The 49280-nt window shown below is 61.0% G+C and carries 44 protein-coding genes; 23 read left to right on the forward strand and 21 right to left on the reverse strand.

Annotation, left to right across the window (positions count from 1 at the left end; translation table 11 throughout):
* From MOV76_RS19190 to MOV76_RS19200, 3 genes are all read left to right on the forward strand, one after another.
* Positions 1 to 2290, forward strand: a 2290-nt coding sequence (locus tag MOV76_RS19190) for a DUF4159 domain-containing protein (protein WP_247265074.1), incomplete at its 5' end; no start/stop codon positions are given.
* Position 2291: 1 nt separating this feature from the next.
* Positions 2292 to 4361 carry a hypothetical protein gene (locus MOV76_RS19195; protein WP_247265075.1) on the forward strand — a complete coding sequence of 690 codons (2070 nt, stop codon included), beginning with the start codon at positions 2292 to 2294 and terminating at the stop codon, positions 4359 to 4361.
* 4 nt (positions 4362 to 4365) lie between these two features.
* Positions 4366 to 4782 (forward strand): GNAT family N-acetyltransferase, encoded by a 417-nt coding sequence (locus tag MOV76_RS19200; protein ID WP_130729340.1) that lies wholly within the window; start codon positions 4366 to 4368, stop codon positions 4780 to 4782.
* A gap of 60 nt (positions 4783 to 4842) precedes the next feature.
* On the opposite strand, the gene MOV76_RS19205 is transcribed toward MOV76_RS19200, so the two are convergent.
* A complete protein-coding gene (locus MOV76_RS19205) occupies positions 4843 to 5406 on the reverse strand; it encodes a GNAT family N-acetyltransferase (RefSeq protein ID WP_080763986.1) in 564 nt (187 codons plus the stop codon).
* Positions 5407 to 5600: 194 nt separating this feature from the next.
* On the opposite strand from MOV76_RS19205, the gene MOV76_RS19210 reads away from it, so the two are divergent.
* Positions 5601 to 6587, forward strand: coding sequence for a glutathione S-transferase family protein (locus MOV76_RS19210; RefSeq protein ID WP_028732926.1), 987 nt, complete (start codon positions 5601 to 5603; stop codon positions 6585 to 6587).
* Positions 6588 to 6593: 6 nt separating this feature from the next.
* Here MOV76_RS19210 and MOV76_RS19215 read toward each other — a convergent pair whose 3' ends face one another.
* On the reverse strand, positions 6594 to 7070 hold the full coding sequence (locus tag MOV76_RS19215) for an NUDIX domain-containing protein (RefSeq protein ID WP_018446696.1): 477 nt from the start codon (positions 7068 to 7070) through the stop codon (positions 6594 to 6596).
* Positions 7071 to 7143: 73 nt separating this feature from the next.
* On the opposite strand from MOV76_RS19215, the gene MOV76_RS19220 reads away from it, so the two are divergent.
* The 4 genes from MOV76_RS19220 (at position 7144) to MOV76_RS19235 (ending at position 10316) form a co-directional block, all read left to right on the forward strand.
* The gene (locus MOV76_RS19220; RefSeq protein ID WP_130729492.1) at positions 7144 to 8052 is read left to right on the forward strand and encodes a metallophosphoesterase; all 909 of its coding nucleotides are present in this window, start codon (positions 7144 to 7146) and stop codon (positions 8050 to 8052) included.
* Between the two features lie 159 nt (positions 8053 to 8211).
* Positions 8212 to 8772, forward strand: a complete 561-nt coding sequence (locus tag MOV76_RS19225) for a hypothetical protein (protein WP_130729341.1) — start codon at positions 8212 to 8214, stop codon at positions 8770 to 8772.
* Positions 8773 to 8958: 186 nt separating this feature from the next.
* A complete protein-coding gene (locus MOV76_RS19230) occupies positions 8959 to 9468 on the forward strand; it encodes an RNA polymerase sigma factor (RefSeq protein WP_130729342.1) in 510 nt (169 codons plus the stop codon).
* Positions 9469 to 9470: 2 nt separating this feature from the next.
* A complete protein-coding gene (locus MOV76_RS19235; RefSeq protein WP_130729343.1) occupies positions 9471 to 10316 on the forward strand; it encodes an anti-sigma factor in 846 nt (281 codons plus the stop codon).
* Positions 10317 to 10372: 56 nt separating this feature from the next.
* Here MOV76_RS19235 and MOV76_RS19240 read toward each other — a convergent pair whose 3' ends face one another.
* Positions 10373 to 11353, reverse strand: coding sequence for a zinc-binding dehydrogenase (locus tag MOV76_RS19240; RefSeq protein WP_247265076.1), 981 nt, complete (start codon positions 11351 to 11353; stop codon positions 10373 to 10375).
* A gap of 5 nt (positions 11354 to 11358) precedes the next feature.
* Here MOV76_RS19240 and MOV76_RS19245 point away from each other — a divergent pair, with 5 nt between their 5' ends.
* Positions 11359 to 11868: a helix-turn-helix domain-containing protein gene (locus tag MOV76_RS19245; RefSeq protein WP_183619205.1), complete on the forward strand. Its 510-nt coding sequence runs from the start codon at positions 11359 to 11361 to the stop codon at positions 11866 to 11868.
* 91 nt (positions 11869 to 11959) lie between these two features.
* Here MOV76_RS19245 and leuA read toward each other — a convergent pair whose 3' ends face one another.
* The 3 genes from leuA to MOV76_RS19260 all read right to left on the reverse strand — a co-directional run bounded on the left by leuA (position 11960) and on the right by MOV76_RS19260 (position 16097).
* Positions 11960 to 13711 (reverse strand): 2-isopropylmalate synthase, encoded by a 1752-nt coding sequence (gene leuA / locus MOV76_RS19250; protein WP_047618613.1) that lies wholly within the window; start codon positions 13709 to 13711, stop codon positions 11960 to 11962.
* A 429-nt stretch (positions 13712 to 14140) separates the two neighbouring features.
* Positions 14141 to 15370: a benzoate/H(+) symporter BenE family transporter gene (locus tag MOV76_RS19255; protein WP_247265077.1), complete on the reverse strand. Its 1230-nt coding sequence runs from the start codon at positions 15368 to 15370 to the stop codon at positions 14141 to 14143.
* Positions 15371 to 15512: 142 nt separating this feature from the next.
* Complete coding sequence (locus MOV76_RS19260; protein WP_003561390.1) at positions 15513 to 16097, reverse strand: ATP-dependent Clp protease proteolytic subunit; 585 nt, start codon at positions 16095 to 16097, stop codon at positions 15513 to 15515.
* A 231-nt stretch (positions 16098 to 16328) separates the two neighbouring features.
* On the opposite strand from MOV76_RS19260, the gene MOV76_RS19265 reads away from it, so the two are divergent.
* Positions 16329 to 17096, forward strand: coding sequence for a DUF2076 domain-containing protein (locus MOV76_RS19265; protein ID WP_018243075.1), 768 nt, complete (start codon positions 16329 to 16331; stop codon positions 17094 to 17096).
* A 137-nt stretch (positions 17097 to 17233) separates the two neighbouring features.
* Here the strand turns inward: MOV76_RS19265 and queF are convergent, their stop codons facing one another.
* From queF to MOV76_RS19295, 6 genes are all read right to left on the reverse strand, one after another.
* Entirely contained in the window at positions 17234 to 17698 is a 465-nt protein-coding gene (gene queF / locus MOV76_RS19270) for a preQ(1) synthase (RefSeq protein ID WP_018446703.1), read from the reverse strand.
* Positions 17698 to 18612, reverse strand: a complete 915-nt coding sequence (emfA, locus tag MOV76_RS19275; protein ID WP_018243077.1) for a CDF family cation efflux transporter EmfA — start codon at positions 18610 to 18612, stop codon at positions 17698 to 17700. Before emfA ends, queF begins: the two co-directional genes overlap by 1 nt.
* A 213-nt stretch (positions 18613 to 18825) precedes the next feature.
* Positions 18826 to 19497 (reverse strand): DUF2161 domain-containing phosphodiesterase, encoded by a 672-nt coding sequence (locus MOV76_RS19280; protein WP_247265078.1) that lies wholly within the window; start codon positions 19495 to 19497, stop codon positions 18826 to 18828.
* A gap of 15 nt (positions 19498 to 19512) precedes the next feature.
* Positions 19513 to 19752, reverse strand: coding sequence for a hypothetical protein (locus MOV76_RS19285; protein ID WP_003561395.1), 240 nt, complete (start codon positions 19750 to 19752; stop codon positions 19513 to 19515).
* Between the two features lie 121 nt (positions 19753 to 19873).
* On the reverse strand, positions 19874 to 22063 hold the full coding sequence (locus MOV76_RS19290) for an anthranilate synthase (RefSeq protein ID WP_018243080.1): 2190 nt from the start codon (positions 22061 to 22063) through the stop codon (positions 19874 to 19876).
* Positions 22064 to 22329: 266 nt separating this feature from the next.
* A complete protein-coding gene (locus MOV76_RS19295) occupies positions 22330 to 24564 on the reverse strand; it encodes a TonB-dependent hemoglobin/transferrin/lactoferrin family receptor (RefSeq protein ID WP_247265079.1) in 2235 nt (744 codons plus the stop codon).
* A 270-nt stretch (positions 24565 to 24834) separates the two neighbouring features.
* Here MOV76_RS19295 and MOV76_RS19300 point away from each other — a divergent pair, with 270 nt between their 5' ends.
* Positions 24835 to 25788 carry an extensin family protein gene (locus MOV76_RS19300; RefSeq protein ID WP_247265080.1) on the forward strand — a complete coding sequence of 318 codons (954 nt, stop codon included), beginning with the start codon at positions 24835 to 24837 and terminating at the stop codon, positions 25786 to 25788.
* A 173-nt stretch (positions 25789 to 25961) separates the two neighbouring features.
* On the opposite strand, the gene MOV76_RS19305 is transcribed toward MOV76_RS19300, so the two are convergent.
* The 3 genes from MOV76_RS19305 to MOV76_RS19315 are packed head-to-tail and all read right to left on the reverse strand — an operon-like array spanning position 25962 to position 29838.
* Positions 25962 to 26957, reverse strand: a complete 996-nt coding sequence (locus tag MOV76_RS19305) for a HupE/UreJ family protein (protein ID WP_247265081.1) — start codon at positions 26955 to 26957, stop codon at positions 25962 to 25964.
* Complete coding sequence (locus MOV76_RS19310; RefSeq protein WP_247265082.1) at positions 26954 to 27865, reverse strand: peptidyl-prolyl cis-trans isomerase; 912 nt, start codon at positions 27863 to 27865, stop codon at positions 26954 to 26956. Before MOV76_RS19310 ends, MOV76_RS19305 begins: the two co-directional genes overlap by 4 nt.
* A gap of 32 nt (positions 27866 to 27897) precedes the next feature.
* Complete coding sequence (locus MOV76_RS19315) at positions 27898 to 29838, reverse strand: DUF3604 domain-containing protein (protein ID WP_247265083.1); 1941 nt, start codon at positions 29836 to 29838, stop codon at positions 27898 to 27900.
* Positions 29839 to 30304: 466 nt separating this feature from the next.
* On the opposite strand from MOV76_RS19315, the gene MOV76_RS19320 reads away from it, so the two are divergent.
* Positions 30305 to 30526, forward strand: coding sequence for a hypothetical protein (locus MOV76_RS19320; RefSeq protein WP_047618638.1), 222 nt, complete (start codon positions 30305 to 30307; stop codon positions 30524 to 30526).
* Here the strand turns inward: MOV76_RS19320 and MOV76_RS19325 are convergent.
* Positions 30505 to 32184: a formate--tetrahydrofolate ligase gene (locus MOV76_RS19325; protein ID WP_047618641.1), complete on the reverse strand. Its 1680-nt coding sequence runs from the start codon at positions 32182 to 32184 to the stop codon at positions 30505 to 30507. The two genes, MOV76_RS19320 and MOV76_RS19325, sit on opposite strands and share 22 nt — an antisense overlap.
* A gap of 159 nt (positions 32185 to 32343) precedes the next feature.
* Here MOV76_RS19325 and MOV76_RS19330 point away from each other — a divergent pair, with 159 nt between their 5' ends.
* Entirely contained in the window at positions 32344 to 32874 is a 531-nt protein-coding gene (locus MOV76_RS19330) for a TIGR00645 family protein (RefSeq protein ID WP_018446715.1), read from the forward strand.
* 84 nt (positions 32875 to 32958) lie between these two features.
* Here the strand turns inward: MOV76_RS19330 and MOV76_RS19335 are convergent, their stop codons facing one another.
* A complete protein-coding gene (locus tag MOV76_RS19335; RefSeq protein WP_247265084.1) occupies positions 32959 to 34653 on the reverse strand; it encodes a hypothetical protein in 1695 nt (564 codons plus the stop codon).
* 475 nt (positions 34654 to 35128) lie between these two features.
* On the opposite strand from MOV76_RS19335, the gene MOV76_RS19340 reads away from it, so the two are divergent.
* Both MOV76_RS19340 and MOV76_RS19345 read left to right on the forward strand, forming a co-directional pair.
* Complete coding sequence (locus tag MOV76_RS19340; protein ID WP_018243091.1) at positions 35129 to 35854, forward strand: LuxR family transcriptional regulator; 726 nt, start codon at positions 35129 to 35131, stop codon at positions 35852 to 35854.
* A 46-nt stretch (positions 35855 to 35900) separates the two neighbouring features.
* Complete coding sequence (locus tag MOV76_RS19345; RefSeq protein WP_018243092.1) at positions 35901 to 36362, forward strand: PAS domain-containing protein; 462 nt, start codon at positions 35901 to 35903, stop codon at positions 36360 to 36362.
* Positions 36363 to 36483: 121 nt separating this feature from the next.
* Here the strand turns inward: MOV76_RS19345 and MOV76_RS19350 are convergent, their stop codons facing one another.
* From MOV76_RS19350 to MOV76_RS19360, 3 genes are all read right to left on the reverse strand, one after another.
* On the reverse strand, positions 36484 to 37614 hold the full coding sequence (locus tag MOV76_RS19350) for a DUF2333 family protein (RefSeq protein WP_247265085.1): 1131 nt from the start codon (positions 37612 to 37614) through the stop codon (positions 36484 to 36486).
* A 148-nt stretch (positions 37615 to 37762) separates the two neighbouring features.
* Positions 37763 to 38836, reverse strand: a complete 1074-nt coding sequence (locus tag MOV76_RS19355; RefSeq protein ID WP_047618649.1) for a hypothetical protein — start codon at positions 38834 to 38836, stop codon at positions 37763 to 37765.
* A 76-nt stretch (positions 38837 to 38912) separates the two neighbouring features.
* A complete protein-coding gene (locus MOV76_RS19360) occupies positions 38913 to 39515 on the reverse strand; it encodes a thymidine kinase (RefSeq protein WP_018243095.1) in 603 nt (200 codons plus the stop codon).
* 237 nt (positions 39516 to 39752) lie between these two features.
* Between MOV76_RS19360 and MOV76_RS19365 the strand changes: the two genes are divergently transcribed.
* The 6 genes from MOV76_RS19365 to MOV76_RS19390 all read left to right on the forward strand — a co-directional run bounded on the left by MOV76_RS19365 (position 39753) and on the right by MOV76_RS19390 (position 45571).
* The gene (locus MOV76_RS19365) at positions 39753 to 40709 is read left to right on the forward strand and encodes a choline ABC transporter substrate-binding protein (protein WP_018243096.1); all 957 of its coding nucleotides are present in this window, start codon (positions 39753 to 39755) and stop codon (positions 40707 to 40709) included.
* 72 nt (positions 40710 to 40781) lie between these two features.
* The gene (gene choW / locus MOV76_RS19370) at positions 40782 to 41627 is read left to right on the forward strand and encodes a choline ABC transporter permease subunit (protein WP_026242356.1); all 846 of its coding nucleotides are present in this window, start codon (positions 40782 to 40784) and stop codon (positions 41625 to 41627) included.
* Positions 41624 to 42676, forward strand: a complete 1053-nt coding sequence (gene choV / locus MOV76_RS19375) for a choline ABC transporter ATP-binding protein (RefSeq protein ID WP_047618652.1) — start codon at positions 41624 to 41626, stop codon at positions 42674 to 42676. Before choW ends, choV begins: the two co-directional genes overlap by 4 nt.
* 31 nt (positions 42677 to 42707) lie before the next feature.
* Positions 42708 to 43457 (forward strand): HugZ family protein, encoded by a 750-nt coding sequence (locus MOV76_RS19380; RefSeq protein ID WP_047619049.1) that lies wholly within the window; start codon positions 42708 to 42710, stop codon positions 43455 to 43457.
* 115 nt (positions 43458 to 43572) lie between these two features.
* A complete protein-coding gene (locus MOV76_RS19385; protein ID WP_003561417.1) occupies positions 43573 to 43890 on the forward strand; it encodes a helix-turn-helix transcriptional regulator in 318 nt (105 codons plus the stop codon).
* A gap of 355 nt (positions 43891 to 44245) precedes the next feature.
* The gene (locus MOV76_RS19390) at positions 44246 to 45571 is read left to right on the forward strand and encodes an aspartate aminotransferase family protein (RefSeq protein WP_047618653.1); all 1326 of its coding nucleotides are present in this window, start codon (positions 44246 to 44248) and stop codon (positions 45569 to 45571) included.
* Between the two features lie 124 nt (positions 45572 to 45695).
* Here the strand turns inward: MOV76_RS19390 and MOV76_RS19395 are convergent, their stop codons facing one another.
* Positions 45696 to 46610, reverse strand: coding sequence for an HD-GYP domain-containing protein (locus MOV76_RS19395; RefSeq protein ID WP_047618654.1), 915 nt, complete (start codon positions 46608 to 46610; stop codon positions 45696 to 45698).
* 488 nt (positions 46611 to 47098) lie between these two features.
* Between MOV76_RS19395 and MOV76_RS19400 the strand changes: the two genes are divergently transcribed.
* Together MOV76_RS19400 and MOV76_RS19405 are read left to right on the forward strand one after the other, a co-directional pair.
* Positions 47099 to 48202, forward strand: a complete 1104-nt coding sequence (locus tag MOV76_RS19400; RefSeq protein ID WP_018243102.1) for a branched-chain amino acid ABC transporter substrate-binding protein — start codon at positions 47099 to 47101, stop codon at positions 48200 to 48202.
* Positions 48203 to 48321: 119 nt separating this feature from the next.
* Positions 48322 to 49280, forward strand: a 959-nt coding sequence (locus MOV76_RS19405) for an amidohydrolase family protein (RefSeq protein ID WP_247265086.1), incomplete at its 3' end; no start/stop codon positions are given.

The following is a 49280-nucleotide window of genomic DNA, read 5'->3' on the forward strand; positions in this document are numbered from 1 at the left end:
CGCCCTGAACGGCATAAAGCCCGGCACCCTCGCCTTCCTGACCGACGGTGCCGCCGCCAAGGCCGACGACACGACGGTGCGCAGGCTGGCCGAACTCCAGCCCGCTGATCTGCGCCTGATTGAGGGCGATGCCGCAAGGACGGTCGCGATCACCGCGGCCAACAATGCGGCTGATGCCATGGCCGTCAAGGTCACGCGGCTCAATACATCGCAGGCCGCATCCGTGGCGCTGAACGCCGTCGATAGCCAGGGGCGCTCGATTGCCAATGGCAGGGTGGATTTCCGCCCCGGCCAGAGTGTTGCGACAAGTTCGATCACAGCACCCTTCGAGATGCGCAACGATTTCGCGCGCGTCAGCGTCGACAATGGCGCGACGGCCGGCGCCGTCCATCTTCTCGACGACGCGTTCAAGCGTCGCCGTGTCGTCTTGCTGTCGGGCGAAGGAGGGGATGAGTTCCAGCCGCTGCTCTCGCCGCTCTATTATATCCAGCGGGCACTGCAGCCCTATGCGGATCTGATCCAGCCCGCCGATTCCGATCTCTCGGTCGCGATACCAAAACTTCTCGCCAACAATCCCTCCATCATCATCATGGCCGATATCGGCCGGCTGCCGGAGGAGACCTACGAACCTCTGACGCGCTGGATATCGAATGGCGGCATGCTCCTGCGTTTTGCCGGCCCGCGCATGGCGGCGGCTCCCGCAGACGATCCGCTGATCCCTGTCATCCTGCGCCAGGGAGAACGGGCGCTGGGCGGCACATTGTCTTGGAGCGAGCCGCAGTCGCTTGCCGAATTTCCGAGTTTCGGGCCTTTTGCCGGCATAGCGCGCCCTGCCGATGTCGTCGTCAAGCGGCAGGTGCTTGCCGAACCGACGCCCGATCTTGCCGAACGCACCTGGGCTAGCCTGGCTGACGGCACGCCGCTCGTCACGATGAAGCAGATCGCATCCGGCCAGATCGTCCTGTTTCATGTCACCGCGGAAGCAACCTGGTCCGATCTGCCGATCTCAGGCACTTTCGTCGACATGCTGCGTCACCTCCTGCAGATATCGCGCTCGGGCGGCGTGACGTCGGAGGCGCGCGGCAATGCGCGTGTCTCCGAAACCCTGCCGCCATTCCGCATGCTGACGGCCAAGGGCACGCTGGTCTCCGAGACGGGTTCGGCGCGGCCGCTCATCCCGCAGGCCGGAGCCGAACCGACGGCGAATTTCGACAATCCGCCCGGGCTCTACGGTTCCGAGGACGGTTTCACCTCCCTGAACGTGCTGCCCGAGAACGCCGAACTGACGCCGCTCGACACGGCAGGGACCAATGCCGTGCGCGAAGGCCTGATCGGCGGCGAAAGCTGGTCGGCAAAACCCGCACTCTTTCTCGCAGCCTTTCTGCTGCTACTGGCCGATAGCCTGATCGTCCTCTTCATGAATGGCGCGTTCTCGCGATTGCGCCCGGCCGTCCGCACCGCAGCGATGATCGCAGTCGCCGTCGGCGCCGGCTTTCTCATGCAGCCCGGCACGCTTCACGCCGACGACTCCCAGCCCGGTGATGACCTCATCTTGCAGAGGCTTGATAACACGCACCTCGCCTATGTCGTCACCGGCGAACAGGACGTGGACAATATTTCCGAGCGCGGTCTTGAGGGACTCACCCAGTTCCTGACTTTCCGCACGACGCTGGAGCCGGCACCGCCCGTGGGCATCGACCTCACCAAAGACGAGCTCTCTTTCTATCCGATCATCTACTGGCCGGTTTCGGCAACGGCGCCGATGCCGTCGACCGCGGCGATCAGCCGTATCGACGCCTATATGCGCAACGGCGGCACCGTGCTTTTCGATACGCGCGATCAGATCAGCGCATTGGACAATGGCGGCAATGTCAGCGCTAACGGTGAGAGGCTGCAGGCAATCCTCGCCAATCTCGACATTCCGCCGCTCGAACCGGTACCATCAGACCATGTGCTGACGAAATCCTTCTATCTCCTGTCGAGCTTTCCCGGTCGTTATACCGGCAGCCCCCTCTGGATTGAGTCCCGGCAGGGTGGTCAGGGGCCGAGCGAAAAATCGGCGGCAACGGCCGACGGCGTTTCGCCGATCCTGATCACCGGCAATGATTTCGCCGGCGCCTGGGCGATCGATGACAACGGCGTACCGATACTGCCGACCGTGCCGTCGGATGAAACGCAGCGCGAATATGCCTACCGTTCCGGCGTCAACATCATGATGTATATGCTGACCGGCAACTACAAGACCGACCAGGTCCATGTTCCCGACCTCCTCGAACGGTTAGGACAATGAGATGACGTTCGACTTTTCGCCCTTCCTGCCCTGGTCGGTTCTGGCTGCACTTGCCGTCGTCAGCGCTGTTATCGCCGCCTTCGCGATCTGGCGCGGCATTCGCGGCGCCTGGATCAGAACGCTGGCGGCACTCGCCATGCTGACCGCCCTGGCCAATCCTGTGCTCCTGCAGGAAGACCGGGATCAGTTGTCGACGATCGTCCCGGTTCTTGTCGATCGAAGCCAGAGCCAGCAGACGCCCGATCGCGTCAAGATGACCGACGATGCGCTTGCGGCCTTGAAGGGACAGCTCGCCCGCTTCCCCCAGATTGAGCCCCGCTTCGTCGATGTCGAGGGCGACGTCAATTCCGACGTGCCGTCCACGCGCCTGTTCGACGCGCTGTCGGCCAACATCGCCGATGTCCCGCCCGCCCGTATCGGCGGCGCAATCATGCTGACCGACGGTGAGGTCCATGATGTTCCGGCCGCCAATCAGGCGCTCGGTTTCGACGCGCCGATCCATGGCCTCGTAACCGGCAAGGCCAACGAATTCGATCGCCGCATCGAAGTCATCAAGGGGCCGCGCTTCGGCATCGTCAACGAGGAGCAGCAGGTGATCTTGCGCGTCTTCGACGACGGCCCGAGCCCGGGCGGCGCGGCCGATGTCACGGTGAAGCTGAATGGTGACGAGATCGCCACCCTGCAGGCGACACCAGGGCAGGATACGCCCTTCTCCTTCAAGGTGCCGGGTGGCGGCAGCAATGTGCTCGAATTCTCGGTCGCAGCACTTCCTGGCGAAGTCACCACCGCCAACAACCGTGCCGTCCACGTCATCGACGGCATCCGCCAGAATCTCCGCGTCCTGCTTGTCTCCGGTGAGCCGCATGCCGGTGAACGCGCCTGGCGCAACCTGCTGAAATCCGATGCGTCGGTCGATCTCGTCCACTTCACCATCCTGCGTCCTCCGGAAAAGCAGGACGGCACGCCGATCAACGAGCTGTCGCTGATCGCCTTCCCGACGCGTGAACTCTTCGTCGACAAGATCAAGGATTTCGACCTGATCATCTTCGATCGCTACCAGCACCGCGGCGTGCTGCCGCTGCTCTATTACGATTACATCGCGCAATATGTCGACAATGGCGGCGCGCTGCTGATCGCCGCCGGCCCCGAGCACGCCGGCCCCGATTCCATTGCACTGACGCCACTCTCCTCGGTCCTGCCAGCAACGCCCACCGGAGAGATGATCGAAAAGGCCTTCTATCCCCGCCTCTCCGAGGAAGGCCGCAAACATCCCGTCACGCGCGGCCTTGATGGTTCGGGCGAGGAGCCGCCGCATTGGGGCCGATGGTTCCGTAGCGTCGATGTCGACCGGCCGCAGGGCGAGACGATCATGCTCGGCGCCGACAACCACCCGCTGCTGGTGCTGAACCGCGCCGGCCAGGGCCGCGTCGCCATGCTGCTTTCCGATCAGGGCTGGCTCTGGGCGCGCGGCTTCGAAGGCGGCGGTCCGAACGTTTCGCTCTATCGCCGTATCGCCCATTGGCTGATGAAGGAGCCGGCGCTCGAGGAAGAAGCGCTGACGGCGCGCGCCTCGGGCCGGACCCTTGAGGTCACGCGCCAGACGATCGGCGACAATCCCGGCAACGCCACCGTGCGTTATCCCTCCGGCAAGACCGAAACCCTGCCGCTCACCCAGTCCGAACCGGGCCTCTACAAGGCCGAGAAGAGGATGGACGAGATCGGCCTCTTCGAAATCCGCAACGGCAAGCTGTCGACGCTTGTCCATATCGGCGCCGTCGACGCGCCGGAATTCAAGGCGATGATCTCGACAACCGAGGTGCTGCAGCCGGTCGCCGACAGAAGCAAGGGTCTCGTCGCCCGCGTTTCCAATGCAAATGGCGCGATCTCCGTCCCGCCGATCCTGCCGGTGCGCGGCCAGGTTCGCGTCTCCGACAACGATCGCATGATGATCCGCATGACCAGCGAGACGGTCTTGAAGGGCATCAACACGCTGCCGCTCTTTGCCGGGTTCGCTGGCGTCGGCATCCTGCTTCTCGCCTTCGGCGCCATGTGGTGGCGCGAGGGGCGGTAATCTCATGCCGGAATTCGAGCTCACCGCTTCGCCCTCGCCGGAGGAACTGGCGGCGATCACCGATGCGCTCTCGGCCTTCAACAACAGCGATGTCGGCCCCTCGAATCGCCGGCCGCTTGTGGTCCTCATCCGCGACACCGACGGAAAGGTGACGGGCGGTCTTTCCGGCTTTACCGCCTGGGGCTGGCTCTTCACCCAGATGCTCTATATTCCCGATACACTGCGCGGCACCGGTATATCAGGCAATATCCTCGCAAAGGCGGAAGAAGAGGCCAGGGCGCGAGGGTGCCGCGGCGCCTGGATCGACACGTTCAGCCCTCAGGCTCTGCGCGTCTATCTGCGTCAGGGTTATGAGATTTTCGGAGAGCTCAAGGATTTCCCGGAAGGCCGCACGCGCAGCTTCCTCCGGAAAAGCCTCTAGCAGGATGCGAGGATTGAAAGAGTTAGAGGTCCTTTGTGCGTCCGCGCACGGCGCTCTAAATCATTCGCGCCAGGCGATCGTGCCTTTCAGCCGCTCGTGCACGCCCTCGGCGATCGGAACGACGAGCACACGACGGGGATCGACCGGGCCTGGAAAAGAAAGCGCGTTGTAGGCGACCTTCTCGAAGCCGAGCGGTCCGTAATAAGGCGGGTCGCCGACGAGGATGACAGCTTCCGAGCCCTTGCGTCTTGCCGCCTCCACTGCGATCCGCACCAGTTCCCGGCCGATGCCCTTGTTCTTGTGAGAGGGACGGACGGCGAGCGGGCCGAGCAGATGGCCCTTCACTGTACCGGCCAGTACCGGCGTCATGCGCACGGAGGCAATCGTCTCGCCGTTATCGGTGCAGATGAAGGAAAGCGACAGGTCATGCGGTCCCTGCTCACGGATGCGCGCGGCGGCGCGCGTGAAGCGGCCTGGACCGAAGGCTTCTTCGTTGATGTGTTCGATGGCGGCGTCATGGGACGCGTCTTCAGTGAGGTAGACGAGATCGTGCTTGTACATGATGACAGAAACCGGATGGACAGATTGATGGGTCTCGAACACGCCTTGGGCGTTCGGGAGCATCAGCGTCGTCGCGGGTTTCTGGAAATGAACATCAAGCAGGGGTCCGAAAATCGTGAAAAGGCCGATAGCAGGAAAAATTTCCGCCGTCCAACGCAAAATGCACGACGTGACGCACTGTTCAATCTTTGCCGCCTGTAAAGCCCTGCCATCTGCGATATCTTCCATTCCAACACGCAATCAAGGGAATGAAGACCATGGGAATGCTGGTGGACGGCGTTTGGCATGACGCCTGGTACGACACGAAGGAGAGCAAGGGCCATTTCAGGCGGCAGCCCTCGCAGTTCCGCAACTGGGTGACATCAGACGGTGAGGCCGGCCCTTCCGGCAGCGGCGGCTTCAAGGCCGAGGCCGGGCGTTACCATCTTTATGTCTCGCTCGCCTGCCCCTGGGCGCATCGCACGCTGATCTTCCGCAAGCTAAAGAAGCTCGAAGAGCTGATCTCGGTCTCCGTCGTCGATCCGCTGATGGTCGAGAACGGCTGGGAATTTAAGGTCGGCGACGGCGCCACCGGCGATCACCTCTTCGGAGCGTCCGCGCTTTGGCAGATCTATGTCAGGGCCGATCCGCACTATTCCGGCCGCGTCACCGTTCCCGTGCTCTGGGACAAGAAGACCGGCACGATCGTCAGCAACGAATCCGCCGAAATCATCCGCATGTTCAACAGTGCCTTCGACGGGCTGACCGGCTCGACAGCTGATTTCTATCCCGAGGACCTTCGCACCGACATCGATGCACTGAACGCCACCGTCTACGACACCGTCAACAACGGCGTCTACAAAGCGGGCTTTGCCACCACCCAGGAAGCCTATGAGGAAAATGTCGGCAAGCTGTTCGAAACACTCGACACGCTCGACGAACGCCTCGGCAAGGGCCGCTACCTCTTCGGCAACAGATTGACCGAGGCCGACTGGCGCCTGTTCACCACGCTGGTGCGCTTCGACCCCGTCTATGTCGGCCATTTCAAGTGCAACATCCGCCGCATCGCCGACTACCGCAACCTGCCCGGCTATCTCAGGGACCTCTACCAGACGGCAGGCGTGGCCGAGACGGTGAACCTGTACCACATCAAGCAGCATTATTACCGCAGCCACAAGACGATCAATCCGACCGGCATCGTCCCCGTCGGTCCGGCGCTCGATCTCGACAGCCCGCATGGCCGCGCCAGGCTAAATGCCGCCTGATACTTCTTACCACCAGTGATCGGGCTCCTGCTCGCCCCGAAGCTCGGCGAGGCGGCGATGCGTCGCCTTGGTCGTACCCTCGGGCAAGCTGTCGAGGGAAAAGAAGCCGCTGTCGGATATCTCCCAGTCCGGCGGCCGCGGCGCCGTCTGCTCGACGGTCGCCCGGTAGAAGACGACATGGTCGCGCCTTGTCGTCGTGGTATTGAAATAGACTTGGATCAGCTGCGGCTTGCCGATGATCCTGAGGTTGCCCTCCTCGCGCAATTCCTTGACAAGCGCTTCCTCGACCGTCTCGTTGCGCTCCAGCCCGCCGCCCGGCATATGCCAGCCGCCGATATAGCTGTGGCGCACGAGAAAGATGCGTCCGTCTTCATCGAAACAGGCGGCCCGCACGCCCACGGTCATGCTGCGGACGAAACTGAAATAGACATGCAGCAGGCGCAACGCCAGCCTCGTGTAGAGGGGCTTGTTCTCTTTATCCACTATCGCTCCGTTTCAGCTCTTCATCGCGCCCGATGTGTTTGATTTGTCAATAAGCTGGTCTATGTCTCGTAACATGTTCAAGCTCGCGCATATCTCCGACGTCCACCTTGGGCCGTTGCCCAGTCTTTCCATTCAGGAGCTGTTTTCAAAACGCATAACAGGCTTTGTGAACTGGCATCGAAATCGACGCAAGCACCTTTTCGGCAGCACGTTGGATCTGCTGCTCGACGACATCCGCGCCCATCAGGCCGATCACGTGGCCGTCACCGGCGACCTCGTCAATCTGGCGAGCGGCATTGAGATCCGCGCTGCCGCCGCATGGCTGCGCGCGCTCGGCGATCCCGCGAACACGTCAGTCGTTCCCGGCAATCATGACGCCTATGTGCCAGGCGCCTATGAGAAGTCGATGCGCGCTTGGTACGACTATGTCCGCGGCGATCTGGCCCCGCCGCAATGGCAGGACGACCGCCATATCTTCCCCTATCTGCGCGTCCGCGGCAAAGTCGCGATTGTCGGCTGTTCGACGGCGGTCGCCACCCCTCCTTTCGCCGCATCTGGCTTTTTCGGCGCGCGACAGGCCCGCGATACTGTCAACATACTGCGTGCGGCTGGCGAAGCCGGTCTCTTCCGCGTCGTCATGATCCATCACCCGCCGATCCGCGGCGCCACGGCCTTCTACAAACGGATGATCGGCATCCGCCGCTTCGCTGCCGTGATTTCGACGGGCGGCGCCGAACTCGTGCTGCACGGTCATACGCACCTGAACACGCTGCATTGGCTGCGCGGCCAGGTGCAGCCAGTGCCGGTCGTCGGCATCGCGTCAGCCTCGCAGGGACCGGGCAGCATCAAGCCGCCCGCCGCCTACAACCTCTTCTCCATCGACGGCTCTCCCGGCGCCTGGGAGCTCAGCGGCGAGCGCTTCAGCCTCAACAGGACCGGCGACGCGGTGATGCCGGAAAGTGCCAATATTTTCGCACCTTAGCGCCGGGTCCGGACTCCTTTTATGCAGCACTTGAATCGATCTGCGAGGACATCCGGCCACCGTCGCAACATTTGCCATGGAGGTTGCTTACCCTCTTGGTATTTTTAGTGGTAAGCGTACAATCCGAGCAACTGCATTGCCTGAGAACGGAGCGCGCCGATGACTTCTTCTTTCCGTCACCTGTCCAGACTTTCGCTCGCCGCCGGCTTTGCCTTTGGCATCGCCACGGCCGCTTTCGCGGTCGGCGACAACAACGATGACACCAATCCGCCGCCGAAGACCCAGACGACCAAGACCTGCACCGGCGGCAAGGTCTGGGACAAGGCCAAGAAGGAATGTGTCAACCCGAAGAAGAGCAGCTTCAACGACGACGATCTCTATAAGTTCGCCCGCGAGTTTGCCTATGCCGGCCAGTATGACAACGCCATCACCGTGCTCAATCTCGCCCGCAACCAGAACGACCCGCGCATCCTGAACTATCTCGGCTACGCCAACCGCAAGGCCGGCCGCGTGGAGCTCGGCATGTCCTACTACCGCAAGGCGCTGCAGGCGGATGAGAATTACATCCTCGCCCGCTCCTACATGGGCATGGCGCTGGTGGAACAGGGAGATATCCAGGGCGCCCGCGTCCAGCTTGTCGAAATCCGTGATCGCGGCGGCGAAGGCACTTGGGCCTATCGCGCTCTGCTGCAAAGCTTGAACGGCTACAAGACATATTGACGCAAGCTTTGCGGGCCACAATACGAAAATCCCTTGGGAAAGAGGGATGAAGACGACCGGATGCTTGCGAAGTGCAGGAGACTTGTTTCATAAAGCACATGTATCGCCGGCGCCAACCATGTCGGCTTCGCGCCGAGGGCGAACCCTTCGACCGCGAAACCATTGTGAATGCTTCTTGGATAGACAATGCGTCAGCCCGCAACGACCATCGATCTCCGGCGTGATCTCGTCGGCCTCCTGCCCCGCCTCCGCCGCTTCGCGATCACGCTCGCGGGTGAGGTTGCTGTGGCCGATGAACTCGTTCAGTCCGTCTGTCAGCGCGCCATCGCCAAAGGTCATCAATGGAGCGGCGAAGGCCGGCTGGAAAGCTGGATCTACACGCTTGCCCGCCAGCAATGGACCGACGACAACCGCAAGCGGAAGCCGAAGGCTTCCGGCCGTGGCAACGTCACCGATATTCGCGAAGCCGCGCGTGAACGCTCGGCCGCAGTCGATCCCGACACCATCCATCACATGATTTCCGATATGCCGGATGGCGTTTCCAGCATGTTCCTGCTTGTCGACGTCGAAGGCCACAGCTACCAGCAGGCGGCCGACATCATGGGCATTCCGGTGGCAAACGTCGTCTCGCAACTTGCCACCGCAAGGCTGCAATTTGCCGGGCTTGCCGGCACCCACCCGATCCACAGGTTCTGAATTTGCTCGATCTTAGGAAACTGCCGCTCGAAGCCCAGCTCACCGCCCTTCTCGATGGCGAAGTCTCGCCCGAACAGCGGCACGAACTGGAGCAGCGTCTGGCAAGCGACGAGAATGCGCGCCGGCTGCATGAGAAGCTGCGCCATGGGGCTGATTTCGGCCGCCGCCGCCTGGACGATATACTGAAGGAGCCGGTGCCGCTCGCCCTCGTCCGTTCCATCAAGAGCACGCAACCGCCGAAAACGTCGATCGCCCAGCGCGCCACGCGCCCGCAAGTGAAACTGGCGCCGAGCGGCCCGCAGGCGCTGGCCGCCGCCCTCATCCTCTTTGCCGTCGGTTGCGGTATCGGCTATTTTGTCGGCACCGCCCCGGATGCCGACGAGATTGCCACCACGGCTACCACCAATACGGCTCCGGCCAATACCAACGACTGGCTCGGCGACGTCACCGCCTATCAGCGCCTGCTGATCCGCCAGCCCCGTCATCTCGTCGAAGTGCCCGCTTCGCAGGCCGAGGAAATCTCCAGCTGGCTGACGACCGCGATCGGTGTGCCCTTCCGCGTGCCGGATCTGAGCGCCGAAGCCTGGACCTTCCAGGGCGCGCGCGTCATCCTCGGCGACAGCCGCCCTGTCGGGCAGCTCGTCTATTCGAATGCCGATGGCGACATCATTTCCATTTGCTTCCGCAAGGACGCGCAGCCGCCGGAGACCGACGACTTCAAGGAAACGATCAAGGACGAGATCGGCCTCGTGACCTGGCACAATGCCGGCACCTCCTACGTGCTCGCCGGCCCCTCCGCCGAAGCAACGCTCGGCCAGCTTGCCATGGAGATCGCCACCGCGATCTGATTGCCGGAGCATGATGACGAGCGGTTTCGCACGACGTCGTGCTCGCCTTCTTTGACTTAAGGCACCAGCACCACCTTGCCGACCGCCCTCCGCTCCTCGATGGCGCGATGCGCTTCCGCCGCTTGATGCAGTGGGAAACGACCGCCGTCGATAACCGTCAGGGCACCCGCCGCGGCAAGCTCGAAGAGCGCGGCAAGATCCTCCCGCACACCCTCAGGCGTCAATAGCGGCAATAGCGAAAATCCCTTGATTGACTGATTGTCATCAAGCATGTGCTCGACATCGGCCGCCTCAAGCCCAAACCGCCCCATCGCCGCCAGCACCAGCTCGCCGCAAGGCGCCAGCACATCGAGCGCCGCCCGTGAAAACGCCCCGCCGACGGTTTCATAGATGATATCCACGCCGAGCCCTCCGGTCAGCCTCTTGACGTCCTCCTGCCAGCCGGGCGCCGTATAATCGGCCGCATGATCGGCGCCGAGAGATAGGGAAAGCGCCCTCTTTTCGTCACTGCTCGCCGCTGCGATCACCATCTTCGCCCCGTCGCGCCTCGCCAGTTGCAGGAGCAGAGAACCAACACCGCCGGCTGCTGCGTTGACGAGAACGATTTTGCCTTTCACGGGACTGCGGCGTAGGAGGTGCAGCGCCGTCAACCCCTGCACCATCAACGCGGCAGCCGCCTCGAAGGAGACCGCGTCGGGCAGCGGCACCACCGCCCCGCCATCGACCGCGGCGAACTCGGCATAACCGCCCGAACCGCGCCCGATCGCAAAGAGAGGAACGGCAACCCGCGTGCCAATCAGCGAGCGGTCGGCACCAGGCCCTGCTCGCTCGATTATACCCGCGACCTCGACACCGGGAAACATCGGCAGGTCAGGCGTTGCGGCATAGCGGTCAGCCCGCATCAACACCTCGAAGAAGTTGACACCCGCCGCGTGGACGCGGATGAGAACCTCGCTCGGGCCCGGCTCGGGAACCGGCAGTTCCACGAGCTCGAGGACATCGGGTGGACCGAAGCGAGTGAATTGAACGGCTTTCATGGCAGATGAACCTCACGTCTGGTTGGCGTGGGGCAGGTTTAGCAATAGGATATCAGGCAAAAATACACACTCTTTCGTGCCCTACCCACCAGGAGGTGACCATGGCTGAGCCGATGAAAAGACTGCCGGAACTGCCTGTCGAGCGCGCGCTGAAGGTGATCTCGGGGCGCTGGAAGCCAGTCATCCTCTATTACGTCTTCTCCGGCCCGAAGCGTCTGTCGGAGCTGAAGCGGATGATGCCCGCCATCACCCAGAAGGTGCTGATCCAGCAGCTGCGCGAGATGGAGGAGCACGGGCTGGTCGCCCGCCAGATCTTCGCCGAAGTCCCCGGCCGCGTCGAATACAGCGCGACCGAACTCGGCCTCGGTCTCGAACCGGTGTTGCTGGCGCTCTGCCAATGGGGTCAGCGGCACGCCGAGGCGCGCGACGAGGCCGACGAGATCGCCGACTGCATCGTCAGGCCGCGCAGCGCTACAGCGCCGCGCGTCTTTTCAGACGCGCAAAGGGCGCTGTAACATTTTGAATTGCTGCATAATTTTATCCTTAAATCGATTCCGATCTAAGGAATTATGCAGTAGTGCGATCGCGGCCTGAGACCTGCCGAAATCAGGCCTTGCCAGCCTTCACGTCGAGCACGCGGTTGGCGGCCGAGACGATCGCCTCCAGCGACGCCGCGACGATGTTGGTATTGATGCCGGCGCCGAAGAGTTTGCCACCGGGATAGGAGGTCTCGACGTAGGAGATCGCCGCTGCGTTCGAGCCATGCTGGAGCGAATGCTCGGAATAGTCCTCGACCGACATCTCGATGCCGAGATAATGCGACAGCGCGTTGATGAAGCCGTCGATCGGACCGTTGCCGCGCCCTTCGATGCGCTTGATATCCCCATTGTCGGTGATCTCGGCTGCGACGATCCGCTGGCCCTTGTGCTCAGTGTCAGGATAGGTGTGATGGTCGACGAAGCGCAGGCGCCCTTCCGGCTGCGTCACGTAGCGCTCGATGAAGCGGTCATAGATGCGCCGGGACGGAAGCTCCTTACCCTCTACGTCGGTGATGCGCTGGATATCCTCGCGGAATTCCACCTGCAGGTTGCGCGGCAGGTTCAGCCCGTAATCCTGCTGCAGGATATAGGCGATGCCGCCCTTGCCGGACTGCGAGTTGATGCGGATGATCGCCTCGTAGGAACGACCGACATCACGCGGATCGATCGGCAGGTACGGGACTTCCCACACGGGATGGTTGGCGACCTGTGCTGCCTTCATACCCTTGTTGATCGCATCCTGATGCGAGCCGGAGAAGGCCGTATAGACCAGCTCGCCGACGTAAGGATGACGCTCGCCGATCGCCATCTGGTTCGAATATTCGAACACTTCCTTGATGCGCTCGATATTCGAGCAGTCGATCTCGGGATCGACGCCTTGCGTGAACATGTTCAGCGCCATCGTCACCATGTCGACATTGCCGGTACGCTCGCCATTGCCGAAGAGCGTGCCTTCGACGCGGTCGGCACCAGCCAGCAACGCCAGTTCGGCAGCGGCAATGCCGGTGCCGCGATCGTTATGCGGATGCAGGGAAACGATCAGGTTCTCGCGATTGTCGAGGTTGCGGCACATCCATTCGATCTGGTCGGCATAGACGTTCGGCGTCGCCATCTCGACGGTGGACGGCAGGTTGATGATCAGCTTGTTATCGGGCGTCGGCTTGACGACCTCGATGACGGCATTGCAGATCTCCAGCGCCACATCGAGTTCGGTGCCGGTAAAGCTCTCCGGCGAATATTCGAAACGGTAACCGCCGCCGGCCTTCGTGGCCATATCGGTGATCATCTTGGCGGCATCGACGGCGATCTGCTTGATCCCCTGCACATCCTTGGCGAAGACGACGCGGCGCTGCAACTCGCTGGTGGAGTTGTAGAAGTGCACGATCGGCCGATTTGCGCCTTCCAGTGCTTCGAAGGTACGGGTGATGAGTTCCGGGCGGCACTGTACCAAGACCTGCAGGGAGACGTCGTCGGGCACATTGCCCTCCTCCACGCACCAGCGGGCAAAGTCAAAATCGGTCTGCGAAGCCGAGGGGAACCCGATCTCGATTTCCTTGAAGCCCATCTCGATCAGCAACTGGAACATGCGCGCCTTGCGATCGTGGCCCATCGGGTCGACGAGCGCCTGGTTGCCGTCGCGCAGGTCGACCGAGCACCAGACCGGTGCCTTGGTAATGGTCTTCGTCGGCCATGTGCGGTCGGGAATGTTCACCTGCGGATAGGCCCGGTATTTCACCGCGGCGTCGGGCATGCCTTTTGCGGGGGCCGTCTTGTTTGTGGAGGCCACCTTATTTTGGGAAGATTGCGTCTTCGCGTCCATCGTATCGTCTCCTCGTCCCGGCATTTGCCCGCTCTTAGCCGATCACGTCGGGCTTGGCGATAAACAAATGCGGACCTTGTCGGTCGTTAGGTCAATTTTGAAAGTGAGTCGCGAGGAGCGATGGCCGGGCGGGCTTTCGGCCGCCGGGCGCTCCTCAAGGGACCCGGCAACCGCGCGTAAGGCCGAGGAGAAGAAGCGAGGTCAGGGCGCGCGTATTGTCACGCAGGGCGATGCGGCCGCGTGCAATCGTGTCAGAAATTCTGGCGCCAGTGGTCTTCATGCCCGCGCTTATAGCCTCGGACGGTAAAGCTGGCAAGTCCTTGCCCGGCTTTTGGTCGCCGCCAACATTCGACGAACTGCCCACCTATTGCCGGCGGAGCTGCTTGAAAGCGCCAGGATCCGGCCTTTGGAGAGCACAACGACCTTCCGTTACCTCGACTGAGCTCGGTCTCTCCAAATCTTCACCAACCGCGACAGCGCCAGCATCAGCCCACCCGCGATCAGGCCCCAGAAGGCACCGGAAATGCCGCCGAAGGAAACGCCGGAGGCGGTGACAAGGAAGGTGATTGCCGCCGCCTCGCGCGAGTCCGGCGCCTGGAACGCCGACATTGCCGAGGACGAGAAGGCTCCGACCAGCGCCAGCCCCGCTACCGCCTCGATCAGGATCGAAGGTGCGAGCGCGACGAAGGCCGTCACCGCGCCGGCGAGCAGCCCGAGAATGATATAACCGACGCCGGCGATCAGTGACGCCCAATAGCGCCGCTTCGGATCGGCATGGGCGTCCTGTCCGGCGCACATTGCCGCGGTGATGGCTGCCAGATTGACCGCGTGGCCGCCGAACGGCGCCGACAGCAGCGAAAAGAAGCCGGTGACGGCAAAGAGCGGACCGGGCTTTGGATCGTAGTGGTTGACCTTCAGCACCGCGATACCCGGAATGTTCTGCGAGGCCATGGTGACGATGAAGAGCGGCAGCGCGATCGAGATGAGGCCGGCAAGATTGAACACCGGCCGGACGATCTCCACCGTCGGCACCAGTGATTGTTCCAGCGAGCTGAGCGCATCGTCGGGGATATCGACGCCGAAGGCGAGCACCAGCACGAACGCCGCGAGTGCTGCCGGCACCGCCCAAAGCCGCTTGAAGGCGCCGACGACGATCCAGGCGACGACGATTGGTAGGCCGAACAGCGGATTGAAGCCGATCGCCTTCACCGGCGCGAAGCAGAGGCCGATCAGCACGCCGGCGAGCATGGCATTGGCGAGTGGTGCCGGAATTGCGGCAACCGCCCGCCCGAGCGGCTTGAACAGCCCGGCAACGATAATCAGCGCAGCACAGATCAGGAATGCCCCGACCGCCGCATTGAAGCCGCCCTCGATCACCCCGGTGCTTGCCAGCAGTGCGGCACCCGGTGTCGACCAGGCGATGCTGACCGGCAATCGGGTCACGGCACTCAGCACGATCGCGCAGACGCCCATGGAAATCGACAATGCCATCAGCCCGGAAGCCGCCTGTACATCCGTGGCGCCGACCGCCTGCAGCCCGTGCAGCACAACGGCGAAGGAGCTGGCGGAACCGACGAAGGCGGTCAGCAACCCCATGAACAGGGCTTGGACGGAAAAATCTTTGAGCATGGCGGGACTCGAGCTGCGCGAATGCCGCATGGAGCATGATGGTTGTCGCAGGCGCAAGTCCGGATTCATTGCTTTCCGTTCAGACCTTGCCGCTAGCACTGTCCGAAAACAGAACGCCCTCACCTGCGATCGGCAGGCAAGGGCGGGTTCTTGCAGTTTTGGCTGAGAAAACTCAGATATCGGCCTGCGACGTCACGATCCGTGAAACGAGGCCATATTCCTTCGCCTCTTCGGCCGAAAGCCAGTAGTCGCGATCCGTATCCTTGTCGATCTTGTCGAGCGGCTGGCCGGTGGCCGCTGCCATGATCCTGTTCAGACGCTCGTTCATCTTGATGATCTCGCGCGCCTGGATTTCGATGTCGGATGCCATGCCGCGCGTGCCGCCGGAGGGCTGATGCAGCAGGAAGCGCGTGTTCGGCAGGCACAGGCGCCGCTCCTTCGGAGTGGCGACATAGATCAGTGCGCCGGCGGAGGCGACCCAACCGGTGCCGATCATCCAGACCTTCGGCTTGATGAACTTGATCATGTCATGAATGGAATCGCCGGATTCGACGTGGCCGCCGGGCGAATTGACATAGATGCGGATGTCCTCGTCGCTGGCAGCAGCAAGCGCCACAAGCTGCGAGCAGACCTTCTGCGCCAATTCCTGATTGATCGGTCCGTAGATGAAGATCGAACGCGACTTGAAAAGATTCGCCTCCGTTTCCTTGCCGAGCGGCAGTTCCTTCGTCTTGTCGTCCTGGTCTTCGTCGTTCATTCGAACCTCTTGGAGATGAATTCGGGTTCCTCGCACATAGTGCGACTCAATGCCTAAAACAATGCGGGAAAAACACAAGGCACCGAAGCGATGGAGATATCCTTAAGAAGCCGCGCGCGGTTCTGCAAGCCTTACTGAATTGTAACGGCGAAAGGCTTTGAAAAGCCTAAATCGGTTCCTACCTCAGCCTCACGCGGCAAATGCCGCATCAGATCATTAGGAGGCAGGACAATGTCACCCGAAGAACGCCAATTGCTGACCGCCCTCTTCGACCGCGTGCGCACCGCCGCAGCCACGCCGCGCGACCGCGACGCCGAAGCCCTGATCGACCAAGCGACGCGTGAGCAGCCGTCGGCCACCTATTATCTGGCCCAGGCCGTCATTGTTCAAGAAAAGGGGCTGGAGGCGGCCGCCAACCACATCAAGGAACTCGAGGAGCATGTTCGCCAGCTGGAAGCCGGCGTGAGCGAACACCGCCAGGCCGAACAGGGCGGCGGCTTCCTGAGCTCGATCTTCGGCAACACCCAGACGCAGCAGCCGGCCCCAGTTCCGTCCAACCCCGGTCCTTGGGGCCAGTCCCGCAGCTATGACGATCCCCGCGACGGCAATGTCCGCCAGACGCCACAACAGCCGACCGGCCCCTGGAGCCAGCAGGCCTATGCGCCGTCGGCCGGCGGCAGCTTCCTGCGCGGCGCACTCGGCACGGCAGCGGGCGTTGCCGGCGGCATGCTGCTTGCCAATTCGCTGAGCGGCATCTTCGGCAACCACATGTCCTCGCTCGGCTGGGGCTCGCCCTTCGGCGCCAATCCCTTCGGCAATGCCAGCGCCCCCACCGAGGAAACCGTCATCAACAACTATTACGGCAATGACGACACCCGCCAGGCCTCCGATAACGCCGGCGACAAGGACGACGACAACGCCAACGTGCAGCAGGCCGATTACGACGACGGCGACGATTACGCCGACGACTCGTCCAGCGACGACGTTACGGATGTGTGAGATCTAGCGGCCAAAGAATGGGCGGCCGTTGGCTTTACCATTGCCGCACCGTCGCCCGGCCCTTCGCTTGGGCTCAGGGCGTTCGCTGCTGCAATCGATTCACTGGATCGATTGCTCGGGCTGCGCCCGAACGCAACTCACCCACGGCCGCGATAGCTGGCAACGCCCTGTTCCGGCAGCCACACGCCTTCCGGCGGCTTGCCCGTCTGCCAGAAGACGTCGATCGGAATGCCGCCACGCGGATACCAGTAGGCGCCGATCCTCAGCCACCGGGGATCGAGCAACTCGACGATGCGCTTGGCGATGTAGATCGAGCAATCCTCGTGGAAAGCGCCGTGATTGCGGAAGGAATGCAGGAAGAGCTTCAGCGACTTCGATTCCACCAGCCATTCGCCCGGAATGTAGTCGATGACGATATGGGCGAAATCCGGCTGCCCGGTCATCGGGCAGAGCGAGGTGAATTCCGGCGCGGTGAAGCGCACGACGTAATCGGTGCCGGCATGGTTGGACGGCACTTTTTCAAGCACCGCCTCCTCCGGCGATTGCGCGGTTTCGGTCTGCTGACCCAGCATCGACAGGCTGGAAACATCGGTACTCGGCATTATGCCTCCTTGACGACTTTGACGCGGATGCCGTGAGCCTTTTCGCCCTCCGGCTCCACATGAATTGCGATAGTGGCGCCCTCGTGCACTGCCCTGATGGCATCCTCAAGGCGGTCGCATATATCATGCGCCTGCCGCACGGACATCCCACCGGGCACCACCATGTGAAAATCGATGAAGGTGACGGTGCCTGCCCGCCTCGTTTTCAGGTCGTGCACGCCGATCGAACCCGCCGCATGGGTGGCAATCGCCTGCTTGATCGCTTCTTCCTCCTGCGGCTCCACCGCCTGGTCCATTAGCCCGCCAATCGATTGCGAGATCACCTTCCAGCCCTGATAGAGGATGTTGACGGCAACGAGAATGGCAAGCACCGGGTCGAAGATCGCATAGCCCGTTGCCAGCGCCAGCAGCAGGCCGACGAGCACGCCGACAGAGGTCACCACGTCGGACATGATGTGCTGTCCATCCGCCGTCAGTGCCGCCGAACGATGCCTGCGTCCGGTTCTGATCAGCAACCGCGCCCAGACCGCATTGATGACACCGGCCGCGAAATTGATCGCAAGCCCGAGCACAGGTGCGTCCAGCATGCGCGGCTCGGCGAGATAACCGACGGCTTCGTCGACGATCAGCAGGGCAGCGACGACGATCAGCACGCCCTCGGTCACGGCAGACAGATATTCCGCCTTATGATGGCCGAAGGGGTGATCGTGATCGGCCGGCTTCTGCGCATAGCGGATCACGAAGAAGGCGATGAAGGCGGCAGCGACGTTGACCGACGATTCGAGCCCGTCCGACAGCAGCGCCACCGACCCGGTAACCCACCACGCCACCATCTTCAGACCCATGACGCCGAGCGACAGTGGAATCCCCCACATCGCCAGCTTCCGAACCGTAAGATCGCCGTTGTCACTCATATCGTCCCCCTGCGGTTGCGAATGAATTGCAGCATCTAAGCCGTTGAAACGCAAAACCGCCCACGCGAATGTCGCGCAGGCGGTTCAGTTGAGGGTGATATGGGCGATGATGGAGGATTTGTCAAAGGGGAATGACACGCCCTTCACAGGCGTTACCGTCCCTGGCCGGAAAGCAGCCCCAACGAGCGATCCCGATGCCCGGTACAGTGCGGCTCAAGGAGCGGGGTCGGAGAGCAAAGATTGCGGCCAGCGCAAAAGAGCAGCCTGCCCTGCAGACGTCAGGGCGTAGACGCCCTTGTCCACGCGTTCGAACCATCCGTAGACGTTGTCACGCAGGATCGAGCCGGCCTTGGGCGTAAGCGCCTTCATATCCCGCGGCCGCACCAGTCCCTGGGCGAGTGCTGAAGCACAGAGCAGCGCCTGTTGGCGATAGGCGGTCATGATCGGCGCCCGCGAGCCACCACCGACGGCGGGATCCCCACGGCGGCGCTGATGCTCCTTGACGAGGCGCGAGCGCCGTTTCGGATTGGTGCGCGGCATCGGCGAGACGGAACTGACGATGACGCTGACCTCGCCCCCATCGGAGACGCCGAGCATGCCGATACCGAGCCTTCGGCAGAGATCGCGGTAGCGTCTATCGGCCTCTCGCCCGCGGCCCTTGGCGGAAACGCGGGCCGCAACCCAGACTTCATCGCTCAACGCCGCGCGATCGACCGCCTGGAGAAGCAGTTCGAGGTTGAAGGAGAGTTTCAATTCGCAGACCACCACGACCGGCGGTTCGGCACCGTTCAAGCCGACGAGATCGCATCCGCCGACCTCGCCCTTCACGACATAACCGGCCGCCTCCAGGAAGGCTTTGACCGGCAGGTAGAGCGACGTCTCCATGGTGAAAACGGCGCCTCAGGCGGCGTTGAGATCGGCAATCTCGCCATATCGTGCAAGCAATCGCGGCGACGACATGTCGCCGGTTTCCTCGTCGACGATCACGGCATAGGCGGCCACGCCGACGAAACGCTCAGCCATCGCCGAAGCGATCTTTTCCGCGCTGACGGAGTTCGATGCCTGGCGCATTTCGCCGGGAACGAGATTGCCGCGGTTCTTGCGGTAAGGGAGAACGATGAACTTTTCAGCATTGGCCACGGCGATAGGTTCCAATTGATCGTTCCTGAAATGTTCCGATTTGCCGGAAGAAGTCAAGTCGCGGCCCGACGGCCCAATGGGCGGCCCTTCCCACAGGAGGAAGGGCCAGGCGAAATTGCGGTCAGGCAGCCTTCGTCTTCACCTTGCGTGCCAGATGCGCCACGACATTTTCGATCATCCGCATCCCGGCATCGCCACCGAGCGTCATGATCGATTCCGGATGAAACTGCACCGCGGCGATCGGCTCCTTGGCATGTTCGATGCCCATGATCGTGCCGTCGTCGCTTTCCGCCGTGATGATGAACTCGCGCGGCAGCGTCGAGGGATCGGCAAAGATCGAGTGATAGCGACCAACCGTCACCTCCTTGGCAAGGCCGGAGAAGACGATGCCTGGTTCCAGCACGCGGATGCGCGACGGCTTGCCGTGCATCGGCAGCGCCAGATGGCGCAGTTCCCCGCCATAGGCTTCGGCGATCGCCTGCAGACCGAGGCAGACACCGAAGATCGGCAGGTTGCGCGCCCGCGCCTTCTTGATCGTCGCCTTGCAGTCGAAATCCTTGGGCGTTCCAGGTCCGGGCGACAGCACCACGAGGTCCGGGTTCAACCGGTCGAAGATTTCCTCCGGCACCGGCGTGCGCACGGTCGAAACCGTCGCCCCCGTCTGGCGGAAGTAATTGGCGAGCGTGTGGACGAAGCTGTCCTCGTGATCGACGAGCAGGATGCTGACGCCCTTGCCGACGCTCGCGACGTCGCGCTGGACCCTGCCGGAATTGCCGGTCTTGGCGTCTCGGATGGCGGAAAGCATGGCAGAGGCCTTCAGTTCTGTTTCGGCTTCTTCTTCGTCAGGAATGGAATCGTTGAGCAGCGTCGCACCGGCGCGCACCTCGGCGATACCGTCCTTGATGCGCACGGTGCGCAGCGTCAGGCCGGTGTTCATGTCGCCATTGAAGCCGACCATGCCGATCGCCCCACCATACCAGGCGCGTGGGCTTTTTTCATGGCTCTCGATGAAGCGCATCGCCCAGAGCTTCGGGGCGCCGGTAACGGTGACGGCCCAGGCGTGGCTGAGAAAACCGTCGAAAGCGTCCATGTCGTCGCGCAGCCGCCCTTCGATATGGTCGACCGTGTGGATGAGGCGCGAATACATCTCGATCTGCCGGCGGCCGATCACCTTGACCGAACCCGGCTCGCAGACACGGCTTTTGTCGTTGCGGTCGACATCCGAGCACATGGTGAGCTCGGACTCGTCCTTCTTCGAATTCAGGAGCTTCAGGATCTGCTCGCTGTCGGCGATCGGATCGTCACCGCGCTTGATCGTGCCCGAAATCGGGCAGGTCTCGATGCGACGGCCGGAAACGCGCACGAACATTTCGGGCGAGGCGCCAACCAGATATTCCTGATGGCCGAGATTGATGAAGAAGGAATAGGGCGACGGATTGATCGCCTTCAGCCGCTTGGAAATGTCGGACGGCTTGCTGTCGCAACGCTCCATGAATTTCTGCCCGGGCACGACTTCGAAGAGGTCGCCCTTGCGGAAACTTTCCTTCGCCTTGGTGACGAGCTCGGCATATTCGCCTGGCCGGTGATCGCTCTTCGGCGGAATGGCATCCGTGTGTTTGAAGGGCTCCGCTGCGATATGCTGGGCCTTGCCCTCGGTCGTCACGCCGTCTTTTTCGAAGTCGTAACGGTCGACCCAGGCCTTGGCGGCGTAGTTGTCGACGACGAGGATCTCGTCCGGCAGGTAGAGCACCATGTCGCGCTGGTCGGAGGGTCGCGTCAGCTTCAGATCGATCGCGTCGAACTGGAAGGCGATGTCGTATCCGAAGGCGCCGTAGAACCCGAGGCTCGCATCCGCCTGCGAATAAAACAGGTCGGTGACGGCGCGCAGCACGGTGAAGACCGTCGGCATCTTCGAGCGCTCTTCCTCGGTAAACACCCGGTCCGGCGTCTTGACGGTGAGGTCGAGGCGACGGGCGGAAGAAGCGCCGAGCACGATGTCGGACACCGTCTTCAGCCGCTCGGTCACGAAGCCGAGGATTACCTCGCCGCGTTCATTATAGGCCTCGATCCAGACGTCGCGCCCGAAGGAAGAGATGCCGAGCGGCGGATCGACGACGGCGGTATCCCAGCGCGTATAGCGGCCCGGATATTCGTAATTCGACGAAAACACCGCACCGCGGCGCTCGTCGAGCTTGTCGACATAGGAAGAGACCGCATCGCCGTAGGGGATCGCCCGCCGCTGCCGCGTGACTGATATGCCGCCTTTGGTCTCGTAGATTTCCGCACCATCATCCCGCAGGATCGTTACCATTGTTCCACTCCGTTATCGGGGCCCGGACGACAGGCGGCCATAAAACAAAAAAAGCCGCCTCGAAGTTTCGGGCGGCTCACTCGTCGTCTTTGAACACGATTGGTCGAGGCCGCCTTAGCGAACCCACCACCAAACTGCAATGTTCAAGGACTTGATCATGGAAAAATTGTTAGCCTGAGATCAGCCATTGCGCAAGAGGCGAATGCGGGAATGAAAAGGGGCGGCCCGAAAGCCGCCCCTCCCCAGCCTTGAAGAGGTGATCGCGATCAGAAAGTCTTGGTGATCGACACCTTGAACGTACGGCCCGGCTCCGAATACCACTCCTGCGGCTGCGACGCCGTCACCGAGGTCAGGTTGACGTCGCGCACGGCGAGCGCATTGTAATGCTCCTGATCGAAGATGTTGTAGACACCTCCCTGGATCCGCAGACCCTTCAACTGTTCCGGCGTCCACCATGCCGTCAGATCGACGACACCATAACCGGGCGCATCGAATGTGGTCGCAGCATCGTCGTCAGGCATGGCTGCCGAAAGCGTCGAGGAAAGATCGAAACCGTAGTTGTCGTTGCTCCAACCGCCGCCGATGATCGCCTTGAAGGGAGCAACCGATCGCAAATATTTGCCTGTATCCTCGTTGCGGCCATAGGCATAGGCAAGCGACGCATGCAGGTTGATGCCGTTGTTGAACGTCTTGACGGCACTGGCTTCAACACCCGAAATCGTGGCCGCAGAGACGTTGGTGTAATTAAATGTCGTGAAGCCGGTCGCGTCGACGCTCGTCACCGTCTGGATAAAGTTCTGGTAGCGGGTGTGGAAAGCCGCAATCCGACCGGTAAAATCGCCCGTATCGAAATTGGCGCCGATTTCGACGCCGCGGCCGATTTCCGGTTCCAGATCAGGATTGCCAAGCTGGGCATAACGACCCGTCGGGTTGTAGAAGCGGCTGTAGAGCTCGTCCACGGTGGGTGCACGGAAACCGACTGCCAGCTGTGCGTAAATCTGCACGTCAGGCGTCAGCTCGTATGTCGCAAGAATCTTCGGCGACAGGCCGGCTTCCGTCCGATCGTTCAGGTCCCCGAAACGGGTAAGCCCGGTATTGCTTGCGAAACTTCCGCCGGTCGAGGGATTGTAGTTGAACCAGTCGAAGCGGAAGCCGGGTGTCAGCGCGAAGCCGGTATTGCCGATTTCGATTTTGTCTTCGAAGGTCAGCCCAAGATTCTGGCTGTCGACATTGGGCACTTCCGCCTGGTTGTTCAGCGCCGGGCACGTTGTGGGCGTCGGGCAAAGGGCCCAGCTATACTGGCTCCAGCTCGAAACGCCGACGTCGAGACCAACGCGAACGGAATGGCTGAGACCGGAATATTCGAAATCCTTCGTCGCCGTGCCGCTGAAGCCCCAGGTTTCGTTTTCTATCTGGTTGTTACGGCCGTAAGCCACATTGGCAGTCGTACGGCCTCTGCTGCCGGCTTCCTTCTTCAGATCCAACCAGTAAAGCGTGGCTCGCGCACTGCTGAAGAATGCGTCGGAAGACTGCGCCTCATAATCGTAATCGAGAGAAACTCGGTCGCGGTCGCGCAATTCGCGGCCGTCATAATTGTCGATCAGGAAGTTGCGGGGCGTAGTGCCGCCCTGGAGCTCGCGCAGGTCGGTCTTGAGATCGCGCCGGAAGCGTTCGGCCGTCAGGCCGATGCGATGACCACCTTCGAGCTCCTGGCGCAGCTTGAAGAGCAGGTTGTGCTGGTCGAAATCGGCGGGATCCGCCTCGGTACGAGGACGGCCATAGCTGTCATTGTCACCCATATTGTCGCGTTCATGGCCCTTGCGGTAGCCGCCCTGAAACAAGATCGACGTGTTACCGATCTTCTTGGCAGCCGCCGCCGAGCCGGAAATGCTGCGGTCTTCGCTGTCGTATGTCGACTTGACGATCGCACCCCAATCCCGGCCTTCGGGAATAAGATCCTCCGGCTCGAGCGTATTGAGAACGATGGCGCCGCCGAGCATTCCCGAGCCACCCTTGCTCGAATCCGCGCCTCGCACAATATCGAGCGAGGAAAGCGAATCGAAATCGAAGGTGTCGCCGCCGCCATTGGCGTTGGCCGGCGCGAAAGCTCCCTGGCGCGAACTATTCGAAATATACGGGATCGGAATGCCGTCGATGGTGGTCAGGATGCGAGCGCCGGAAAGACCGCGCAGGTTGAAGCCCGCGTCGCCGCGTGAATAGTTCACACCTGCATCGACGCTGCGGCCGATATCGTCAAAATTGGTGACCTGCTTTTCTTCCAGCGTCTTGGCGGTGATCTCGGTCGCAAGCGGCGTGTCGGCGACGCTGCCCGGCGCCACGCGTTTGCCCTTGACGACGATCTTCTGCAGGACGGTGCTGTCATCCGTCGTGGCTTGTGGCGTGGTTGCCGGAGCGCTTTGCGCGAAAGACTGCGAAACAGGAAGAACAACTGTGGCTGCCGTGCAGACCAATAGAACCGAACGCCAATGCCGGACGATCATAACCTACCCCTTAATGATGATTACCGGGCTGGCTGGTCGTGGCGCGTCGAACGCTCGATGGGCTGGCTGGGCTTTTGCGGATGAAGACGATGCAGAATTCCGCCTTCTTTTTGCCGCATAAAAAACATGAGAAGTATTGTCAACATAAACCGGCGACTTATGTTGAATAAACTAATCAAGTTTTAATGATCTCTCTCGACGTTGCGAAATTGCAACGAAATCCGCCCGCTTGCGTTATCCCTAGCTATCGACACCAGGGAATCGGATGCGTTGAGAAAACTTGCGATACTGGCGATCCTTCTCGCCGCAACCGCCGTTCTTGCCGGTGCCCGCCTGCCCGTTCACGGCCCTCTGCCACAACAAAGGCCGGATATCGAGGGCACTTCCGCACCCACCCCCGATTCAAATGCCGGAGGCACGCAACCGCCGCCGGCCGCAGAAATGCCCACTCCTGAACCGAAGCCCGACACTCAAAAACCAGAGACCCAAAAACCAAAGACATCGACGCCGAACGAAACGGCGACACCGAAAACCGAACCCGCCAAACCAATGCAGGGTCCGCCACTTCCCCCAGGGAAGGAAAACCCGCAGGGTCCGACTGAGGAGAACAAGCCCCCCGCCGCACAAACACTTGAGGAACAGCATCTGACGATCGAGCCCGAAAGCGATGCCGAACACGCCGAGTGCACGGCTGCGCTTCAGGCCCAGGGCGTCGTCTTCAAGGACACGCCACGCATCGACGACGGCAATGGCTGCGGCATCGACAAGCCGATCATCGTCTCCGAAGCACTGCCCGGCATCAAGCTGAAGCCGGAGGCGACGATCCGCTGCCCGGCAGCACTTGCCCTTGCCCGCTGGATGAAGGAGAGCGTCATTCCTGCCGCCTCCGCCGCCCTGCCGGAGCAGGGCCGCATCACCACCGTCAACCAGGCAACGTCCTATATGTGCCGCCTGCGCAACGGCGCCGAAACGGGCAAGATCTCCGAACATGCCCGCGGCAACGCCATCGACATTGCGAGCTTCCATTTCGAAAAGGGCGAAGATGTCGCCGTCCGCTCCCGTCGCGAGGATCCGACGCTCACCGGCGCCTTCCAGCGCACCGTCAGCGCCGCCGGCTGCCTCTACTTCACCACCGTCCTCGACCCGGAAAGCGACGCCGCCCACGAAACGCATTTCCATCTCGACGTCATCGAGAGGAAGGGCAACTATCGTTATTGTCACTAAAGCATGATGCTGAAAGCAAAGCCGGATGGCGGCGAGCTTGCGTATCGCATGATCCTTCTCGGCAGGCCGAAGGGCCAAGCGCAATCTGCTTGGCCTCCAGATGCGACATTGCCGCTCAGCACCCCGACTTCCGCTTACGGCGCGTGAAGCAGACTTTCCGGTGGATCGCGGTTTCAAGCCGCCAGGCTTGCGATCCTTTGGACCAGCCAGAACATCGCGGCGGTGCCCACGATGTAGGCTGCCCCCTGACGTGCCAGCGTGGGCCGTATTGTGCTCAAGGCGCCCGCCACCTTGAACAGGATCAGCACTGCGGCCACGAAGATCAGCTGTCCCGCCTCGACGCCAAGGTTGAATGTCAGAAGGCCGAGCGGCACATCTGATTGCGGCAGACCGATCTCCTTGAGAGCGCCAGCAAAGCCGAAACCATGCAGCAGCCCGAACGCGAAAGCCACGACCCACGGATAGCTCTCGGAAAGTCGCCTTTCGCCAGGCCTGATCTTGATCAGTTCGCTGGCGACAAACGCTATGCTGAGGGCAATCGTTGCTTCTACTGGCCTCTGCGGCAGACTGAAATATCCAAGCGACGCTCCAGCCAGAGTGATGCTGTGAGCGACGGTGAAGGCCGTGATCGTCTTCATCAGCATCCATCGATCCCGAATGAGCAGGATGAGAGCAAAAACGAAAAGCAGATGATCGATGCCGGAAAGGATGTGGTCGACCCCCAGCAGGAAATAGGTTTTCGCCACCTCGATGCTGGTTTGCGCGCCGGCTGCGGCGAAGGATGGCATTTCCGGCTTGAGACGGGCAATCTCCTTATTGCCGCGCGCGTATTCGATGCGGACCAGGGCATCGGTCATGGTTGACTGCAGCCCGTTGATACCGATTTCGCCACCTTTCAACCCGCCTGCGCAGGTGACCGTCCATCGCTCGATATATGCGCCGCCTTCGATCGACTTCGTGCGCATGGCCTTCTCCCTGCACGAGACCGGCAGGCGTGCGTAAAGGCTGAGCCGCATCTCGCCTTGCGCCGGGATCTTCCAGACGACCGCGAACTCGTTCGGGGCGGTTTCCCGTATATCGAGATAAGCTGGCCGAATTTCATGGCCGTATCCCGGCACGCTTAGAAATACCAGGAGGAGTAGGCCCAGTAGGGCTCCGAGCCGCATCATGGGCTGGTTTTCGCGTCGGTTAGGCTCTCGATGCGCACGACATACCCTTTGAGAAGCTCCGCAAAACGTTGGTCATCGAGTTCCCTCCGTTTTGCATTGATCCACTCGCGCGTCACGGCGTCGCGCACCTCGTCGAGGCTCGGCACTCGGCCTGGCTTGCGTTCCACCACCCGGACGAGATGAAATCCAAAGCTCGAAAGGACGGGACCTGTCCACTGCCCCACAGGAGCCTTGTCGAGTGCCTCGGCGAAATCCATCCCGAAAGTCTGAGCGATCGATGTCTTGTCGGTAAGTGGCAGATCGGACGGAAGCATAGTGGCATCACCGAGCGATGTGTAATCTACCGCAGGATTGGTCAGCAGTACCTGCAGGTTGGAGGTTGCGTCCCGTGCGACTGTCTCGCCACGCCGCTCCGGGTTGAGGAAGATCTGTTGGAATGCCAGCTTCGCATCGACATCGAACGCCCTCGGATTGGCCGCCAGATAGGCCTCCAGTTCAGCATCGGTGGCACCGAGCGCATCGGCGTCCGCGACGTTCAGGAACTCCATCTTCTGGCGCAAGCGGCGACGAACAACCGTGTCGTCCTTGTCGAGCCCAAGCGCAAGGGCCTGACGAACGAGGATCTCCTCCTTCACATAGTCGTCGATGAGGCCCTTGAGTTCTTCCGCAGTCGGTGAACGCTGCCAGGTCTTGGTGAACAGGATGGCCATCTGCTCAACCTTCGGTGCCGTTACCACGATGCTGTCCGGCCCGTCTTTCGCGTCGGTGCCGATTGCCCCGTAGGCCGCGAAAATCAGCAGCGCCAACAGCAGGAAGTGGACCAGCGGTTCCCTCAACACACTCTTCAACACCATCGCACTTGCTCGTTTACGGAGTGAATGGGCCCCGAAAGGTTCGGCGGCCCACATAGCCGCCGGCATCGTGAAAAAATGTCCTTACATCAAGGCGTATACCAGATCGGCGAGGTGTAAGCGCGTTCGGTGACGGTCATCCGCGTCCCCTCCAGCGGCTTGACGCCGAACCGCTTGGCGTCATAGGCGGTCCAGCGCGGTGTCGGAATCTCAATGACGCGCCCGTAATAGAAGGCCTTCTGCTTCGGATCGAAGCCCGGATCCTTCCAGACCGCGATCAATTCCGGTGCGCCGATGGTATTGGTCCAATTGGCATTCCCGATGTCCACAGTGTTGCCGACCGGCGGCACCTTGCCGTCGGCGCCCGGCTTGCGGTCGCCGCCCCAGACAACGTCGTAAACCTCTTCGTGGGTCTCGCCGTTCTCGTCGAGCCAGCCCTTCACAATCTGGTAGCGGTCGAGATTGGCCCCGATCGGATCCCTCAGCGCAGCGACGAGGAATGTCGGCGCCCTACCTTCCGGGGCGGTAGTGAGGTCGCCGCCCATAGGCACGCCCTTGCTATATCCGACAGCGCCGGGATTGCGGCTCTGGGCATCGGCTGGCTCGAAGTCCCAGCCGCCAAAGAAGCGCACGGTCATTCGTGGTCCAGTAGTGGCGTAAGTCTCCTTGCGCTGCATCGCATCCCAGATCGACTCTCGGGTATTTTCCATCGCCCAGACGGCGGCATAACCCGACGCGCCCACTTCCCAATCCATGACCATGATATTCGTTTTAGGATTTTTTACGAAAGTCGCCGTGAGACGCTCCGGGCTTGGCTCTTGCGGCGTGGTCTTGCCGAAGAAGTTTTCCTCCTCCATGGCCGCAAGTCCTGTATGCGCATCGGAACTGCCGACCAAGCCGAACTTATACGGATTCGTGCCAAGCTGCGCTTCGAGCTTGAGGCCATTTCGCAATGCGGACCGCGTATATTCGAACTCGAGCATATCCGGAGTTTTGGGGACGCTGGCATCGAGATTGCCGAAATCCCAGATCTCGAAATCGGCGAACTCGTCGTTTGGAGACAGAGTGGGATGGGCCTCACCGGTACCCTTCGTCTGGCTTGTCTCGTAGAGACGTTCCCACTTTGCACGCTCCTCGACATATTCTTTGTCGACCGGCTTGCCAGTGAATGACTCGATCATCGGAAACATGCGACCGTTAGACAGGTTGCCGTTATGGGCGATCGCCAGCACATTGCCGCCTGTCTTCTCTTCATACGCCTGCATCCATTTCCACAGGTCGCGGGGGTTGTCACTGCCCAACGGCTTCAGGGTCGTGTAGGGAACGACCTGATCCGCCTTGTCGCCGTTGTCGCGGAAGATCACATTGCGATGCAGATTGTTTCCTGAAGTGTTCGAGGTCCACTCGTAGCCGATAAAGGCGGTGAATCGGCGGGGATCGTTGTACTCTTCGGCGGCTTTTACCGTATCCTGCCACGCTGTCTTGTAGGGACGCGTCTCCGGGCCATAGATCATCGACTTAGGAAGCGTTCCCTTGCCGAAGCTGAAGATGATCTCCAGTGCTGCCGTGCCGCCGTCACCCGACTTGATCATATCGTACCAAGTCTTGGCCTGCGGATCGGCGATAACATCCGGCTTGCCAGCAAAAAGATCAGGAAACATGCCCATATTATCGGAATGGTCTGCGACCACCAGGAAATCGAGTGGCCGCGACAGCTTGGCCGGTTGGCCGCTCGACGCCATGATTTCCTCACCGCGCGCGAAGCGATATGCATCGCGGGGCGTCAGCCTCGCACCGAATGCCCCGGCATCAAACGACGCTCCGGTGTGTAAATGAGTGTCGCCGAAAAACGGCCGGGTCGGAAAGTTACGCCCTGCATAGGGCGAATAGGCCGGCTTGCTGGCAAACGCCCTATTGGCGGTGGCCTTATCGAGCGCGCCGATATCCGTGGCCTCCTGGGCTGCGGTCGCCAAGGGAAAGCCCAGACTGATGAGCCCGGCAAGAATCAGCTTCACGGATGTGTTTTTCATCGTTCCCCCCTTTTTCTTCCGCGTCATACTGACATCGCCTGACGGGGCATCCTTTGATCTGCCTCAACGACAGGACCCCTGCCTCCCGGTCCTCGGTCATCTCTAGGCGTGTTGTCGTGAATGCGGCCTCAATCATAGCACGCCGCCAAAACCTGTTCAGTCTCTCATTTTACAACCTCCAGAAGAAATCTAACTCATGTAGCATCTGGGTTCTGCAAACGCATCGCGGCCTGCCGGTTTGGCTTTGGCCGAGAACTGTACGTTGAACGAGCATGATGGGCATGGCGGTCGTTGGCGCTTCTGCAAATACCTCAACGGCCCATCTATGTCGGATCCATCTGAAACCGGACGTTGCAGTTTGTGAGCAGAGGACATAATTATCTCAAAGGCCTGCAATCCACGCTTGAATCAGGCCGTGAAATATCCAAATCAAAGATGCAAAAGCAAAGAGAAGGGTTGGCGGCGAATGAAGATCATCGCATACCTCATTGCCGCTCTCTTTTTCGTCGCCATTGGATCGGTTACCGGCGAACTGCCTTGGTTCCTTGTCATCGGAATGCTGTTTTCCGCCCCTCTGGAAAGGCTTTTCATCTGGCTGTTCATCGATCCGGACTTTGAGAAGCGCCAGCGTCGTCTGGCCGAACGGCCCGTCCAGCGCTCCCAGGATCAGAACAATCCCTCGATATAACCTTGATCGTTGAGGAAAATCCGTTCCGCCGACGGCGATTTTGGCAGGCCGGGCATTGTCATGATTTCGCCGGTGATGGCGACGACGAAGCCGGCTCCCGCCGAAAGCCGCACTTCCCGCACGGTGACGATGTGGCCTTCCGGCGCGCCGCGCAGGTTCGGATCGGTGGAGAAGGAATATTGCGTCTTCGCCATGCAGATCGGCAGCTTGCCGTAACCCTGCTCTTCCCATGTCTGCAACTGGTCGCGCACCGCCTTGTCGGCAGTCACCTCGCCGGCGTGATAGATCTTCGAGGCGACGATCTCGATCTTCTCGAACAGCGAAAGATCGTCGCCGTAGAGCGGCTGGAATTTCGCCTGCCCGGATTCGGCCATTTCGACCACCTTGTGCGCCAGGTCCTCGATGCCGGCCGAACCCAGCGCCCAGTGGCGGCAGAGGATCGCCTCGGCGCCCAGTCTCGAGACAAATTCCTTGACTGCCGCGATCTCGGCGTCGGTATCCGAGACGAAATGGTTGATCGCCACGACGACGGGCACGCCGAAACGGCGCACATTGGCGACGTGCCGGCCAAGATTGGCGCAGCCCTTCTTCAGCGCTATGACATCCTCCGTGCCGAGATCTTCCTTCTTCACCCCGCCATTCATCTTCAGCGCCCGGACGGTCGCGACGATGACCGCCGCATCCGGCTTCAGCCCGGCCTTGCGGCATTTGATGTCGAAGAATTTCTCGGCTCCGAGATCGGCGCCGAAGCCTGCTTCCGTCACCACATAGTCGCCGAGCTTCAGCGCCGTCTTTGTCGCCGTTACCGAATTGCAGCCATGGGCGATGTTGGCGAAGGGCCCGCCATGCACGAAGGCCGGATTGTTCTCCAGCGTCTGTACCAGGTTCGGCTGCATCGCATCTTTCAACAGCACCGCCATGGCGCCGTCGGCTTTCAGATCGCGCGCATGCACCGGCGTCCGGTCGAAACGATAGCCGATGATGATGTCGCCGAGCCGCCGCTCCAGATCCTTGAGATCGGTGGCAAGGCAGAGGATCGCCATCACCTCGGAGGCGACGGTGATGTCGAAGCCGCCCTGGCGCGGAAAGCCGTTGGCAACGCCGCCGAGCGAAGAGACCATGCTGCGGAGTGCCCGGTCGTTCATGTCCATGACCCGCCGCCAGGTGATGCGGCGGATGTCGATATTCTCTTCGTTGCCCCAGTAGATGTGGTTATCGACCATCGCCGCCAGCAGATTGTGCGCCGAGGTGATCGCATGGAAGTCGCCGGTGAAATGCAGGTTGATGTCTTCCATCGGCACGACCTGCGCGTAACCGCCGCCGGCCGCCCCGCCCTTGACGCCGAAGCAGGGGCCGAGAGAAGCCTCACGAATGCAGACAATCGCCTTTTTGCCGATCCGGTTCAGCCCGTCGCCGAGCCCGACGGTGGTCGTCGTCTTGCCCTCGCCCGCCGGCGTCGGATTGATCGCGGTGACGAGGATCAGCTTGCCGTCCTTCTTGCCTGTCTGCGCGGCGATGAACTCGGCGCTGACCTTTGCCTTGTCGTGACCATAGGGAGCGAGCTGCTCGACCGGAATGCCGAGCTTCGCCCCGATCTCGAAAATCGGCTTCTTGGCTGCGGCGCGCGCGATCTCGATATCGGATTTGATGGATGGCATGAATGTTCCCCGTCCCGACCTCCGCAGACGCGGAGTTATTTGTTCTCTCTTTATCGGGATAGCGAAATATCGGCGGGGTGTGAATAGCGCCGCGCCTTGCGGCCGCCACGCCGGATGTTTATGTGGCGGGCAACGATCGCGGTTTTACAGGGTGAAGACATGAAAGCACTGGAACTCATCATCGAGCGCATCATCCTGTCGAGCCGCTGGATCCTCGTCGCCTTCTATATCGGCCTGGTAGCGGCGCTCGCCGTCTACGCGGTTTCCTTCGGCTACAAGCTCCTGAAGATCGCCTCCGGCGTCTTCGCCCTCGACGAGGCGGAGATGATCCTTGCCATGCTCAGCCTGATTGATGCGGCCCTCGTCGCCAGCCTGATCGTCATGGTGATGATCTCGGGCTACGAGAATTTCGTCAGCCGCTTCGACGAGGCCAGCGAGGCCGACAACGAGGTCTCCTTCCTCGGCAAGCTCGATTCAGGCAGCCTCAAGATCAAGGTCGCCTCCTCGATCGTCGCCATCTCCTCCATCCACTTGCTGCAGGTCTTTCTCAACGCCGACCAATACGAGGACGGCAAGATCATGTGGCTCACGCTGATGCACCTCGCCTTCGTCGCCTCCGCCGTCATGCTCGGCTTCCTGGAGAAGCTCATGAGCGTCACGTCAAAGAACGATTTGAAGGATAAGGCTTAGAGGACGGCACAGGGGCCCTTTGAGCGGGTGAACAAGCAGCTGCCCGACGCAAAACGCCGCGCTATGCTCTTTCGCGTCCCGATATCAATTGACCGAAGCAGCAGCAGGAACGGTCTCTGCTTCAGCTTTTCTGGGGCATCGAAGGCTTTCCTTGGCATCCGGCCCACACAGGTGATAACCGGGCTCCTCATCATAAGGGATGATCCCATTGATGATGCCGAGATCGAGCGCCTGAGAACGAAGTATTTTCCGTTGCTCAATTGATGTCGCAAGCATCATGGTCTCGTATGTCTCGGCCCTGACGCCCATCTCGTCGAAGTAGGCGAAGAATTTCGTATATTCAGCCGCCGTGGGTCTGACGAGGCCGATAGCGGAATATCCGACAATCCGCGGCGTTCCGCTCGTCAAGACAACAGTACAGGTCGAAAGGCAGTACGCACGGCCGGCAAAGACTTCACCCTCGGTCGGTCCGCTTTTGGCGATGCTGGCTATGCAACGCGGATCCAGCTTAGGACAATTCGGCAATTGCGTTCTGCCAATTGATGTCTCCAGACCTGCCGCACGGATCATACGCCCCGTCGCGAAAGCCGCATCCATGTCCCCGCCATTAGACTGAAGGACGACCGGCAGCTTTCTTTCGCCGAGCGTCGTCAACATCGCCTTCAGCCGAGCCGGCGTGTCCGGCGTGATGTCTCCATCCGCGGAAATCCACTGCGTGCACTCCTCCTGGCAATTGCCATTGTACATCAGGAGAAAGTCCATCGGTCGGGTTCTCGGCAGTCTCTCGCTTATGTCTGCGGCCGCATCCTGCACGGGCGACTCAAACACCGGCGTCTCAGATACAGGCGCCTTAGCCGCCACGGGCGCTTCGGCTACCGGATGGCCGTGACACACAGCTTCGGCCGCTGCATCCGGCGCGCAGAGCGGCATGCCGGGCCACTCATTGTAAGACAGCATGTCCGTGATGAGACCTGTTCGAAGTGCCTCTGCAGCCGGTACGATATTGATGTTGTCAGGCGTGGCGCTCATCATCAGACCGATCACATCTTCGCTGACGCCCATTTCTTTCAAATAGGCCGTCAAGGCAGCGGTAGCCTTCTTTCCAAGCTTGGTGGAACTGCTCTGCCCCGCCACCTTGCGCCCAACCTCCTTGCGGGAGATTTCCTTCTTCTTGCCGTTCACGATCTTGTATTCGATGCGATAGGAAACACGCACCTTGTTGTAGACGGTCGTGATCTGGTGGACGCCGATAAAGGCCCATTGCGACGAGACACGCGACGCACCGCCCGCTAACGCCAGCGGACAGGCGGAAAGACAGTATGCACCAGCAGAATAAGTGTAGCCGCCCGAGGCACCGTCCTTCGCAATAGCGGCTTCGCAGCGCGTATCCCCAACGGGGCACCCCTTCAGCCGCGTACCGCCTACCGCCGTTTCCAGCCCGGCCTTGCGAATTATCCGGCCCATCGCATAGGCGGCATCGACATCGCCACCCTCCGAACGGAAGACGACAGGCAACTTCCGGCCGCCGATCTTCTTGAGAATTTTTCTCAGCCGCGCGGGGGTATCGGACGTTATGCGTCCCTCCGCCGATATCCATTCCGGACAGTTTTCCTGGCAGAGAAAACTACGCACGAGGATGAAGCTCATGGGCGGCTGTGCTGCCTTCTTCTTCTCGGCAGCCTGCGAGGTTACCGCTCCGATCGGTAAGGTCAAAAGGAGAAAAACAAGTAATGATCTGGAAAATAGACACTTCACCAAAAAGGAAACTGCAAAGCGCACGATTAAATTGCCTCAGTTGTACTGAACATACGCTTAGCAATTGGATTGAACACCAGCAAGCCGGATTTCGACGCCCGCTGCGGCCCTCTTAGGCTTGTTCTCTCATTCGCAATCCGGCTTACATGGCGCCCCGCTGCGGCAGTGTTCACGCAGTTCATCTGCTCCAGCGCAAAGCGCTGCAGGTGGACCGGCCCATCGCCTTTACGCCGGTGCGAGAAGACCGGAGTTCTCATCGAACTCACTCAGGTGATTCTCCGCCTGCCCTGCTGCGTGAGGCCATAGCTATGCCGTCACGAAGCGCCTCAAGATACCGCAACGTTATCTTTGCAAGTCGAAACTCAATCAGAGCGCGATCTCCCGTGGCTAATTTCTCACAATTTGAATGAATCGGCCTGCCTTAAGTTAATTGGGGCTAGCATCCTGCAGATTTTCTGTGTTTGATAGCGGTAACATTGAGGCTGCCGGAGGCGTACAAATGTCTTACATGACTACCTCTGAAAGACAGTCATTGCTTTCGGCAGAGCTTGCGACCGCTCGAACGCGCAGCCTTTTTGCGCAGGCGCTCGGCAGGGTTTCCACAGCCTTCGGATTGTCGCATGCGACGCTGATGCACGCCCCCTCCCCCGAAGACCTTCTCTTGAAACCTCTGCTGATCGAGAGCTCGCTTCCGGCCGCCTATGTCAGGGATTTCGACCGCGCCCACATGATGCGCGGCTGCCCTTTCGGCCTAAGGCTGAGGCAGTCCGCTGTGCCGCCGGCTTGGCACCTCAACGACGCCGTCAGTGGTCAGGCCTTTCCCGCCGAACTGCGCGCCCTGATGTTGCGCCATGCCATACCGGCAGGCGTTGCCATGCCGACCATCGCAGCCGACGGCCAGCGCCTGGTCTTTTGGTTCTGCGGCGAGCGCACCGCACTCGGCCAGAGCGAGATCAACGAGCTGGTAATGATCATTCTCCATGCACTCGATGCATACAATGCAGTCAAGCGCAACGAGGAATGCGCGCATACCGCGCTATCGAACCGAGAACTAGAAGTTGTGCGATGGACGGCCCAGGGCAAGACCTCGATCGAAATCGGCCAGATCCTGACGCTCTCGGACCATACGGTGAACGCCTATATGACGAATGCGATCAAAAAACTCGATTGCGTCAACCGCACCCAGTTGGTAGCTAAGGCAATTCGATTGAAGCTGATCAACTGAGGAATCGGAAGAGAGTCGGCACGTCGTCCCGTGATCTGGGGGAATCGTGCCTCTTCACTTCGAACAGCCCGTCATTGACAAGACAGAACAATCCCGCGCCCACATTGGCATTACCGATGCGGACGTCGTCCAGATGCTCGCTGCCTACCGTCTTTTTGGCTTTTGGCGCATCGACATCGAGACAGGACATTTCTTTGCAAGCGAGGATGTCCACGCGATCTTCGGCCTCCCTTACAGCGACGGCCCTGTCAACCTGACAGAGCTGATGTCGCGCATCCACGAGGAAGACCGCAGCCTGATCGCCCAAACCTTCGAAGAAGCAAGCCTTCACGGCGTCGGCTTCCATTTCGTCTATCGCGTCGACAATCGGCTTGGCGGCTATAAGCTGGTGCGCAGCGTCGGCCGCTTCCGTGACGATGAAAGCGGCGGCGGCATCGTCGGCGTCACCTATGAATTCGTCGAAAGACTGCGCGTCGTCGGCTTCGAGGACAACACGATACCCCGCTGATTCAACAACGATAGCGCGTCCTGCTGGACGCGCAGGATCCAAAGCATGTCGCGCGACACCGACATGCGTAAAATCAAAGAGCCAAAGCGCGAGGAGCGAATCTGAAAGATCGCGACGCGCTTTAGCGGTCGAGCACTGAACGGATCTCGACGAGGTTCGAGCGCACCCTCAGAATATAGAAGCCCATCGTGGCGAGATGGCTCGGCATGATCCAGCCATCCTCACGCCCGTTCGAGATGATCGCCGGCTGAATGCGCAGCGCCGACTGGAACTGCCGCATGGTCCCCCCCCAGATCGCTCCGAGATTGCGTTCCGCCACCACCTGCGAGAAATCCGCCTGAGCCGCCGCCATGATCGCGTAATAGCCATAGAGCTGGCCGTAGGCGAACCAGAACCGGTCGTCGGCACGTGTATCGAACCAGCCACGGTTGTGGTTTTCCGAACGCTCGGCGAGCATGTCGGAGGTGCCGCCGAGATCGTTGGCGATGCGGTCGATGAATTGGACGAGATTGTCGGCACGTCCGTCGAAAATGGCGTTGCAGAGGGCGAGATCGGTGTTGAACTTGCGCAGGCTGCCGATCGCCGAGCGATAATAGGAAGGCGTCGGCGTCTTCGGCCCGAAGGGATTGAGCCCGAAATACCAGCTATATTCGTCGAACTGCAGGTTGCCACGTGCGTTCTGCAGGTCGTTGTTGATGCCCGATGTGCCGCGCACACGTCCGAGCGTATCGACAAGCTCCACCGAGGTTCGCCGGACCGCCTGGTTGACGCCGCGTTGGAACGACGCCTTGTTGTCGAGGAAGGGCGTGTGATCCCAGTCGATGCCGAAGAAACCCATCTTGTAGAACACCATGGAGGAGATCCATGCGTTCTGGTTGACATTGAAATCGGTCAGATCGGCCGCGACGTCGACGATCGCCGAGCGCTGGCAGGTCTTCGGCGCCGTCGTATTGGCGCCCTCGGCGACCGGCACTTCCTGCCCGGCGGCAACCTTGCGTTCGGAAAGCCGGTACTGGTCGACAAAGGCGGTGTTAAAATTCGACCAGACCTGCGTCTCCCAGAAGAAATAGCCGTAGAGCGCGACCAGCAGCGCCACGAACGCGATGACCGGCAACCGGATCATCCAGCTCCGGCGCTGATACCAGTCGTGCGCGGCAAGAAAGGGCCAGAAGGCCCAGGCGGAAAACAGGCGGGCCCAGCGGCCGATCATCTGGCCGATCAGCCTGAAAAAACCGGCTATCCGGTCAAGCATCGTCGTCTCCTGTCAGGCGAGGCGAACATCGGGACATTGCCGCCCCGCTGCATCCCACATATGCGCTCGATGGGCCGAGCACAACACGAGCCCTTCGATTTTCCGGAATGAAAGCATTGGGAAGAGGGGTATTGTCTGCGCCTGTGGGTCAGGAGCGCAGGAAAGGCAGGCTGAAACGGAAGGACCTGCGCGCTGTGTCGATCAGAGGTGCTCCCGATGTTTCCGGCGGCAGTTCGGCATAGGTCGGGAACCTTCTGGCGAATTCGAGATCGACACGGCTCTTGCGCCGCTCCAGATCCTGGGCGACCAGCATGCCCTTCTCGAACAGCCTGATCGGCGCAGCGATATCAGGAAAGAGTTCCGGCTTGATCCTCACCTTCATGCCTGGCCGGTCGGTATCGACCTGCGCCTGGTAGATGATCAGCCGCTCCTCTACGTCGATCAACAGCTTGCGCAGCAGCAGGTTGCAGACAGCGATCCGACCATTCAGCGAATCGACAAAAGCCTGGAACAGGCCGATGAAGCGCTCACGCCGCTGGCTGTCGTCGCGCATCTCGTGTTCCCCGGCGGAAATCCGCTCGGCTTCCGCCTTCAGCGCCCGCCGCTCCGCCTCCATCTGCTCCCAGTGCGCCCTGTTACCATAGACGCCGATACGGCCTTGCGTCGTCAGCGCCTTGGCATTGAGCTCCTTCATCTTGAGACGGGCGATATCGATGGAAACGACCAGTCGGCGCCTTTGCTCGACGATGTCGACGAGGTTGAGTTCGGCTGCCCTGTGCCGTTCGGTGAGCGCGGCGCGCTGGCCGGCGATCAGCCTGGCGAGCGCGTCCGATTTCGTCAGAAGGTCGAGCAGCCGTTCGATGACCGGCGCCTCGCGCACGCGTTCCGTATACATGCGCCACATCCGCTGGCGCGACACCCAGCCGGCCATCTTCTCACGCGGCGTCAGCCCCCGGAAACTATCGAGATCGGCAGAAACCTCGGCCGTCAGCCGGTCGAGGGAAAAAACCAGCTCGGCCAGTTGGGCGTCAAGCGTCGCAGCATCGGCGATATGTGCTTGGAAGCGGGCATTCTGCTCGAGGAAGACCTCGTCGGCCGACCGTGTTTCGTCGCCGCCGAAGGCGCCGATCGCGGCCACGCAATAGGACCCCTCGGCCGCAATCCTCTCGGCAAGGCTGTCGGCGGCTTCGTACTGGCTGTCGAATGGCGGGGGTTTGCGCACCTGATCTCTCCAGGGAATCTCCTGACCCCAAGCTAGTCGCTTGCGGCGCCAAAGAAAACAGGCGGCGTCGCCGGCTTCAGACCGGCTCGGCGATCCAGGCACCGTTCATCGCGTCGTCCCAATGCCTGCGGCAGAGCGAGACATATTTCTCGTTGCCGCCGACATCGATCTGGGCGCCTTCGTGCAACACTTTTCCTTCTCCGTCGAGCCGCACAACCATCGTCGCCTTGCGCCCGCAATGGCAGATCGTGCGCACTTCGCGCATTTCGTCGGCGATCGCCAGCAGTTCCTGCGAGGCTGGAAACAGCTTGCCCTGGAAATCGGTTCTCAGCCCGTAGACCATCACAGGGATTCCGAGCCTGTCGACGACGCGGGCAAGCTGCCAGACATGGACAGGCGTCATGAAATGCGCCTCGTCGACGAAGATGCAGGAAATCGGTGCTCCTTCGCCGCTCAGCGTCGCAACCAACCGGAACAGATCCTCATGCGGCTCGAAGGGAATGGCGCTCGCCTCCAAGCCGATCCGCGAGCCGATGACGCCTCGGCCCGCGCGCTCGTCGAAAGCGGCGATCAACTGCACCGTCCGCATGCCGCGCTCCTGGTAATTATAGGAGGCCTGCAGCAGCATCGTCGACTTGCCGGCGTTCATCGTCGAGTAGTTGAAATAGAGTTTTGCCATCCGATTTCTCCTTAATCGGCTTATTGAAAGCTTGGAATGGCAAAGAAAAGCCCCGTGACGGCGATAATCACAGGAATCCACGCTCAAAAACCGCCAAAAGCCCAGAAACTAAGGCGTCGCGAAAAAATCCACCGACGTCGCAATCGCATGGGTCGATACGACGCAAACGCACTGAGGTCGCTTGTCAAACTCGGCTATTGATGGTTGGCTTGGGAACTTAAAGACTGGGAGTCTAAAATGAAAACAACAAGCACGTTCAAACTCGTTACCGCAACTGCCGTCGCCGCCCTCTCCGTTGCGACCGCCGCCTTCGCCGCCGATCCCGACAGCTGCTCCACCGTTCATTTCTCGGACGTCGGCTGGACGGATATCACCGCTACCACCGCCACAGCATCCGTCGTCCTGAAGAGCATCGGCTATCAGACCGACATCAAGGTTCTCTCGGTGCCGGTCACCTACACCTCGCTGAAGAACAAGGACATCGACATCTTCCTCGGCAACTGGATGCCGACACAGGAAAAGGACGTCCGGCCCTATCTCGACGACAAGTCGGTCGAATCCTTCGGCCCCAACCTCGTCGGCGCCAAGTATACGCTCGCCACCAACGCCAAGGGCGCCGAGCTTGGCATCAAGGACTTCAAGGACATCGCCGCTCACAAGGACGAGCTGGATGGCAAGATCTATGGCATCGAGCCCGGCAATGATGGCAACCGCCTCGTCATGGACATGATCGAAAAGAACACCTTTGGCCTGAAGGATCTGGAAGTCGTCGAGTCCTCCGAGCAGGGTATGCTCGCTCAGGTCGCGCGCGCCGACAAATCAGGCAAGCCCGTTGTCTTCCTCGGCTGGGAACCCCATCCGATGAACACCAACTTCAAGCTGACCTACCTGACTGGCGGTGACGATATCTTCGGTCCGGATTTCGGCGGCGCCAAGGTCTTCACCAATGTCCGCGCCGGTTATCTCGACGAATGCCCGAATGTCGGCACGATGCTGAAGAACCTGACGTTCTCCCTCGACATGGAGAACCACATCATGGGCAAAATCCTGAACGACGGCAAAGAGCCGGAGGCTGCAGCTTCCGAATGGCTGAAGGCGAACCCCACAGCACTCGAGCCCTGGCTCGCGGGCGTCAAGACCCGCGACGGCAAGGGCGACGCTCTCGCGGCCGCCAAGACCGGCCTCGGCCTCTGATGATACGAACGGGGCGGCTCGCCGCCCCGTTTCATTTTTGTCCGATTGTTGTTTTTCTGGATGGGCGCGCCCTTGAATTGGATCACCGAATTTAAGATTCCCGTTGGCCCCTGGGCCAAATCCTTTGTGGACTGGCTGACCTCGAACGGCGAATGGTTCTTCAACCAGATCGCCTTCCTGCTGTCGAGCGCCATAGACGGCCTGCTCTTCGTGCTGCAGAAGCCTCATCCGCTGATCGTCATCGCGGCCATCACCGCCATCGCCTTTTGGCTGCGCCGCTCGATCGCGGTCGCCGTCTTCACCTGTCTCGGGCTGCTGCTGATCGTGAACCAGGACTATTGGAAGGAAACGACGGAGACGCTCGCCCTCGTGCTGGCCGCCACCTTCGTCTGTATGGTGATCGGCATTCCGCTAGGGATTGCTGCCGCCCGCCGCCCTTGGATCTATGCTGCCATGCGCCCGGTACTCGATCTCATGCAGACCATACCGACATTCGTCTACCTGATCCCGGCGCTCATCCTGTTCGGCCTCGGCATGGTGCCGGGCCTGATCGCCACCGTCATCTTCGCAATCCCCGCCCCGATCCGGCTGACGCGCCTTGGCATCATCTCGACGCCGCCGTCCCTCGTCGAAGCCGCCGTCGCTTTCGGCGCGACGCCGATACAGGTGTTGCGCAAGATCGAGCTTCCCTACGCCACGCCGCAGATCATGGCGGGTCTCACCCAGACCATCATGCTGTCGCTGTCGATGGTCGTCATCGCCGCCCTTGTCGGCGCTCCCGGGCTTGGCGTGCCCGTCGTCCGCGCGCTGAACACCGTCAATATCGCCAAGGGCTTCGAGGCGGGCTTCTGCATCGTCATCCTGGCAATCATTCTCGACCGGATGTTCCGCACGGCGGGTGAAGGAGGCGGTGCATGACCGCGGTAAGCTTTAACAATGTCAGCATCATCTTCGGCGATCGGCCGGAAACCGCGCTTGCCATGGTCGATCAGGGCAAATCGCGCGACGAAATCGGCGCCGCCACCGGCTTGGTGCTCGGCGTCGCCGATGCCTCGCTGACGATCGAGGAAGGCGAGATCCTGGTGCTGATGGGCCTTTCCGGCTCCGGCAAGTCGACGCTGCTGCGCGCCGTCAACGGGCTCGCTCCCGTGGTGCGTGGTGATGTCGCCGTCTCCACGACCACCGGCCCCGTCAACCCTTACAGATGCAATGCCAAGGCGCTGCGGGATCTGCGCACGCACACCGTCTCCATGGTGTTCCAGCAGTTCGCTCTCCTGCCATGGCGCACGGTCGCCGAGAATGTCGGCTTCGGCCTCGAGCTCGCCGGCATGCCGGAAGCCGAACGCAAGCTCCGCGTCGGCGAGCAGCTTGAACTGGTCAACTTGACGAAATGGGCGGGCCGCAAGGTCAACGAGCTTTCCGGCGGCATGCAGCAGCGTGTCGGCCTTGCCCGCGCCTTTGCCACCGGCGCCCCGATCCTGCTCATGGACGAGCCTTTCTCGGCGCTCGACCCATTGATCCGCACCCGCCTGCAGGACGAGCTCCTGGAGTTCCAGCGGCGGCTGAAGAAGACCATTCTTTTCGTCAGCCACGATCTCGACGAGGCCTTCCGCATCGGCAATCGCATCGCCATCATGGAGAGCGGCCGCATCATCCAGTGCGGAACGCCGCACGATATCGTCAAGAACCCCGCAGACCAGTATGTCGCCGATTTCGTGCAGAACCTCAATCCGATCAACATGCTGACGGCGGCCGACGTCATGCAGCCGGGCCTCGGCCAGACTGCCGCCGGCATGAGCGTCAGCGCCACGGCCCGCACCGCGACCCCGCTCATCGATATCCTCGATGCCCTTGCCCGCCAGCCAGGCAGTATCGGCATCGTCGAGAACGGCGCGATCGTCGGCACCATCTCGGCTCAGGATATCGTTGCCGGCCTCACCCGCCATCGCCGCAAGCAGGAAGCTTGATGTTTTCCATCCGCTTTGTCACAAAGTGGATATGAAAGATCAGCCCTCGCCCTTACGCGAAACCGACGACGATGCCCGAAAGCTCGCCCGCGTGCTTCTGCGCTCCGCCAGGCACGCGGCGATTGCCGTTCTCGCCCCCGAAACCGGCTTCCCCTTCGCCAGCCGCGTGCTCGTCGCCACCGATATCGACGGCATCCCCGTCATCCTGGTTTCGCAGCTGTCGGCTCATACCAAGGCGCTCGCCAGAGACCCGCGCGCCTCGCTCCTGACCGGCGAGCCCGGCAAGGGGGATCCCCTTGCCTATCCCCGCCTGACGACCCAATGCCTGGCAGAGCCCATCGAGCACAGCAATCCATTCTACGCGCGGATCCGCGCGCGTTTTCTCGCTCGCCACCCTAAGGCGAAGCTTTATATCGACTTTCCTGATTTCCTATTCTTCCGTCTCAAGCCTGAGCAGGCCAGCCTTAATGGCGGTTTCGGCCGCGCCTACCAACTCGATGGGAACGATCTCGTAATCCAGTCGGCCGCGAATGAGGAGATTGCCGCCAGGGCAACAGAGACAGTGCGAGATTTAGTAGAACGCCACCCCGATGTGGAGGAAAGCCTTGCTACCAGGCTAAAGGCGCCGGAATCGGGTTCTTGGCGCATTTGTGGTGTGGATTCCTCAGGTTTCGACATGATTTCCGGCGATTCTCTGCTGCGATACGAGTTCGAAACCCTCGCGGTGGATGCCGATCACATTTGTTCAAACATATCTAAAATAGCATACTCGATACCTTAAATTTAGGTATATACAATCTTCGAGCCCAGTTGCTAGTTTTTGATGTCAGTCAAAATCCCGGCTGGCGGCCTGCGCCAACACACTTGATGTACGTTTCGCATTAGGAAGATAACATATGGAAACCTCTGATTTGGCCGATCACACGAACGTGGCGGCAGCTTTATTGTCGGCCATGGCAAACCCGAAGAGATTGCTGATCCTGTGTAGCCTGGTGAAGGGCGAAGTAGCCGTCGGCGTGCTTGCGACGCAGGTCGGGCTCAGCCAGTCGGCTCTCTCTCAACACCTGTCGAAATTGCGCGCTCAAAAGCTGGTCAAGACCCGCCGGGACGCACAAACCATCTATTATTCGAGCACCTCCGAGCCGGTCATGAAGATCCTGGCAACGCTCGAAGACATCTACCTCGTGCAGAACCGGAACAGATCCGCCGCTTAATGATAGCGCTGACATGAATGTCGGCCGATGCCAGGCTGCAAGGGAATGTTCCCGGAGGCTTGGCAACGATATTTCAGCACGTGAACCTTATGGCACGACCGGCAAATTTGCGATTTGCCGGTCGTGTCTTTGCGCGCCCGGTCTTTTGCTCCTTTCGCCGGCGGGGAAAGAATTGCAGCCTGATCGCGCTGAAGCGCTCGCCCCGTGATCGACCGAGACAAGTTGAGCTTCCCGTTAGGAACCGTTCTCGGGACTTTTCCCGTTGACGCCTTGGGAAGCCCTGATAATTTGACCGGGCAGTAAAAATATGGGCGTAAAGCCCCGGGAAAGGGCCGACAGCGGCCAGGAGAACAGCATGTCCAATCGCCTCAACGCACCGAACGATCTTCGCGCCTTCTGGATGCCGTTTACGGCAAATCGCCAGTTCAAGAAGGAGCCGCGTATGTTCGTTGGCGCCAAGGACATGTACTATACGACCCATGACGGCCGTCAGGTGCTGGACGGCACCGCTGGCCTCTGGTGCGTCAATGCCGGGCACTGCCGCCCGAAGATCACCGAGGCGATCCGCGAGCAGGCCGGCGAGCTCGATTACGCGCCGGCCTTCCAGCTCGGCCATCCCAAGGCCTTCGAACTGGCAAACCGCCTGGTCGACATTGCCCCGGAAGGCCTGAACCACGTTCTCTATACCAACTCCGGTTCCGAATCCGTCGAGACCGCGCTCAAGGTGGCGCTCGCCTATCACCGGGTGAAGGGCAATGGATCACGGTTCCGCCTGATCGGCCGCGAGCGCGGCTATCACGGCGTCAATTTCGGCGGCATCTCCGTCGGCGGCATCGTCACCAACCGTAAGATGTTCGGCACGCTTCTAACCGGCGTCGATCACATGCCGCACACCCACCAGCCCGGCAAGAACAACTTCACCCGCGGCGAGCCCGAGCATGGCGGCGACATCGCCACCGAGCTGGAGCGTATCGTCACCCTGCATGACGCCTCTACCGTCGCCGCCGTCATCGTCGAGCCGGTGGCAGGCTCCACCGGCGTCTTGATCCCGCCCAAGGGCTACCTGCAGAAGCTGCGCGAGATCTGCACCAAACACGGCATCCTTCTAATCTTCGACGAGGTCATCACCGGCTTCGGCCGCCTCGGCGCCCCCTTCGCCGCCCAATATTACGACGTCAAGCCCGACATGATCACCGCCGCCAAGGGACTGACCAATGGTGTCATCCCGATGGGCGCCGTCTTCGTCACCTCCGAGATCCATGATGCTTTCATGAACGGCCCGGAGCACATGATCGAGTTCTTCCACGGCTACACCTATTCCGGCAACCCGATCGCTTCCGCCGCCGCACTCGCCACGCTCGACACCTATAAGGAAGAGGGGCTGCTGACACGCGCCGCCGAGCTTTCCGACTACTGGGCCGACGCGCTGCATTCGCTAAAGGACTGCCCCAATGTCATCGACATCAGGAACACCGGCCTGATCGGTGCGATCGAACTCGACCCGATCGCCGGCGAGCCGACCAAGCGTGCCTTCACCGCTTTCCTGAAAGCCTATGAAAGCGGCCTGCTGATCCGCACCACAGGCGATATCATCGCGCTCTCGCCGCCGCTGATCATCGAGAAGCACCATATCGACGAGCTCTTCGGCAAGTTGCGGACCATCCTGCAGAACAACATCTGAGAAGCTCTGAAATTTCCGGCAAAAGGGCATGCAGCACGTCAAAGTGTTATAGCGCCGCGCGTCTGAAAGGACGCGCGGCGCTATAAGTCCACGCAGGCCGGTTTGTTGCGAAGCTGGATAGACCTCAGGTCACGGCGGCGACGGAAAGGCAGAGGGCGAATTTCTTCAACAGCCGGCGATCGAAATGCCCTTCGTTACCAAGCATCCATTTCAGTGCTTGGCTCGCGCTCCATGGCGCCCTGTACGGCCGCACCGAGGTGATGGCGTCGTAGACGTCGCAAATCGCAGCAATACGCGCATGGAGGCTGACCTGCGCCTCGGAAAGTTTGCGGGGGTAGCCTTTGCCGTCGATACGCTCATGATGGTTGAGGCATACGTCGAGAACAATCTCCGAAATGCCTTCCTGACGCGACAGGATGGCGTGTCCCTTTTCCGGATGGTCGCGGATCATCTTGATCTCGTCCTCGTCCAGGGGGCCTTCCTTGTTGAGTATCTCGAGCGGAATTTCGAGCTTGCCGACGTCGTGCAGCAATCCCGCTGTGCCGAGCATCTGAACAGTCGTCTCGTCAAGTCCGAGATGACGGCTGAAAAGGATCATCAGCGCGCTCACCGAAATCGAATGCAGGAACGTTGCCTCGTCCTTGGATTTCAGACGCGTAACGCTCAGAAAGACCGTGGGACTCTGATCGATAGACTTGGAGACTGAGGAAATCACCGGCGCCACCTGATCGACGCTGATCCCATCGCCATGCTGGAGCCGACCGAAAATGCTTTCCAGCACTTGCATGGATTTCTGGATGGTCTCGCGTGCCGCCTTGGTGTCGATCTCGATATTGCCACCTGGCAGGCCGTCAATATCCAGGCCTCTGCTGGTGTTGATGATCACGCCTGTCATGCCGTTCTTGCGAAGCTTCTGGGCATCGATTTCACGGCGCAGAAGAAATCTGCGCTTGGACAGAAAGGGATCGTGCCATGCACCCTCGATGGCCTCTACAAACATTCCGGTGCGCACCTGCCTGGCTTCGACCCGCTTGAGCATCCAGCTCTCTATTCCTGAAATAACTCTCTGTTTATTGTCGACCGTTCTTTTGCATCGCAGCAATATATGCGCGAATAATGGTTCTACCCTAATTGGTAGAATCAAATGTTAATCTCGAAACAGAATTCGAATATTCAGAAAGACGAAGAGAGCCTCCGCGAAATTCGCCAGGTTTCATCGGCGCATCGCTGACGCGGGGTACCGGCACCCTCTAGAAATCGGCAGACGGCGTCAAAATCGACGATTTCGGACGATTTCGCACGGGATCGGCTCAATTCTCGTTTCATTTTGCTATCAACTTGCGGAATCTCACCAAAATTCCTAGAAATCTTGCCGTTGCACCCATTCGAGCCAAATATGGCCGGAGGGCGCATTGATCGCGCCGATATCGATCGTCCTTGGCACGGCCTTAGGGCCGTTGAACGATCCGGAAAAGCCGGCGCGACGCTTCATCGCGGGTCGAATGACCCCATCCAAGGAGACAGACAATGACCCTCAAGACATTGACGGCGACCCTCGTCGCGTCACTCGCCTTTGCTCCGCTTGCCCACGCCGATATCACCATCGGCCTGATCGCGCCGCTGACCGGCCCCGTCGCTGCCTATGGCGACCAGGTGAAGAACGGCGCTCAGACAGCCGTCGACGAGATCAACAAGAAGGGCGGGATTCTCGGCGAGAAGGTCGTCCTCGAACTGGCCGACGATGCCGGCGAGCCGAAGCAGGGCGTTTCCGCCGCCAACAAGGTCGTCGGCGACGGCATCCGTTTCGTCGTCGGCCCGGTGACCTCAGGCGTCGCCATTCCCGTTTCGGACGTGCTTGCTGAAAACGGCGTGCTGATGGTCACCCCGACCGCGACCGCCCCTGACCTGACCAAGCGCGGTCTCACCAACGTGCTGCGCACCTGCGGACGCGACGACCAGCAGGCCGAAGTCGCCGCCAAATACGTGCTGAAGAATTTCAAGGACAAGCGCGTCGCCATCGTCAACGACAAGGGCGCCTATGGCAAGGGCCTCGCCGACGCCTTCAAGGCGACGCTGAACGCCGGCGGCATCACCGAAGTCGTCAATGACGCGATTACGCCTGGCGACAAGGATTTCAGCGCGCTCACCACCCGCATCAAGTCGGAAAAGGTCGACGTGGTCTATTTCGGCGGCTATCACCCGGAAGGCGGCCTGCTCGCCCGCCAGCTGCATGACCTCGCCGCCAACGCGACGATCATCGGCGGCGACGGCCTCTCCAACACCGAATTCTGGGCAATCGGCACCGATGCGGTAGCAGGCACCATCTTCACCAACGCTTCGGACGCCACGAAGAGCCCGGATTCCAAAGCCGCAGCCGACGCGCTCGCCGCGAAGAACATCCCGGCCGAGGCCTTCACGCTCAACGCCTATGCCGCCGTCGAAGTGCTGAAGGCCGGCATCGAGAAGGCCGGCAGCGCCGAGGATGCGGAAGCCGTTGCGACCGCGCTGAAGGGCGGCGAAGAAATCCCGACCGCCATCGGCAAGGTCACCTACGGCGAAACCGGCGACCTGACCTCGCAGAGCTTCTCGCTCTACAAATGGGAAGCCGGCAAGATCGTCGCCGCCGAGTAAACCATCGCGGACCGTCGACCACCGGGCGCCCCTATGGCGCCCGGTTTCGTTTTGCGGCACTCGCTTGTGGCGGCAGATCGGTTATAAGTTTCGGAATCGGTTGTAATGTGAGCAATGCCATGACCACCAAGCTCGAACGTCTCATCGACCAGGGCGTCGGCCGCGTGCCGGCCGATATCGTGCTGAAGGGCGGCCGTTTCTTCGATCTCGTTACCGGCGAACTCGTCCTGTCGGACATTGCGATCGGCGCCGATCGCATCGTCGGCACCTCAGGCGATTATGATGGCGAGACCGAAATCGATATATCGGGCAGGATCGTCGTTCCCGGCTTCATCGACACGCATCTGCATATCGAATCTTCGCTCGTCACACCGCATGAATTCGATCGCTGCGTTCTGCCCTACGGCGTGACGACCGCGATCTGCGATCCGCACGAAATCGCCAATGTGCTCGGAACCGCCGGCATCGAATTCTTTCTGGAATCGGCGCTGGAGACGATCATGGACATCCGCGTCCAGCTCTCCTCCTGTGTTCCGGCGACGCATCTCGAAACCTCCGGCGCCGACCTGCCGATCGAGCGCCTCCTGCCCTACCGCCACCACCCGAAGGTCATCGGCCTTGCCGAATTCATGAATTTCCCCGGCGTGATCCACAAGGATCCCGTCTGCATGGCCAAGCTTGATGCCTTCCAGGGCGGCCATATCGACGGTCACGCGCCGCTACTGTCCGGCAACGACCTCAATGGCTACCTCTCGGCCGGCATCCGCACCGAGCACGAATGCACGACTGCCGCCGAAGCGCTGGAAAAGATCCGCAAGGGCATGCATATCCTTGTGCGCGAGGGTTCGGTATCCAAGGATCTCGCGGCGCTGATGCCTATTATCACCGAGCGGCTTTCCCCTTACCTGGCACTCTGCACCGATGACCGCAATCCGCTCGATATCGCCGAACAGGGCCATCTCGATCATATGATCCGCACGGCGATCGCAAGCGGCGTCGAGCCCCTGGCGATCTACCGCGCCGCCTCGATTTCGGCCGCCCGCGCCTTCGGCCTCAGGGACCGCGGCCTGGTCGCGCC

The organism is Rhizobium sp. PRIMUS64, assembly GCF_023006465.1.
GTDB lineage: Bacteria > Pseudomonadota > Alphaproteobacteria > Rhizobiales > Rhizobiaceae > Rhizobium > Rhizobium leguminosarum.

Coding starts and splice junctions, on each gene's coding strand:
- queF (WP_018446703.1), bottom strand. CDS start 17,698: ATGCCGAGTACCGATGTTTCCAGCCTGTCGATGCTGGGTCAGCAGACC.
- MOV76_RS19230 (WP_130729342.1), top strand. CDS start 8,959: ATGCGTCAGCCCGCAACGACCATCGATCTCCGGCGTGATCTCGTCGGC.
- MOV76_RS19340 (WP_018243091.1), top strand. CDS start 35,129: ATGTCTTACATGACTACCTCTGAAAGACAGTCATTGCTTTCGGCAGAG.
- MOV76_RS19290 (WP_018243080.1), bottom strand. CDS start 22,063: ATGGTAACGATCCTGCGGGATGATGGTGCGGAAATCTACGAGACCAAA.
- emfA (WP_018243077.1), bottom strand. CDS start 18,612: ATGAGTGACAACGGCGATCTTACGGTTCGGAAGCTGGCGATGTGGGGG.
- MOV76_RS19205 (WP_080763986.1), bottom strand. CDS start 5,406: ATGCTCCCGAACGCCCAAGGCGTGTTCGAGACCCATCAATCTGTCCAT.
- MOV76_RS19380 (WP_047619049.1), top strand. CDS start 42,708: ATGAAAGATCAGCCCTCGCCCTTACGCGAAACCGACGACGATGCCCGA.
- MOV76_RS19210 (WP_028732926.1), top strand. CDS start 5,601: ATGGGAATGCTGGTGGACGGCGTTTGGCATGACGCCTGGTACGACACG.
- MOV76_RS19330 (WP_018446715.1), top strand. CDS start 32,344: ATGAAAGCACTGGAACTCATCATCGAGCGCATCATCCTGTCGAGCCGC.
- MOV76_RS19280 (WP_247265078.1), bottom strand. CDS start 19,497: ATGGAGACGTCGCTCTACCTGCCGGTCAAAGCCTTCCTGGAGGCGGCC.
- MOV76_RS19255 (WP_247265077.1), bottom strand. CDS start 15,370: ATGCGGCATTCGCGCAGCTCGAGTCCCGCCATGCTCAAAGATTTTTCC.
- MOV76_RS19365 (WP_018243096.1), top strand. CDS start 39,753: ATGAAAACAACAAGCACGTTCAAACTCGTTACCGCAACTGCCGTCGCC.
- MOV76_RS19220 (WP_130729492.1), top strand. CDS start 7,144: ATGTTCAAGCTCGCGCATATCTCCGACGTCCACCTTGGGCCGTTGCCC.
- MOV76_RS19260 (WP_003561390.1), bottom strand. CDS start 16,097: ATGAACGACGAAGACCAGGACGACAAGACGAAGGAACTGCCGCTCGGC.
- choV (WP_047618652.1), top strand. CDS start 41,624: ATGACCGCGGTAAGCTTTAACAATGTCAGCATCATCTTCGGCGATCGG.
- MOV76_RS19400 (WP_018243102.1), top strand. CDS start 47,099: ATGACCCTCAAGACATTGACGGCGACCCTCGTCGCGTCACTCGCCTTT.
- MOV76_RS19200 (WP_130729340.1), top strand. CDS start 4,366: ATGCCGGAATTCGAGCTCACCGCTTCGCCCTCGCCGGAGGAACTGGCG.
- leuA (WP_047618613.1), bottom strand. CDS start 13,711: ATGGACGCGAAGACGCAATCTTCCCAAAATAAGGTGGCCTCCACAAAC.
- MOV76_RS19360 (WP_018243095.1), bottom strand. CDS start 39,515: ATGGCAAAACTCTATTTCAACTACTCGACGATGAACGCCGGCAAGTCG.
- MOV76_RS19390 (WP_047618653.1), top strand. CDS start 44,246: ATGTCCAATCGCCTCAACGCACCGAACGATCTTCGCGCCTTCTGGATG.
- MOV76_RS19305 (WP_247265081.1), bottom strand. CDS start 26,957: ATGATGCGGCTCGGAGCCCTACTGGGCCTACTCCTCCTGGTATTTCTA.
- MOV76_RS19315 (WP_247265083.1), bottom strand. CDS start 29,838: ATGAAAAACACATCCGTGAAGCTGATTCTTGCCGGGCTCATCAGTCTG.
- MOV76_RS19385 (WP_003561417.1), top strand. CDS start 43,573: ATGGAAACCTCTGATTTGGCCGATCACACGAACGTGGCGGCAGCTTTA.
- MOV76_RS19245 (WP_183619205.1), top strand. CDS start 11,359: ATGAACCTCACGTCTGGTTGGCGTGGGGCAGGTTTAGCAATAGGATAT.
- MOV76_RS19325 (WP_047618641.1), bottom strand. CDS start 32,184: ATGCCATCCATCAAATCCGATATCGAGATCGCGCGCGCCGCAGCCAAG.
- MOV76_RS19225 (WP_130729341.1), top strand. CDS start 8,212: ATGACTTCTTCTTTCCGTCACCTGTCCAGACTTTCGCTCGCCGCCGGC.
- MOV76_RS19395 (WP_047618654.1), bottom strand. CDS start 46,610: ATGCTCAAGCGGGTCGAAGCCAGGCAGGTGCGCACCGGAATGTTTGTA.
- MOV76_RS19295 (WP_247265079.1), bottom strand. CDS start 24,564: ATGATCGTCCGGCATTGGCGTTCGGTTCTATTGGTCTGCACGGCAGCC.
- MOV76_RS19350 (WP_247265085.1), bottom strand. CDS start 37,614: ATGCTTGACCGGATAGCCGGTTTTTTCAGGCTGATCGGCCAGATGATC.
- MOV76_RS19320 (WP_047618638.1), top strand. CDS start 30,305: ATGAAGATCATCGCATACCTCATTGCCGCTCTCTTTTTCGTCGCCATT.
- MOV76_RS19265 (WP_018243075.1), top strand. CDS start 16,329: ATGTCACCCGAAGAACGCCAATTGCTGACCGCCCTCTTCGACCGCGTG.
- MOV76_RS19310 (WP_247265082.1), bottom strand. CDS start 27,865: ATGTGGGCCGCCGAACCTTTCGGGGCCCATTCACTCCGTAAACGAGCA.
- MOV76_RS19195 (WP_247265075.1), top strand. CDS start 2,292: ATGACGTTCGACTTTTCGCCCTTCCTGCCCTGGTCGGTTCTGGCTGCA.
- MOV76_RS19240 (WP_247265076.1), bottom strand. CDS start 11,353: ATGAAAGCCGTTCAATTCACTCGCTTCGGTCCACCCGATGTCCTCGAG.